The sequence below is a fragment of the Rhizobium sp. BK602 genome, from assembly GCF_014195095.1.
GTDB lineage: Bacteria > Pseudomonadota > Alphaproteobacteria > Rhizobiales > Rhizobiaceae > Rhizobium.
Genome location: NZ_JACIBC010000008.1, coordinates 168104 through 224313, shown reverse-complemented (window position 1 = coordinate 224313; position 56210 = coordinate 168104). Strand labels below are relative to the sequence as shown.

The window sequence follows — 56210 nt, the reverse complement described above, 5'->3', positions numbered from 1 at the left end:
CTTCTTCTCCTTCGCCTTCGCGCCCTTCTTCGTCTTCTTCGGGCCGAACGATCCCTTCGCGATCGAATCGGCACCGATCCTCGGCGTCCTGTCGACCGCCGCTCCGCGCTGGATCTCCTGGGCCATCGGCGATTTCACGGTGAAGATGACCGTCGGCCTCGTCATGCTGCTGCCCTATGGCGCGCTGATGAACGTGCTGAAGCCGGCACAGCAAGTGCCGACCGCCTGAATCTCAGCCTTCGTGAATTCGAGGAAGCCTGCGCAAGACGCAGGCTTTTTCAATTCCGGCTGATCAGCGTCTCGTCCCGCAAGCGGAATTCCAGCATCAGGCTGCGCTGCAGGATCGAATGATTGTCATCCGACACCAGAATGAGGTGGATGGTTCCATCCGGTGCGCGGAAGGCATCGATCCCTTCCATATTGTCGATCTGATCGCTGGAATTCGCCTGGAAAATCACTTCGCCGTCCACGACGGCATCCGGCCTTATATCGGCCCCGGCAATGCGGCGGATGCGCATGCCGATGCCATGGGCGAGATCGAAGCGCCGTTCCAGCAGCAGCAGATCGCCGCCCGGCAGGAAGACGCCGTCACTGGCATCGAAATCATCGTAATGGCGCACGGTGAAGCGGCCCTGCAGCGGCCCGTCGAGGATGGCCGCCAGCATGTTGCCCTGCTCATCCAGGCTGTCCTCCGCGACGATCACCGCGGCGCCCGCAAGCGGGCTCGATCGCGGCGCGATCATCAGGGCTTCGAGGCTGCGGTTGGAGCGTAACTGCTTCCTCGGGATCAGGATCGGAATGGAGCCTTCGGGCCGTGAAGTCTCGAAACCGGGATCGGGATAAATGTCGACCCGGTGCCTCTGCTCGTAGCTCACCAGCACCTTGCCGTCGCGCAAAGCGAGCCCCTCGGCATCCATCGCGCCCTTGCCGGCGTCCGTCCTGCCGTCGCGGTCGATCATCGGCTCGATCCGCGCCTCGGCTATGCCTTCCAGCCGGCCTTCCTCATCGCGCTCGATCGTGCCCGTCAGCCAATGGCCGGTATCCAGCACCGAGATGAACTGGCGCTGGTCGGGACGGAACCGAATGGCGGACATGGCGCCGAGAAGGGAATTGCTTGAGCTGAGCTCGAGGCCGCCCAGGAATTCGAGCGCACCGAACCGGGTCAGCTCGGAGCCGGCCCTGAAGGCCGGAATCGCCATCGCGCGGATTTCCGCCGGCCCGCCTTCCGGCACGTCCATGGACGCGCAGCCGGCGAGCAGCAGCAGAAGCATGGTCGCGCGGCAGAGGCGTTTCATGGGCTCTCACGGAACCTTTGGGATCGACAAGCGGAAGCGCCGGCCCGATTGCCGGCGCGAAAAGACTATAGCGGCGTCAGCTTGCCCGGCGCATGCGCGAGCGCGGCTGGCTCGTCTGATCCTCGAACAGCGAGGCGAGCTGCTCGGTCATGGCGCCGGCCAGCTCGTCGGCGTCAACGATGGTCACGGCGCGGCGATAGTAGCGCGTGACGTCATGGCCGATACCGATCGCCAGCAGCTCCACCGGCGAGCGCGTCTCGATCTGCTCGATGACGGCGCGCAGGTGCCGCTCCAGATAATTGCCCGGATTGACCGACAGCGTCGAATCATCGACCGGAGCGCCATCCGAGATCATCATCAGGATGCGGCGCTGCTCGCGGCGGCCGAGCAGGCGGTTATGCGCCCAGATCAGCGCCTCGCCGTCGATATTCTCCTTTAGCAGGCCTTCGCGCATCATCAGGCCGAGATTGGCGCGCGACCGCCGGTAAGGTTCATCGGCGGACTTGTAGATGATGTGGCGCAGGTCGTTGAGGCGGCCCGGCGTCTGCGGCTTGCCGCCGGCGAGCCACTTCTCGCGCGCCTGCCCGCCCTTCCAGGCCTTGGTGGTGAAACCGAGGATCTCGACCTTGACGCCGCAGCGCTCCAGCGTGCGCGCCAGAATATCGGCGCAGGAGGCGGCAACCGTGATCGGCCGGCCGCGCATCGAGCCGGAATTGTCGATCAGCAGCGTCACGACCGTATCGCGGAACTGCGTGTCGCGCTCCATCTTGAAGGACAGCGCCTGCATCGGGTCGATGATCAGGCGCGTCAGCCGCGCCGGATCGAGATAACCCTCTTCCAGATCGAAATCCCAGGAGCGGTTCTGTTGCGCCATCAGCCGGCGCTGCAGCCGGTTGGCAAGCCGCCCGACCGCGCCCTGCAAATGTGCGAGCTGCTTGTCGAGGAAGGCGCGCAGGCGCTCGAGTTCGGCCACGTCGCAGAGTTCCTGCGCCGTCGTGGTCTCGTCGTATTCCTCGGTGTAGACGTGATAGTCGACCTTTTCGTTGAAGTCGGCGAAAGGCGTGTTCGGGCGGCGGGTTTCGCCCGGCGTCTCCGAATCTTCCTCGCCCTCTTCGCTCATGTCGTCGTCGGAGATCTCGCCGCCATCCTCCATGGCGCCGTCGTCCATCTCCTCGTCGGAGGATTCGCTGTCTTCGGCGGGCGCCGCATCGGACGATTCGTCTTCGACCTCGTCGTCGCTCTGATCCTCGCCGCTCGGCTTGTCCTCCTCGGCGGATTCCTCGTCAGAATCCGGCTCCATCTCCTGGTCGCCGTATTCCTCGGCCATCTCCATGGCGGTCAGCATGTTGCGGACGACGCGGGCAAAGCTCTGCTGGTCGTTGATGCTGGCCAGCAGATTGCCGAGCTCGCCGCCGGTCTTCTCCTCAATGAAAGGACGCCAGAGGTCGAGCACCTTGCCGGCGCTCTCCGGCGGCTTCTGGCCGGTCAGCTTCTCGCGCACGATCATCGCCATGGCCTCGCCGATCGGCGCGTCCTCCTTGCGCTCGATGCCGGAGAAATTCGCCTTGGCGTATTTCTCCGAATTCATCGAGTTCAGGTTGGTGGCCACGCCGCTCATGCGCAGCGCGCCGATCGATTCGACGCGCGCCTGCTCGACGGCATCGAAGATCGAGCGGGCATCGGCACCCTGCGGCGCCATGACGGCATGCACGCGGGCATCGTGACAGGCAAGCCTGAGCGCCATCGAATCGCCAAGGCCACGCGTCACCGCCAGCTCATGCGCCGTCGGCCGCTTCGAAAGCTCCGGCAGGCGGATGCGCTCGCCGGTCATTCCCGGACGCTCGTTGGCAAAGGCTACCTCGACCTCGGCATCGCCGGCGATCGAGCGCACGCAGCCGGTGATCGCCCGACGCAACGGCTCCATGTCCACCGGACCGACCGGCTTCCCTTTGGAATTGTCTCCCCGACCTGCCATGACTTGCCGGCTCTTCCTTAGGCTTCGAGCACGATATTGGCGGCACTTTCCTTCAGCTCGACGCCGAAAGCGCGCTGATAGTGCTCGGCGACCAGCGGCCGCTCCAGCTCGTCGCACTTGTTGAGGAAGGTGACACGGAAGGCGAAGGCAACATCGCCGAAGATCTCGGCATTCTCAGCCCAGGTGATGACGGTACGCGGGCTCATGACGGTCGAAAGATCGCCGTTCATGAAGGCGGCGCGGGTGAGATCGGCGACGCGGACCATCTTGGACACGGTGTCGCGGCCCTTCTCCGTGCGGAAGGATTTCACCTTCGCGAGCACGATGTTGACCTCGTTCTCGTGCGGCAGGTAGTTCAGCGTCGTGACGATCGACCAGCGGTCCATCTGCGCCTGGTTGATCTGCTGCGTGCCGTGATAGAGGCCGGTCGTGTCACCGAGGCCGATGGTGTTGGCGGTCGCGAACAGGCGGAAGGCCGGGTGAGGACGGATGACGCGGCTCTGGTCGAGCAGGGTCAGGCGGCCGGAGGATTCCAGCACGCGCTGGATGACGAACATCACATCCGGGCGGCCGGCGTCGTATTCGTCGAAGACGAGCGCGACATTGTGCTGGTAGGCCCAGGGCAGGATGCCATCCTTGAATTCGGTGACCTGCAGCCCGTCCTTGACGACGATCGCGTCCTTGCCGACGAGATCGATACGGCTGACATGGCTGTCGAGGTTGATACGCACGCAGGGCCAGTTGAGGCGGGCGGCGACCTGCTCGATATGCGAGGACTTGCCGGTGCCGTGGTAGCCGGAGATCATCACGCGGCGGTTATGGGCGAAACCGGCGAGAATGGCGAGCGTCGTCTCGCGGTCGAACAGGTAGTCGGCATCGAGATCCGGCACATAGGCGCTGCCCTTGCTGTAGGCGGGAACGCGAATGTCGGAATCGATACCGAAGACGTCACGGACCGAAACGGTGGTGTCGGGAATCTCGGAAATATCAAGGTCGATCTTGCTCATCATGTCTCCAAGGCGGGTGACTGTCACCCAGCCATATCAATCTCAGCCATTTGTATCATGACGCCGCAGTTTATTGCCCGCATCCGTCTGGTCGGAACATCGGCGATACTTCTCCGGGACTGAAGCGAAACCTCGGCGCGATGAAATGACCGCTTGCGAGCATTCTTGAACAGAGTCCCGGACAAGAAACGCCGCGCCCGGAAAGTCGGCCGAGGTGCAGCCAGCCAAAAGCGCACCCTGCCGCGGTTGCCCACGGCCTCAGCCGATTTGGACCATACCTGATTGAAGACGGAGAGCAAGGACAGGAATTAACAAAAACCGTTCTGTTTCAATAATTGATAAGCCTGGATGACCGCGCGGAAACGCTCTTCCGATCCACGATCGCCGCCGTTGGCGTCCGGATGGTGTTTTTTCACCAGTTCCTTGTAGCGGCTCTTGATTTCCGCCGAGGTCGCGTTCGCGCCGAGACCCATCGTATCGAAGGCCTTTGCCTCCAGCGTCTTCAGCTTGCGCTGCTGCGGAAAGCGCGGCCCGCTGCCACGGCCGTCGCCATCCCTGACGAAGCCGAAGGGATCGCGAACGCGCGTATAGGCGCCGGAGCGGATTTCCGATTGCAAGGGGCTGTTCTTCGCCGCCTTGTTGACGCCGACGGTCCAGGTCGGGCGATGGCCGGTGATCGCCTCCTTCTGGTAGCGCGCGATCTCGCCGTCCGAAAGGCCGGAGAAATAATTGTAGCCCTTGTTGTATTCCTTGACGTGCTCGAAGCAGAACAGAAAGAACTGCCCTTCCGCATTGCGCCCGACTGGGGCGCGATGCGTGCCGTGCTTGTCGCAGCCGTCCCATTGGCACGTCGGCGGACCCTGTTCGGGCTCCTGCGCGCGCTTGCGGCGGGTTCGAATGCGATCGAAATATTTTGAATCAAGTCTCATGACGCCCTAATTATGGGGCCTTGAAGACCCCACAACAAGAATTGACAAATGGGAATGTTATAGGCTTTGTGGGAACCTTTTTCGCGAACCAGGACATTGCGGGAATATGGGCGGGAACATGGAAACGACACTGCAATCCCGCATTGAAAAGAAGCTCACGGACGCCTTCGCGCCCGAGCGTCTTGCGGTCATCAACGAAAGCCACCTGCACGCCGGCCACCAGCCCGACATGACCGGGACGGGCGAGACTCATATAAGAATTCGCATCGTCTCCGCCAAGTTCGCCGGCATGCCCCGCCTTGCCCGCCACCGGGCGATCAACGACCTGCTGAAGCCGGAACTGGATGCCGGGCTGCATGCGCTGGCCGTGGAACCGGCGGCGCCCGGAGAGGCGGTACGGTGGTGATCTTGTTGTCGCCGGCGGCAAATAGCTCAGCTAGGTCCGGCACCAATGCGCACTATGCTCCGACAAAATCGAAGAGCGGAACCATATTGCCAGCATCGGCCGCTCGAAGAGCGAGGATATAAGAGTTTCGTCGCTCGTTGTCAGCCTGCAGATTCGTACCGCTCGCCCACTCGATCCAGGGGTGTCCGAAATAATCCTGAAGGAAAATATCTGCAGCTATTCGCGCATGGCGGCCGTTACCGTTTGGAAATGGATGTATTTGCACCATCCTGTGATGAAAGCGGGCGGCCGCTTCCTTCGGCGGAAAAATTGAGTGCTTCGCCCAGTGACGCGCGTCTCCAAGAAGATTGCGAACCTGGACGGAAATCTGGAAAGGATCGATACCAATATTTTTCTCGGTCAGGCGATAGGTTCCGGCCCATCTCCACACATCGCCGAATAACCTCTTGTGCAGCAACCGGACAAATTCGTCCGTCAGGATATCTCCTGTTCGCCGCCTCCCAATCCAACGAAGTCCGGCCATAACATTGGCGCTTTCGAGTTCATCGAGTTGAAGGCGAGTGGTGATATGCTTAAATTTCAATCCCTCGATGTCGTCGGCGTCGAGCGGCGTCGCTCCTTGAGGCTCCTGAAACATCAATCGACCGCCCAAAGATCCGATGCTCTTTTTTCCGCAAGCTCTCTTGCCAGACTCTCGGTCTCCTCATCGAGAATATTCGGCGGCAGCGCTTGTTTCTCCAAAGCCATATGGGCATTTGTCCGCCGAACCATCGATCGCGCCTTTAGCCGCGCCTGATCCAGGATCGCGTCTTCGACGGGTCCATTCAGGACGATGCCATAGATAAAGCGCCCGCCCATCGCCTCCGCGAGTTTTTCCATCTGCCCTATGGAAATTGTCTTCGAACGCTCATTCCGCTCCGCTTGATAAATCGCACCACGGCTTACCGCCAATCGATCGGCAAGCTGCGACACGGACATTCCCAATGCCTTTCTCAGGGTGCTGATCCAGCCCTCCGGCGGCACGTCGTTCGAAAGGCGATCAACAGCTCCGTCGACCAACCGAACATATTGTTTCGCAACCGTTTTCTTAATGCTCATTGGCTCGCCGCCGACAGTTTTTATTCACCTATAGATAAACAATATAATACGATTTGTATAGCTATAGACTACATACTTATTCATTACGCATAAGCATAGATATACAAACGAGATGCGAGACCTCGGTCGGGACTTACATTCTTCGCTATCAGGATCGATCTGAGTTGTCGCACTTTATTCCGGCTTCGCCTCTTCCGTCTCGGCGGGGCGGATGCGGAGCTTGGTGATGCGGTTCTTTTCCCGCTTCATGACGATGAAGCGCTTGCCGTAGAAGGTGAAGGCCTGGCGCTCTTCGGGGATGGTCATCGATTCGTGGATGACGAGACCTGCGATCGTCGTCGCCTCCTCGTCCGGCAGATGCCAGTCGAGAGCGCGGTTGAGATCACGGATCGGCACGACGCCGTCGACGACGATCGAGCCGTCCGACTCCTGGCGCACACCCTGGATATCGAGATCGTGCTCGTCGGCGATATCGCCGACGATCTCCTCCAGAATGTCCTCCAGCGTCACGATGCCCTGCACCTCGCCATATTCGTCGACGACGACGGCGAAATGCTGCTTGCGGCGCAGGAAGGCGTTGAGCTGATCCTCGAGATTGGTGCTGTCGGGCACGAACCAGGGCTTCTGGGCGATCTTGACGATATCCAGGTTCTCCGGCTCGACATTCGGCTCGGCGAGCGCCCTGAGCAGATCCTTGGCATGCACGACGCCGATGATGTTGTCGATGGTGCCGCGCCAGAGCGGCATGCGCGTATAGGGGCTGTCGAGAATGGCGCGAACCACGACCTCGGGCGGATCGTCGGCATTGATGGCGCGCATCGCCGTGCGGTGGACCATGATGTCGGAGAGCTCGAGTTCGCCGAGATCGAGCACGCCGCCGAGACGATCGCGATCGGCCTTGACCACCGACCCCTCGCGATGCAGCAGATCGACGGCGCCGCGCAATTCCTCATGCGCCGACAGCATCGAAACCTCCTTGGAGAGATTGATGCCGAAGACCCCGAGGATCTGCCGGACGATGGCATTGACGAAGCTCGATATCGGACCGACCACGGCAACGAAGAGGCGCACCGTGCCCGCAACGTTAAGCGCGAAGCGGTCCGGCGCGGAGATCGCCCAGCTCTTCGGCAGCACTTCCGCGAAGATGACGAGAATGACGGTCATGGCCAAGGTCGCCAGCGCCACGCCGGAATTGCCGAAGAGGCCGAGAAACAGGCTGGTGGCCAGCGACGAGGACAGGATGTTGGCGAGATTGTTGCCGATCAGCAGCGCGCCGATCAGCCGGTCGCGGCGCTCGATCAGCGTGCGCACGATCCCCGCCCGCTCGTCGCCATTGACCTCCAGCGTGTGGATGCGGCTGCGCGAGGCGGCCGTGAGCGCCGTTTCCGACCCGGAGAAAAACGCCGACAACAGCACGAGAGCGACGATCGAGACGATCTCGGGCCAATATTCCCACAAAATCGCCAGCGTGCCCTCGACGGTCATCACGGATGCTTTTCCTTAAGGAAGCTCAGCACTTCGGAAGACGGTACGTCGTCGGCGACAAAGGACTGGCCGATGCCATGGGTAAGGATGAAGGTGAGCTTGCCGCTCTTGACCTTCTTGTCCTGCGCGATCGCATCCATCAGCACCTCGGCCGGCGGCAATTCGCCCGGAATATCGCCCATCCGTGTCGGCAGGCCGACGGTCTTCAGATGCGTCTCGACCCGCTTGGCGTCGTCGGGGCTCGCCAGGTTGAGGCGGGCGGAAAACTCATGCGCCAGCACCATGCCGATCGAAACACCCTCGCCATGCACCAGCCGCCGGCTGTCATAGGCGGTGGCCGCCTCCAGGGCATGGCCGAACGTATGGCCGAGATTGAGCAGCGCCCGCGGGCCGTTTTCGCGCTCGTCCGCGACGACGACATCGGATTTCGCCTGGCAGCTCGCGGCGATCGCCTCGATGCGCGCCGGCCCGCCGGAAAACACATCCTTCCAGTTGCTCTCCAGCCAGGCGAAGAAATCCGGCTTGTCGATCAGGCCGTATTTGGCGACCTCGGCATAGCCGGCGCGGAATTCGCGCTCACTCAGCGTGTTCAGCACGTCGCTGTCGGCAAGCACCAGATCCGGCTGATGAAAGACGCCGACGAGGTTCTTGCCGTGGCGGGTGTTGATGCCGGTCTTGCCGCCGACGGAGGAATCGACCTGCGACAAAAGCGAGGTCGGCACCTGCACGAAGCGGACGCCGCGGCGCACGATGCCCGCCGCAAAGCCGGTGAGATCGCCGATGACGCCGCCGCCGAGCGCGATGACGGCATCGTTGCGCTCGACGCGCGCGGTCAGCACCGCATCACAGACCTCGATCAGATGCTCGAAGCTCTTGGTCTTCTCGCCGGCCGGCAGCACCAGGCTGGACGACTGGATGCCCGCCGCCTCCAGGCTTGCCGTCAAGGCGTCGAGATAGCGCGGCGCGACGTTTTCATCGGTGATGACGGCAGCCCTGCGGCCCTTCAGCCTCGTCGCGATTTCCGCGCCCGCCCGCGCGATCAGGCCAGGGCCGATCAGGATATCATAGGCGCGCTCGCCGAGAGGCACGCGGACAAGGCGCTCCGCGGACGAAGGGGTGATCGCATTCATGGAACTTTGCTTTCCTGTCTCCCCTCGGCAATGGCCGCGAGGACTTCCTTGACCATGATTTCCTTGCTCACGTCGCGCGACCAAACCACGAGATCGGCTTCCGCATAGATCGGATAGCGCACGGTCATGAGCTTTTCGAGGGTCTGTTTCGGATTCTCGGTCTTGAGCAGCGGCCGCGTCTCGCGCTTGCCGACGCGCTCCCAGAGCACGTCGAGGTCCGCCTTCAGCCAGACCGACAGGCCGCTGCGCTTGACCTGCTGGCGCGTCCGCTCGTTGATGAAGGCGCCGCCGCCGGTGGAGACGACGCGCGGCCCACCCTTGAGCAGCCGCTTGATCACCCGCGTCTCCAGTGCTCGGAACTCCTCTTCGCCATAGGCGGCAAACAGTTCCGCGATCGTCATGCGCGACACGCGCTCAATCTCGATATCCGTATCGACGAAGGGAATGCCGAGCTGGCTCGCGACCAGCCGGCCGATCGAGGACTTTCCAGCCCCCATCAGCCCGACGAGGACAAGATTACGCGCGCCCAGTGCGGCGCGCGCCCTATCTTTGAGGCTTTCTGCAAGGGTCAGGACTTGTTCACTCATCGGCCCATTCACAATTTGTTTGGAAACGGTATCGTCAAATGCGCCTGTAGCGTCAAGACTGAGAGACGTAAACATCTCTGCAATATCCTTCAGCTAACGCTTGGCGGATATGATTATATCACCGGACCAATGATTGGGACGAGGAGAGCTTCCGAATGCCGACCCTGTTTCGCTTCCTCGTCATCTGCGCGGTGATCGCCGGATCGATCTATGGAGCAATGTGGGCTTTGGTGCTCTTCGTCGACCCGCAGCCGCGCGACGTGACGATCCGCATACCGTCGGAGCGCGTCAATCCGCCGGCGACCGGCTCGGTAAAGCCATGAGTGTGGCCGCCATGGCGAGGGATCTGAGCCGCGCCCATGTGGAATCCTTCCTGGAAATGATGAGCGCCGAGCGCGGCGCGGCGATCAACACGCTGCAATCCTACGAGCGCGATCTCGACGATCTTCATTCCTTCCTGTCCGAGCGCGGCGTGCGCCTGACCGAAGCGGGTTCAGACGAGCTCGGCGCCTATCTTTCCAGCCTGTCGCAACAGGGCTTCAAGCCGTCGTCACAGGCCCGGCGGCTTTCGGCCATGCGCCAGTTCTACAAGTTCCTCTATGCCGAGGGTTTGCGCACCGATGACCCCACCGGCATTCTCGACGCGCCGAAGAAGGGCCGTGCCCTGCCGAAGACCATGGGTGTCGAGGAAGTGACACGCCTTCTCGCCCAGGCCGAAAGCGAGGCGGCCGCAGACGGTCCCGACCAGTTGCATCGCCTGCGCATGCTGGTTCTGCTGGAGCTACTCTATGCCACCGGCATGCGCGTCAGCGAGCTCATTTCGCTACCGGCCAAGGTGCTGGACCAGGAAGGACGCTTCCTGATGGTCCGCGGCAAGGGCAACAAGGAACGGCTGGTGCCGCTGTCGCAATCGGCGATCGCGGCGCTGAAGACCTACGGCCGGCTGCAGGCCGAGATCGCGGCCGCCGCCCGGCAGCCTGCCCCGGAGAGCCCCTGGCTCTTTCCCGCCGCCGCCAAGCAGGGCTATCTGCCGCGCCAGGTCTTCGCGCGCGACCTGAAGGATCTCGCCATCCGCGCCGGGCTGACGCCCTCGATGATCTCGCCACATGTCATGCGCCACGCCTTCGCCAGCCATCTGCTCGCCAACGGCGCGGATTTGCGCGTGGTGCAGGAACTTCTCGGTCATTCCGACATTTCGACGACACAAATCTATACACATGTGCTGGAAGAACGCCTCCATCAGCTGGTGCAAACGCATCACCCCCTTGCCAAACAGGCCAAAAAACAGGATTAGGACCGGCACATAGTTTATACGGGCCGTCTCTCGTCATAGGCAAAAGGATCGGAAACGCACCTCATGCACAATTATCTCGACTTCGAAAAACCCATCTCGGACCTCGAAGGCAAGATTCACGAGCTCAAGAAACTCGCGAGCGAAGATGAGAGCATCGACACTTCGGACGAGGTGGGCCGGCTCGAGATCCGGGTTCGCGAGGCGACGGCCGAAATCTATTCCAAGCTCAATGCCTGGCAAAAGACGCAGGTTGCCCGCCATCCGCAGCGCCCGCATTTCGTCGACTATGCCGCAGCGCTGTTTACCGAATTCACGCCGCTGGCCGGCGACCGCAAATTTTCCGAGGATGCCGCCATCCAGGCCGGCTTCGCCCGTTTCCGCGGTCAGCCCGTCGCCGTTCTCGGCCAGGAAAAAGGCAACGACACCAAGACGCGCCTGAAGCATAATTTCGGCAGCGCCCGCCCGGAAGGCTATCGCAAGGCGATCCGCATCCTGGAAATGGCCGATCGTTTCGGCCTGCCGGTGATCACGCTCGTCGACACGGCCGGTGCCTATCCCGGCGTCGGCGCCGAAGAGCGCGGCCAGGCGGAAGCCATCGCCCGCTCCACCGAAACCTGTCTCGGCGTCAAGGTGCCGATCATCTCGGTCGTCATCGGCGAAGGCGGCTCCGGCGGCGCCATCGCGATCGCCACCGGCAACCGCGTCTACATGCTCGAACATTCGATCTACAGCGTGATTTCGCCCGAAGGTGCGGCCTCGATCCTCTGGCGCGATTCCGCCCGCGCCAAGGAAGCCGCCACCAACATGAAGATCACCGCCGAAGACCTGAAAGGCCTCGGCATCATCGACGGCATCATTCCCGAGCCGCTCGGCGGCGCGCATCGCGATCCGCAGTCCGTGATCGCGGCGACCGGCGACGTGATTTCGAACGCGCTCGGCGATCTCGCCAAGCGTTCGGGCGAACAATTGCGCAGCGACCGCCGTCAGAAATTCCTCAATATGGGTCGCAATCTCTGACGCAAAGTCGAGGATCGTGATCCCGCAAAGCGAGAATGAGGCCAAATCTTGGCCACATTCTTGTTATCGAACCGTTCTTGACAAAGAAACGCTTGCGGGTGCGCCGCGAGCGCGTCATAGGCTGGTAAGGAATTATCAAGTATAAGCCGTCTATGATTCCGTTTCATGTTTCGAAGGGGGCGGCGAAACAGATCCTGCAGCCGCTCTTCGCATCTATGGGCTAAGTCAGAATGCGCATCCGTCACCTTGCCTATGTTTCCCTGATGGCGCTGGCTCTCGCCGGCTGCAACGACGCGCTCGATACCGCGTCGATCGATCTCTCGAAGGTGAAGAACAAGGTCGAGCAGCCGCTCCCCGACCGCATCCTTGCCGACATGACCAAAAAGGGCATGGACCGCAATTCGCCGATCATGATGCGTATCTTCAAGGAAGAAGGTACGATGGAGATCCTCAAGGCGAACCAGAACAACCGCTTCGAGGTGATCGCCAGCTACAATATCTGCGCCTGGTCCGGCCGTCTCGGCCCAAAGGTCAAGGAAGGCGACCGCCAGGCGCCGGAAGGCTTCTACAATCTGACGCCGGCCAACCTGAACCCGAATTCGAAATATTACCTCGCCATCAACACCGGCTTTCCGAACCGCTATGACGCCGCCAACGGCCGCTCGGGCGCCAATCTGATGATCCACGGCGCCTGCTCGTCCTCCGGCTGCTATTCGATGACGGACCAGCAGGTGCTGGAAATCTACGCCTTCGCGCGCGATGCCTTCAAGGGCGGCCAGAAGACCATCCAGCTGCAGGCCTATCCGTTCCGCATGACGGCGGAAAACATGGTCAAGCACCGCCTCAGCTCCAACATCGAATTCTGGAAGATGCTGAAGGTCGGCTACGACAATTTCGAGGTCACGAAACGGCCGCCGGAAGTCGAGGTCTGCGAGAAGAAATATGTCTTCAACCAGCAGGCGGACGGCCCGTTCAATGCCGGAGGCAAGTGCCCGGTCATGACCACGCCGCCGGCGCTGCAGACCGCGCTCGCGACCTATGACAAGCAATATCAGGCCGACTATAGCGCCTCGCTGAAGAAATTCGACGGCATGGCCTGGTACGACCCGACCGAAGCCGAGCGCAAGGCCGTCGTCGCCAAGCAGCGCAAGGGCCACGACCTTGCCTATGCGCCCACAGGCACGGCGCTCGCCGCCGGCAAGATGATGAAGGTCGCCGATCTGGAATCGATGATGGCCAATCAGTCTGGCCAGCAGATCGCCCGCGGCGCCACCATCGCCAATCCGACGACGGCAAGCATCCGCATGGCGACGGCCGCTCCGCTCTCCGCCGAGCAGCAGCCGGCTCAGATGGGCGAAACCATGGTCGCCGCCAATATCCCGACCAACGTGCCGGTTCCGATGCCCAACCCGATGAACCCGGCCGTCAATGCGCTGGCCTATGCGCCGCCTCCGCCGGTCGAAACCGCGCAGAGCGATGCGGCAAAGAAGCCGCCCTTCTGGAAGTTCTGGGCCAAGAGTGAATAATCCGGACGCCGAGATCTACGATCTGCGCGGACTGAAGTGCCCCTATCCGGCGATCAAGACGGAAAAGCGCCTGCGCGGCATGCCGAGCGGCGCGACCCTCACCGTGGAAACGACGGACCCGCTCGCCGTCATCGACATTCCCCATCTCTGCAATGAAAAAGGCCATACCCTTCTCGCCAGCGAGAAGACGGATAGCGGCCATCGGTTCGTGATCCGCAGGCGGTGACGGTTTGCCGTCGGGCCATCTTCGTGGTTCGAGGGTCGCCCTTCGACAAGCTCAAGACCCCGCCTCACCATGAGGATGGGGGCATATGTCGCCTTGATGCAATCGCCCTTGGTGACTCCCCTTCTCCCCGAGGGGAGAAGGTAGAATCTCTAAAACCGCATCCCCGGCACCGCCAGCGGATTGTCCTGCAGCGCGGCGCGGTCCGGCGTATCGACGCTGGGCTTGCTGAGGAACGCGTCGAACAGGCCTTTTACGAAATCCTCCGGCAGATCCTTGGTGATGATCACCATGCGGGTGCGGCGATCGTTCGGATCGGGCCAGGCCGGCAGGCGCACCGGCGGATGGAAGATGTTCTGCACGCCATGCAGCACCACCGGACGCTCCGGCCGATCAGACACGGAAACGATCGCCTTCATGCGCAAGAGCTTCTCGCCATGCGCCGAACGCAGGAGGTCGAGGAACATTTCCAGCGCCATCGGATCGATCGGCTGGCTCTCGACGATCGAGAAGGACCGGATCGAGGCACTATGGCGGTTCACGTTATGGGCGTGCTGGTGATGACCATGATGATGGTGGCCGTGGTGATGATGGCCGTGACCGCCGTGATGGTGATCGTGACCATGGTCATGCCCGTGATGATCATGGTCGTGCTCGTGATCGTCGGCCTTCAGCTCGTCCTGCAGCCAGCGGCCGACATCGGCGATCTTCGTCGTGGGATCGTAAAGGCCATTGACGAGAATGGCGGCCCGGCCGGCCTCCTCGCCATCGGCATTCAGGATCGGCGCCCGCGGATTGAGCGCCCTCAGCCGGCCCTCCAGTACATCGGCGGCGACGGCACCCTCGATGCCGGTCTTGGAAACGATCAGCCGGTCGGCGACCGCCACCTGCTTGCGCGCCTCTTCATGATTATCGAGCGTCTGCGGACCGTTCACCGCATCGACGACGGTGATCACCCCATCCAGGTCGAAATTGGTCGCGATGATCGGGTTGCCCATGATCGATTGCATTACCGGCGCCGGATCGGCAAGCCCGGTCGTCTCGATGACGATGCGCTTCAGCGGCCGGATGCGGCCGGTCTGCATGGCATCCATCAGATTGGCCAGCGTGTCCACCAGCTCGCCGCGCACCGTGCAGCAAAGGCAGCCATCGGACAATTCGACGATGGAATCGCCCGAACTCTCGACCAGCAGATGGTCGATGCCGACATCGCCGAACTCATTGATGATGACGGCCGCATCCCGCATCTCCGGATCCTTGAGGAGACGGTTCAGAAGCGTCGACTTGCCGGCTCCGAGAAAACCGGTGAGGATCGATACCGGCACTCTCTGTTGCGGAACGCTCATGGCTCAGATCCGATCAGAAGGTGGGACGTGGCTGCGGGATCGGGATGCCGGGGGCGGCACTCGAGGCGGCGATCTTGTCGCCCTTCGTCGTCTTGTCGCCTCGCGCCGTCGCATCTCCCTTGTCGCCGTTGCTGGCGGTGGCGGCATCCTGCCCGCCGATCAGGCCGGCATAGACGAAATTCGGCTCATGATCCATTTCGTGGATATAGGGCGAGGTCACCTTCATGCGACCGGCCTCGTCACGCGTCTCGCTGCGGATCTTCGCGCCCTTGGCGCTGCAGATATCGGCGGTGAGGTTGGCGACCTGGTCCTGGCCCGGCCCATAGGGACGCAGGCTTGCCAGCGTGTCGCGGCCGGAAAACTGGTTCTGGAAGCCCTTTTCCAGGAAGTTGGCGGAATCGTCGGCGCGCGCCGCCAGGCTGTCGGTGCCGAGAACGACGGAAATCAGCGTGCGGCCGTTGCGGGTGGCCGAGGCGATCTGGTTAAAGCCCGACGCGCAGATGAAGCCGGTCTTCATGCCGTCGGCGCCGTCGAAGCGGCCGATGAGCATGTTGATGTTCGGCACCTGCTTGACGCCGTTGGTAAAGCCTTCCAGCGAGAAATAGCCGGCATATTGCGGGAATTCGCGGCGTAGCGCCACGCTCAGCACCGCAAGGTCGCGCGCCGTCGTATATTGGCCCTGGCCCGGCAGGCCGTTCGGATTGATGAAATGCGTATCGAGCATGCCAAGGCGGGCGGCCTCGGCGTTCATGCGCGCGACGAAGCCCTGCTGCGAGCCGCCGATATTCTCGGCGAGCGCCATGGCGAGATCGTTGGCGGATTTGACCAGCATCATCTTCAGGGCATTGTCGAGCGTCAGCTTCTGGCCCGGCTTGAAATACATCTTCGCGGCCGGCTGCCCGGCGGAAAGCTTCGACATGACGATCGGCGTGTCGAGCGAGACCTGCCCGGACTGGATCGCGCGGAAGGTGACGTAAGCCGTCATCAGCTTGGTCAGCGAGGCCGGATACCACTTGCTGAAGGCCTCCTGATGGTCGAGCACGCGGCCGGTATTGGCCTCGACGAGGACATGCGGATTGGCTGCGGCCACATGCGCGGTCGACAGGAACAGCATGGATGCGGCTGCGGCCACGGGAACGAGCCGCAGGGCGGCATACAAGCGATTCTGCTTCGTCGGCACGATCTATCCTTCAGAAGTCCGGAATTTTCTCGAAAGCTTCGCCTATTTAACCTATATGGCTAGGTGAAGGCAAAGGCGATCGACGAGTTTATTTCCCTGGAGCACAGCAATTCCACAAAGACGGAAGGGCCGCTCCGGTTCCATGAATTCGGGTCATTGCGTCCATTTTCGACGGGAAACGGGATGACCGGAGATCACGGGCTTTTGATCGGGCGCAGCGCTTCGAAACGGGCGATGCGGCGGCAAAATTCGTACGCCGGCCGAGAGTAGAAACCGAATCCGATAGTGAGCAGGGACATCAGCATGCCGATCTTGAACAGAGCCGCCGAACTGCAGGACGAAGTGACCGAATGGCGCCGCCATATCCACACGCATCCGGAGCTGCTGTATGCGGTGGAAGAGACCGCCGCCTTCGTGGCCGAGAAGCTCAAGTCCTTCGGTGTCGACGAGGTCGTGACCGGCATCGGCCGCACCGGCGTCGTCGGCCTGATCCGTGGTCGGGGTCCGGGCCGCACCGTCGGCCTGCGCGCCGACATGGATGCGCTGCCGCTCACCGAAATCAGCGGCAAGCCCTGGGCCTCCCTCACACCCGGCAAGATGCACGCCTGCGGCCATGACGGCCACACCGCCATGCTGCTGGGAGCGGCGAAATATCTCGCCGAAACCCGCAATTTCGACGGCAACGTCGCCGTGATCTTCCAGCCGGCCGAAGAGGGCGGTGCTGGCGGCGACGCCATGGTCAAGGACGGCATGATGGAGCGCTTTGCGATCGCCGAGGTCTACGGCATGCACAATCTGCCGGGCCTTCCCGTCGGCCAGTTCGCCATCCGCAAGGGTCCGATCATGGCGGCGACGGACGAGTTCACCGTCACCATCAAGGGCCGCGGCGGCCATGCCGCCCTGCCGCACAAGACCATCGACCCGATCGCCATCGGCGCCCAGATCGTCACCAACCTGCAGCTCATCGCCTCGCGCAGCGCCGATCCGCTGAAGTCAGTGGTCGTCACCGTCACCAAGTTCAATGCCGGCAACGCCTATAACGTCATTCCCGACAATGCCGGCTTCGCGGGCACCGTGCGCACGCTCGATCCCGAGATCCGCGATCTGGCCGAACGTCGCTTCAAGCAGATCGTCACCGGTATCGCCGCCAGCCACGACGCCGACGCCGACATCCAGTTCCAGCGTAACTATCCGGTGACCTTCAACCACGCCGACGAGACCGAGCATGCCCTTGCCGCCGCCCGCGACATCGCCGGCACGGCCAATGTCGTCGCCGATGTCGATCCGATGATGGGCGGCGAGGATTTCTCCTACATGCTGAACGCCCGCCCCGGCGCCTTCATCTTCGTCGGCAACGGCGACACGGCGGGCCTGCACAACGCCGCCTACGACTTCAACGACGACGCCATCGCCCATGGCGTCTCCTACTGGGTCCGGCTCGCCGAACAGCGCCTGGGCGCCTAAGACATACCCATAGCGCGCCATGCGCCCGACCGGGGCGCATGGCATCGCAAAGCAGATTGTCTCCACGACGCAAAAAGGCTTGGCTTCGCGCCCTTGCTTTTGTATGGATCAGTTCCAGTGGTCTCGTAGCTCAGCAGGATAGAGCATCAGATTCCTAATCTGAGGGTCACGCGTTCGAATCGCGTCGAGATCACCATTTCTTCCAAACAGAATTTTGAAAGAATCAGGCCGAAGCCTCTTCCACCGTGAATGCCGCCTGCAGTTCCAGCTGCACCGCATGCATGAACAGGCCGGCCTGATGCGAAATCTCGTCCTCGGCGACGCCCTGCTCTCTGAGTGCGGCTGCGAATACGGCCATTTCCGAGCGCCAGAACTGGTTTGCCGCGGCCCCATGCAGGTGCTGCAAGGCTTCAGCGCATCGTCTTACGTCACTGGTGCGCCGGTGGGCCGGGAACTGCAGAAGGGTCATGCCATCTCCGTCATTGTCATGCGAATCACATCAAGATGTCAGCACCATCGCCGCCAGATCTTCATAAACTATGAACCATCGCGGCAGTTTCCGTTTGCGAGTATGAGGAAGAGATGCCGGCAACGCGGCCGAGGCTTCATGCGGATCGAGGACGGAGATGACGGGAGACGAAGCATCGGCGACGGGCATCGCCCTCATCGAACCGGCACTGGCCGACATCGCCGGCTTCGAAGAGGCGCTGACGCGGGGGTGGTCTCCCGATCCGCGGCGTCTGCGGGACAGGACCTATGTCGAAACCGAGCTGAAAATGCTGCGGCATGACAGGGCGGCTTTCCTCGCACGCCTTGCATCTGGCGACGTCGTGGCCACATCCGTCCCGGACCGCAAGCCTCAACGTCTCATTCTCCAGCCATTCTGGATCTGGGATGGCGCATTCTGCGGCTACATCACGCTACGGTATTTATCGGGAACGACGCAATTGCCGCTCAATGTGCCGGGTCATGTCGGCTATTCGATCGTTCCCTGGAAACAGGGCCGCGGATATGCGACGCGGGCATTGCAGCTGTTGCTGCCGATCGCGGAACAAGCCGGCTTTGCAAGGTTAAGCATCATTTGCGATGAGAGTAACCATGCCTCGCGGCGGGTCATCGAGAAAGTCGGCGGCATATTCGATCGCCGAGCCACGGACCCATCGGACTCTCCCGATGTGATCAAGCTGCTCTTCTGGATAGCAACGGGAAGCAGCACATAACCAGGCGGGCTCGTCACCCCACCGTGATCCGGTTGCGCACCAGCCTCACTCCCGGCATCGCCTCCGCCACCGCGCTCGCGCGCTTGACCTCATCCGGCGTCGCCACCGTTCCCCCGAGACGGATTTCCTGGCCGACGGCGGTGACGGTGACATCGGAGGCATCCAGGCCGCCTGCGACCGCGAGTGCATTGGCAACCTCGCATTCCAGTGCCGAACGCATCGCATGCTCATTGTCCATTACCAGCGTGATGCCATGAAATGTAGCTGCCTTGAAAACCACTAATCCCGTCTCCCGACACTTTCGTGGACAGGAAACGCCGCATACGGCAATTGGTTCATCAGGTGCCTGTAAATAATCGTTAAAATCGGTAATTTTCCGAATACCGGCGTGGCGGCCGCAGCGCGCCGGCATGGCTGCGGACTTGCCGCCCATCGCGATCCCCTGTAGAGCCATGGGCAAAGACAGCAAGATGCGGATAGCGGAATGACAAGCGGGAGCAAGGCTCGACGCCGCCTGACGATATTGGGTTCGACCGGTTCGATCGGCCAGAACACGCTCGACGTCATTGCCCAGTTGGGCGGGCGCGACGCCTTCGACATCGCCGCCATTACCGGGCATGACAATATCGATCTCCTGGCAAGCCAAGCCAAGGCCTGCGGCGCAGCGCTGGCCGTCACCGCCAATGAGGATCGCTACCAGGCGCTCAAGGACGCGCTGGCCGGCACCGGCATTGCCGCCGCCGCCGGCCGGAATGCGCTGATCGAGGCCGCCTCCATTCCCTCCGACTGGGTGATGGCGGCGATCGTCGGCACGGCCGGCCTAGCGCCGACGCTTGCAGCCGCCCGCCGCGGCGCCGACATCGCGCTGGCCAACAAGGAATGCCTGGTCTCCGCCGGCGATCTCTTCGTGCGCGCCGTCCGTGAAGGTGGCGGCCGGCTCATCCCCGTGGACAGCGAGCACAGCGCCATCTTCCAGGCGCTGGAGGACGACCAGCAGCACGCGGTGGAACGCATCATCCTCACCGCCTCCGGCGGCCCCTTCCGCACATGGTCGCGCGAGCAGATGGCCAATGTCACGGCGGCGGTGGCGCGCGCGCATCCCAACTGGTCCATGGGCCTGAAAATCTCGATCGGCAGCGCCTCGATGTTCAACAAGGCGCTGGAGATGATCGAGGCCAAGCACCTGTTCGACGTCCGCCCGGAACAGATCGAGGTCGTCGTCCATCCGCAATCCGTCATCCATTCGATGGTCGGCTACACCGATGGTTCGGTGCTGGCGCAGCTCGGCTGTCCCGACATGCGCACCGCCATCGGCTATGCGCTGACCTATCCGTCACGGCCGAAGCTCAATGTCGACCGGCTGGATTTCACCAAGCTGGCGCGGCTGGATTTCGAGGCGCCGGACGAGATTCGCTTCCCCGCATTGCGGCTGGCGCGCACGGCGCTGGAACGCGGCGGGCTGCAGGGCGCCATCATGAATGCTGCCGAGGAGATCGCCTTCCAGGCCTTTGTCGACGGCCGCATCGGCTTCCTCGACATGGCCGACATCGCCGAAGCCGTCATGGACCAGATGACCGCCGTCGCCGCCGCCGAAACGATGGAGGCCGTCTTTGCCGCCGACGAGGAAGCGCGCGGCCGGGCGCAGGCGCTGGTGAAGCAGAAGGAAAAGGCTGCGTAAGCCGCAGATAAAAGAGGCAGAAAGGCAGGCCGTACACGGCCGCCTTCATCCGCCGGTTTGTTTCTTGCCGGGACCGTCGTCGCGTTTCGGTAAGCCAATACAACATCGCGCTCCAACAGGCATCCCATGGCCCTGCATATCGAAACACCGCTCCTCGAATCCCGTCCGCTCAGCCTGGCCTCGGGGCGATCCGTCTGGTTGAAGATGGATGCCCTCCAGCCGCCGGGTTCCTTCAAGATCCGGGGCATAGGGGCGGCCTGCGAGCATCATGCCGGAAACGGCAAAAAGCGCTTCGTTTCCTCCTCCGGCGGCAATGCCGGCATCGCCGTGGCCTATGCCGGGCGCCGTCTCTCGATACCGGTGTCGGTGTTCGTTCCGGAGACGACGAGCGAATGGGCAAAATCGCTGATCCGCCAGGAAGGCGCCGAGGTCTTCGTCCATGGCGCGTCCTGGCAGGAGGCGAACGAGCGCGCCCTTCAAGCGGTCGATGCCGAAGCGGCGTTCATCCATCCTTTCGACGATCCGTTGCTGTGGACGGGCCATGCGACGATGATCGACGAGGCCGTCCGGGCCGGCGTCTCCTTCGATGCGGTCGTGCTTTCGGTCGGCGGCGGCGGGCTGATGGCCGGCGTTGCCGAGGGGCTGGAGCGCAACGGGCTTCGGGATATTCCGATCATCGCCGTGGAAACCGAGGGGGCAGCCTCTCTGGCGGCATCCGTCGAGGCCGGAAAGCTCACCGAACTGCCCGCCATCACCAGCATCGCAACCTCGCTCGGCGCCCGAAAGGTCAGCCAGCGCGCCTTCGAGATCGCCCGGACCCGGCCCGTCGATTGCGTCACCGTCGACGATCGCGCCGCTGTCGGCGCATGCATGCGCTTCCTCGACGATCATCGGGTATTGGTGGAGCCGGCCTGCGGTGCGGCCCTGGCGGTCGCCTACACGCATGCCGACCGGCTGGCACGTTACGAGCGGGTGCTGATCGTGGTTTGCGGCGGCGCAACGGCCTCGATCGGTCAGTTGCAGGCCTGGCAGGCTCGCTGAACCCATAGACATACCAGAGCGAGCTTCAATCGCTCCGGTTCATGATCCGGTTCGGGTTGCCTTACGCGACTGCGCGAGCCAGCGCGCAGCGCGACCAGAGCGCATGCAGCGCGCCGACCAGATGATCGATATCGGCATCGGAATGCAGCGGCGTCGGCGTGATGCGCAGGCGCTCGGTCTTCTTCGGCACGGTCGGATAGTTGATCGGCTGGACATAGACGCCGTTGTCGAGCAGCAGGTCAGAGATCCACTTGCACTTGGCGGCATCGCCGACCATGACCGGCACGACATGGCTCGGATTCGGCATATGCGGAATACCTGCCGCATCGAGCTGCAGGCGCAGCCGGCGGACACGGTCCTGATGGCGGGCGCGTTCGAACTGGCTTACCTTCAGGTGCTGGATCGAGGCGACGGCGCCGGCGGCCAGCGATGGCGGCAGCGAGGTCGTGAAGATGAAGCCGGACGAGAAGGAACGGATGAAGTCGCAGAGCGCGGCCGAAGCGGCGATATAGCCGCCCATGACGCCGAAAGCCTTGCCGAGCGTACCCTCGATCACCGTCAGGCGGTCCATCAGCCCTTCGCGCTCGGCAATGCCGCCGCCGCGCGGGCCGTACATGCCGACGGCATGCACTTCGTCGAGATAGGTCATCGCGCCATATTTGTCGGCGAGATCGCAGATTTCCTTGATCGGGGCGATATCGCCATCCATCGAATAGACGCTCTCGAAGGCGATCAGCTTCGGCGCCTTCGGATCGGCAGCCTTCAGCTTGGCTTCGAGATCATGCAGGTCGTTGTGTTTCCAGATAACCTTGTCGCATTTCGCGTGGCGGATGCCCTCGATCATCGAGGCATGGTTCAGCGCATCCGAGAAGACGATCAGGCCGGGAATGCGCGCGCCGAGCGTGCCGAGCGTCGCCCAGTTGGAAATATAGCCCGAGGTGAAGATCAGCGCGGCTTCCTTGCCGTGCAGATCGGCAAGCTCCTGCTCGAGCAGAACATGGTAGTGGTTGGTGCCAGAAATATTCCGGGTGCCTCCCGCACCCGCGCCACAGTGATCGATGGCTTGCTTCATTGCCTCGATCACTTTCGGATGCTGGCCCATGCCGAGATAGTCGTTGGAGCACCAGACCGTCACTTCCTGCGGGCCGTTGGGCGTATGCCGCGTCGCGCGGGGGAAACTGCCGCGGTGACGCTCGAGATCGGCGAATACGCGGTAGCGGCCCTCCTTGTGCAAGCCGTCCAGTTCGCCCTTAAAGAATGCTTCGAAATCCATCATCTGCTCCAGAACCATGCAACCGTTTTCATGAATGCCGGTTCACACGTCAACCCCTGCATATTGCTTTCACGCCTCGCTGCGGCAAATGGCCCCTAATTTTGAATAATTCCAGACAAGAATAGACAATCACGGCAAGTTGACAACCAGGATTTGTCCGGAACGGTGAAAACCGGAGGGCGGCCAGGCGGCCCTCCGGCGCTTCTTTTGCGATCTATGCCGCGGCCACGGCACGCTTGGCCATGACCTTGATCAAATTGGCGCGATAGTCCGCCGTCGCATGCAGATCCGACAGCAGCGCCGACGAATCGATGCTGACATTGGCGACCGCATCCGGCGACCAGTTACCGGCCAGCGCCTGTTCCAGGCCGCTATCGCGGAACACGCCGTCCGCCCCCGCCCCGGTCACCGCCACCCGCACGCCGCCCGATCCTTTCGTGACAAAGACGCCGGTCATGGCGTAGCGCGAGGCGGGATTGGGGAATTTGGCATAGGCAGCCTTTTCCGGCGCTTCGAAGGTGATCGCGGTGATCAGCTCGCCGTCCTCCAATGCCGTTTCGAACAGGCCGGTGAAGAAATCGTCGGCCGCGATCTGGCGCTTGTCGGTGACGATGGTGGCGGCGAGCGCCAGCATGGCGGCGGGATAGTCCGCCGCCGGATCGTTGTTGGCGACCGAACCGCCGATCGTGCCCATGTGGCGGACATGCGGATCGCCGATCATGCCGGCAAGGTCTGAGAGCGCCGGACAGACGGCACGGATCGCCGCCGAGGATGCGACCTCCGCATGCGTCGTTGCCGCTCCGATCGTCACCCTGCGGCCATCGACACGAATGCCCTTCAGCGACGGGATATGCCGGAGATCGACCAGATCGCTCGGCGAGGCCAGACGCTGCTTCATGGTGGCGATCAGCGTCATGCCGCCGGAGACATATTTGCCCTCGTCTGCGCCCGACTTGAGCTTGACGGCCTCGTCAACCGAGGAGGCGCGGTGATAATTGGTTGCATACATGGCTTTCTCCTCCCCGTCTCAGGCCACGGCCTGGGTGGCTTCCCATACCTTCAGCGGCGTGGCCGGCATGGTAAGGGTGTTGTTGCCGATCGCATCGGTGATGGCGTTGATCAGCGCCGGCGGCGAGCCTATGGCGCCGGCTTCGCCGCAGCCCTTGACCCCGAGCGGATTGCTGGGACTTGGCGTGACCTGATGCGAGATCTTGAAGGACGGCAGATCGTCGGCGCGCGGCATGGCGTAATCCATGAAGCTCGCCGTCAGGAGCTGGCCGTTCTCGTCATAATGCACGCCCTCCAGCAGCGCCTGGCCGATCCCCTGCGCAATGCCGCCATGCACCTGGCCCTCGACGATCATCGGATTGATGATATTGCCGAAATCGTCGGCGGCGACGAACTGGATGATCTCGGTCCTGCCCGTTTCCGGATCGACCTCGACTTCGCAGATGTAGCAGCCGGCCGGGAAGGTGAAGTTCGACGGATCGTAGAAGGCGGTCTCCTTCAGGCCCGGCTCGATGCCGGCGGGCAGATTGTGCGCGGTATAGGCCGACAGCGCCACCTGGAACCAGGGGAGCGACTTGTCGGTGCCGGCGACCTTCACCTCGCCGTTCTCGATGACGATATCGCTTTCGTCGGCCTCCATCAGATGCGCGGCGATCTTCTTGGCCTTGGCCTCGACCTTGTCGAGCGCCTTGACCACGGCCGACATGCCGACGGCGCCGGAGCGCGAGCCATAGGTGCCCATGCCCATCTGCACCTTGTCGGTATCGCCATGCACGATCGAGACGCTCTCGATCGGCACGCCGAGCCGGTCGGCGACGAGCTGAGCGAAGGTGGTTTCATGCCCCTGGCCGTGGCTGTGCGAACCGGTGAGCACCTCGATGGTACCAACCGCGTTGACGCGCACCTCGGCCGATTCCCACAGGCCGACGCCGGCGCCGAGCGCGCCGACCGCCTGCGACGGCGCGAGACCACAGGCCTCGATATAGCAGCTCATGCCGATGCCGCGCTTCATGCCGCGCGCCGCCGCTTCTGCCTTGCGGGCCGGGAAACCGCTCCAGTCGGCCTGCTGCATGGCGGCGTTCAGCGACGCCTCGTAGTCACCGGCATCGTAGTTCATGATCACCGGCGTCTGGTGCGGGAAGGAGCGGATAAAATTGACGCGCCGCAATTCGGCCGGCGAGACGCCGAGCTCGCGCGCCGCCGTTTCCATCGTCCGCTCCAGCAGGAAGGTCGCTTCCGGACGCCCCGCGCCGCGATAGGCATCGACCGGCACCGTATTGGTATAGACGGTGCGGACATTGGCGTGGATCGCCGGGATGTCGTATTGGCCCGACAGCAACGTCGCGTAGAGATAGGTCGGCACGCAGGAGGAGAAGAGCGACATATAGGCGCCGAGATTGGCGATGGTGTCGACCTTCAGCGCCGTGATGCGGTTCTGCGCGTCGAAGGCCATCTTCACCTTGGAAACGTGATCGCGGCCATGCGCATCGGTGAGGAAGGCCTCGGTGCGGTCGGCGGCCCATTTGACCGGCACGCCGGTCTTCTTCGACGCCCAGAGACAGACGATCTCCTCGGGATAGATATAGATCTTCGAACCGAAGCCGCCGCCGACATCGGGCGCGATCACCCGCAGCTTGTTTTCCGGGGCGACATTGTAGAAGGCGCTCATGACGAGCCGCGCGACATGCGGGTTCTGGCTGGTCGTGTAGCAGGTATAGTGATCCTCGGCGGCATCATAGATGCCGAGAGCGGCGCGCGGCTCCATGGCGTTCGGCGATAGCCGGTTGTTGTGAAGCTCGATCTCGGTGACATGCGCGGCCGCCGCGATCGCCTTGTCGGTAGCGGCGCCGTCGCCGAGCTCCCAGTCGAAGATCAGGTTGTTTTCCGCTTCCGGATGGATCTGCGGCGCCCCCGGCTCCAGCGCGTTGACCGCCTCGATGACGGCGGGAAGCTCCTCGTAATCCACCACGACGGCCTCGGCCGCGTCGCGGGCCTCGCCGAGCGAATCCGCCACCACGATCGCCACGGCATCGCCGACATAGCGCACGGTGTCGACCGCCAGCGGCCGCCAGGCGCCCATCTTCATCGGCGATCCGTCCTTGGAGTGGATCATCCAGCCGCAGATGAGGTTACCGATGCCGTCGGTCAGCAGCTCCTTGCCATCCAGCACGCCGATCACGCCCGGCATGGCCAAAGCCGCCGAGGCATCGATGCCGGTGATTTTCGCATGCGCATGCGGGCTGCGGACGAAATAGGCATATTTCATGCCCGGCACCACCATGTCGTCGGTGTAGCGCCCCTTGCCCGTCAGAAACCGCTTGTCTTCCTTTCGCGCGACGCGCGCACCAATGCCTTCAACACCCATGACATCCTCCGATCAGGGTTTCGGGCCGGCAAACCGCCAGATAACAGCCGTTGGCGTTCGCCAGGCAATCTCGGTGAAAACTTACTCGGCCGCCTGTCTGGCGGCATGCATTTCGGCATTGGCTGACAGCACCGCCTTGACGATGTTGTGATAGCCGGTGCAGCGACAGATATTGCCTTCCAGCTCGGCCCGAACGGTCTTTTCGTCCAGCGAGCCGCCATGACGGTTGATCATGTCGACGGCCGTCATCACCATTCCCGGCGTGCAGAAGCCGCATTGCAGGCCATGATGCTCCTTGAAGGCGGCCTGGACGGGATGCAGTTCGCCGTTGGCAGCCAGACCCTCGATGGTTGTGATCGCCGAGCCGGACGCCTGCACGGCAAGGATGGAACAGCTCTTGATCGACTTGCCGTCCATATGGATTACGCAGGCGCCGCACTGGCTGGTGTCGCAGCCCACATGGGTTCCCGTCAGGCCAAGCTTTTCCCTGATGAAATGGACAAGCAGGGTGCGATCCTCGCACTCGCCACTGACTGTCCGGCCGTTCACCGTCAAAGTCACTTTTGCCATATTTTCCTCCACGCCTCTCCTCCAGAGGCATTTGCCATCATTTGACTTTTTTGAAGTACGATCAACCTCTACCTTTGAGGGGAGTGCGGATTTTTCTTCCGGGATTGTCGCTTTCATCCGCCAAATGGGTGCGCCGCTAGTTTAGCAGCCAAAAAAATACAAGTGCCCGATGGACAATCATATTTTACACGATATTTCTTTTTAGCTGCAGGACTGTAAGGACAGCCCATCGTGGTGGAGCTGAAGAATGGGACGACGTTGGCCGGGGGTCCGGCTTAACTAACGTTGGAGAGAGTAAATGAAGAAAGTTCTTATGCTCGCAATGGTCGGCTTGTCGATCGCAAGCTGCACCCCGACTGAACAGGGCGCCGGCATCGGCGCGGCATCCGGTGCCATCATCGGCGGCGCCGTGACCGGTAACGTTCGCGGCGCAGCGGTCGGTGCGGCCATCGGCGGCGTTTCCGGCGCCGTGATCGGCAGCGTCTCCGAGCAGCCCGGCCAGTGCTACTACCGCGACCGCTATGGCCGTCGTTACATCGATAATTGCCCGCGCGGCGGCTATCGCGATGATGGCGGTTATCGTGGCGGTTACGGCGGCTACAACAGCGGTTATTGATTGATCGCAGATTTGGATATCGAAGCCCCGGAGCGACGCTCCGGGGCTTTTTTCATGGCGATGGCCGGCGCAAACGGCAGCCACCAGCCGCCCCGGACAGGCCCCTGCGAGTGCTCCGAATCCTCCGCGAAAAACGAGGATCTTTGCTTTTTCCCGCCGTCTTTTGCAGGTTTTCGAGTCTAAAAAAGATACACCTAACGGAGTTTTGCCTCTATGGTGCCCGCGCGTTAACCCGGGGGAAACGTCAAGCTGAGTAAGTTCTCATATAACCGTAAAGCGGCGTATGCGTAGAAGAACTGGTCCGAGGAAGAGTATTGCGTATCGGCGAGCAGGCACCGTGGCAGCGGTTGCGGCAACGCTTGCGCTCGGCCCTTTCGGCGCAGGAAATGCCTTTGCTTTCAAGCTGTTCGGCATGACGCTCTGGGGCGAGGACGATACGACGGATGAGGTCAGCGATCCCGTCCGCTACACTGTCGACCTGAAGACCGACAATCTCGACAAGGACCTCAAGGATAGCCTGGCCGACACCTCGACACTGGTGGCCGACAAGAAGAAGCCCGTCTCCGGCGATCTCGGCATCGTCATCAAGGCGCGCGACGACCGCGACCGGCTGATCGCCACGCTCTACGAGAAGGCCCGCTACGGCGCGGTCGTCACCATCACCATCGACGGCACCAATCTCGATGCCTTGCCGCCGAACCCGACATTCAGCCGCGCCAAGCCCGTCGCCGTCACGATCAGCATCGACCCCGGCCCTGTCTTCAAGCTCGGCAAGGTCAGCCTGCTCGGCGACGCCGCCAGCCGCGATGCCGCGCAATACGGGCTCGTGCCCGGCGGCGATGCCGGCTCGCTGACCATTCTGAAAGCCGGTGACAAGATCGTCGCCGATTTCAAGAATGAGGGACATCCGCTCGTAAAACTGACCAAGCGCGATGTCGTCGCCGATCATGCCACCCGCACGGTCGACGTGTCTCTGCGGGTCGACAGCGGCCCGGTCGCGCCCTTCGGCAATGTCGGCGTCACCGGTCAGAAATCGGTCGATCCGAATTTCATCAAGACCTATGCCCGCATCAACGAGGGCAGGCCCTATTCGCCGGACGAGCTGAAAAAGGCATCCGACCGCCTGCGCAAGCTCGGCGTCTTCTCCAGCGTCACCATCCGCGAGGCCGACAAGCTGGCGCCGGACGGCAGCATTCCCATGACCATCGAAGTGTCGGAAGGCAAGCAGCGCTATTTCGGCGTCGGCGCGCAATATTCCACCATCGACGGCATCGGCCTGCAGGGCTATTGGGGCCACCGCAACCTGACCGGCCGTGCGGATTCGCTGCGCATCGAGGGATCGGTCTCCCGCATCGGTGAATCTACCGATGTCGGCCAGCTCGACTATAGCGCCGGCGTCACCTATGTCAGGCCCGCCACCTTCTACCCGTCCGCGACCTTCACCGCCGGCCTGAAGATGCAGAGCCTGCATCCCGACGCCTATGATGCAAACACCGTCACCGCCAGCGCCGGCCTCGCCTACGAGCTGTCCGATCAGGACACCGTCTCCGCCGGCGGCGAAGTGTCCTACGAGCAGGACAGCACCGATGCCTACGGCGATCAAAACTATCTGACGGTGGCGATCCCGCTCGAATATGTCCGCGACACCCGCGACAACAAGCTCGACCCGACCGAGGGCTACCGCGCCTCGATCAGCGCCAAGCCGAGCTATGAAGCAATGGGCGGCACGGTGTTCAGCTCCTTCGAGGGCTCGATTTCGGGCTATCAGGGCATTGGCGCCAACAACAATGTCGTCTTCGCCGGCAAGCTTTCCCTCGGTTCGCTGATCGGCGCCAACAACGTCGAGGATATTCCGGCCACCCGGCGCTTCTATGCCGGCGGCGGCGGCTCGGTGCGCGGCTATGCCTATCAGGAAATCTCGCCCTATAATTCCAAGGGCGATGCGCTCGGCGGCAGCGCCTATGCCACCGCCTCCTTCGAAGCCCGCGTCAAGATCACCGACACGATCGGCATCGTGCCCTTCATCGATGTCGGCAGCGTCACCGACAGCACTTTTCCCGACTTTTCCGATCTGCGCATTGGCGCGGGCGTCGGTGTGCGCTACGCTACGCCCTTCGGCCCCATCAGGCTCGATGTCGCCGTTCCCCTGAAGAAATATCCTGACGGTACGGCATACGGCATCTATGCCGGCATCGGCCAATCCTTCTAAGGCTGTACGGTCGGTTCAGCACGCGGTTACAAAAGTGAGGTTACTGTCGCTCTCATGAGCATGTTGATTCGAATTGTCGGGAAATTGCTGCGCTTCATCGGCTACGTGGTCGTGGCAATTCTCGTGCTGGCCATTGCGGCGGTGCTCGTCGTCGGCTTCGTGCCCGGCGCCACCGGCTATGCCGTGGACCAGGTGGCAAAGCTCGTCTCGACACCCGATCGCACCATCACCATCGCCGAGGCCTCGGGATTGCTGACCGGCAATCTCAGGGTCGGCGCCATCACCGTCGCCGATACCAAGGGCACCGTTGCCAAGGTGGAGAAGCTCGCGATCGACTGGTCGCCGGCCTCGCTGCTGACCGGCACCTTCCACGCCGATCGCGTCGCCGCCGATGTCGTGGACTTCCAGCGCCTGCCCGTCTCGACGGCGAAGGCCGAACAGCAACCGGCGACGACGAGCGAAAGCGGCGGTTTCTCCCTGCCCATCGCCGTCGATATCGGCGCCCTTTCCTTGCCGAACCTGCGCATCGGCCAGGCCGTCGCCGGCCAGGATTTCGCGCTGGCGGCCGCCGGCAGCGTCAAGGCGAACAGCAGCAGCATCGACCTCGTCCTCGACGCCAATCGCCAGGATGTTCCCGATGCCAAGCTCTCGACCAACATCTCCTTCGCCCCGGCCGAAAACCGGCTGAACCTGAAAGCCCAGCTCGCCGAACCGCGCGACGGGCTGCTCGCCGGACTGCTGCACCTGCCGGGCGGTCCCGCGATCGACATCAACCTTTCCGGGGAAGGCCCTCTGTCGAACTGGGCCGGCAAGCTGCAGGCGGCGCTGGACAACAAGCCGACGGTCTCGATCGACGGCCATCACGCCGTCTCCGCCGACGGTCTGCACCATATCGACGTCAAGGGCGGCGGCGATGTCGATTCGCTGCTGCCGCCGACCATGCGTCCGCTCTTTGCCGGCCAGACGACGATCGATCTTTCCGCCACCTTCGACGGCAAGGGCAAGATCGACATCCAGACCGGCAATCTCGCCACCGGCAGCGTCGTCATCGCCGCCTCGGGCACGCTCGATCCCTCGGGCAACAACAGCCTCAACGCCAACCTGCTCGGCACCTCCGGCCCGGTCGACTTCCGCTGGCCGATGGAAAGCGGCGAAGTCCGCGCCTTGATCTCGCGCGCCGACGTCGCGCTGACCGGGGCCGCGCAATCGGTGAAGATCGACGCCAAGGCGACGCTCGACAGCGTCAGCGCGCCGCAAGGCCAGGTCGGCCAGGTGAACGTCAGCGCCAAGAGCGACGCCTTCAACCTGAGCACCGCGTCGGGACCTGTACAGCTTCGCCTCGTCGTCGGACAGACGGCCTTCGCCAGCCCCGATCTCAACCGCCTGGTGCGCGCGCCGGTCTCCCTGACCGTACCGCTGCAGCTCTCGTCCGATACGATCGGCTTCAACAACACGACGCTGGAAAGCGCCAGCATCGGCGGCACCGTCAACGGCAAGTATACGCTCCCGACGAAGGCGCTGACCGGCAACTTCAAGCTCTTCGCCCTGCCGGCCGTACTGCCGGACGGCGTGTCGGAGAAGTTCGAGGGAACGATCTCGCTGGAAGGTCAGGTCGCCGGTACCGTGCCGACGAAAATGAACCTTTCCAACCTGGCGGTGAAATCGAATGTCGGCGAGATCAACGGCAATGTCACGCTCGACGGCCAGACGCTGGCATCGAACCTGACGGGCAAGCTGCTCGATCTCTCCAAGCTCCTCCAGAATGCCGAGGGCCAGGCCGATATCGCCGTCAAGACGAAAGGCCCGTTGACCGCGCAAGGCATCGACGCGTCGCTGAAAGCCGCCAATGTCAAGCTCGCCGGACGCCTGCTGGATAGGCTCGACGTCGGCGTGACCGGCACGGCCGATCCGAAGGCCCCGCAGGCGACCGTCCAGGCAACCGGCGCCATCGACGGCAAGCCGATCCGCGTGACCGCCGATGCCATCTCGCGGGACGGCCGCACCAGCATTCCGGCGCTCACGGCCGAGATCGGCGCCAACAAGCTCCAGGGCAAGCTGGATTTCACCCCGAGTTTCGAACCGTCAGGCGCTCTGACCTTCGATCTCCCCGATCTCAGTCTGCTCGCCGCCCTTGCCGGGCAGAAGGCCGCCGGCGATCTCAAGGGAGACGTCGCTCTCTCCAGTGCCAACGGCAAGATCGGCCTGAAGGTCAATGCCACCGGCGGCGGCATCCGCCGCGACGATCTCGTCATCGACAAGCCCGTCATCGCGCTGACCGTCGACGACCTGAAGGCGTTTTCCGCCAATGGCAGCATCCGCGCCGATGCCATCGCCTCGGGCGCCAACCGCGTCGCCGATCTCGGCCTGACCTTCACCCAGCAGGGCAGCCGCACGGTCTTCGACCTCAAGTCACGCTACGACAACGCTCCGCTGACCGCCAACGGCAATGTCGAGACCGGCAACGGCCAGACGGTCGTCAGCATCGACAATTTCGCGGGCGCGCCGCGCACCATTCCGGTCAAGCTCGCCTCGCCCACCAAGATCGCCATCAAGGATGGCACGGTGACGCTGAACGGCCTGACCATCCAGACCGGCGGCGGCTCCGTCGTCGTCGACGGCACCGCCGGCCAGGCGCTGAACATCAATGCCAGGATCGTCAACCTGCCCGCCAGCCTCGCCAATGTCTTCGCGCCGACGCTGGCCGCCGAGGGCGCGATCTCCGGCACGGTCACCGTGACCGGCAAGGCGGCGTCCCCCGTCGTCGGCTTCCAGACCGATTGGTCGGGTGCGGCGACCAGCCAGACGAAATCGGCTGGCCTCGGCCCGCTCGCCATCAAGGCGAACGGCAAATTCGCCGACAATACCGTTACCATCGACACCAATCTGACCGGGCAGAGCGGCCTGGCGCTCAACGGCGGCGGCACGGTCGCCGTCGCAGGCAGCAAGGCGATGGGACTGAAATTCACCGGCAACCTGCCCTTCGACGCGCTGGCCGGACAGCTCGCCGCACAGGGTCTGGTCATGAACGGCACGGCGAAGATCGACCTGCAGATATCGGGCACGACGGCGGCCCCCGCCGTCACCGGCACAATCACGACGGACGGCGCCAAGCTCATCGATGTCCGCCGCAATCTCACCCTCAACGGTCTTGCCGTCACCGTTACGCTCGACGGCAAGCAGGCGGTGATTTCGCGCCTCAACGGCAATCTCGCCAGCGGCGGCAGCGTATCGGCAAGCGGCACGGTCGGCATCGCCTCCGATAGCGGCTTTCCCGCCGACATCCAGTTGAAGTTCAACAATGCCACCTATGTCGACGGCACGCTGGTGACCGCGACCGTCAACGGCACGATGGGCATCAAGGGGCCGCTCATGACGGCGCCGGTACTGACCGGCAACCTGAAGCTCAGCAAGGCTTCGATCACCGTGCCGGAAAAGCTGCCGGCCTCGCTCTCCGAGATCAATATCAAGCACAAGAATGCGCCGGCCGCCGTCAACGCCCAGTTCAAGGACCAGAAGCCGCAGGCCCCGAGCAGCAAATCCACCAGCCTCGGCATCGAGTTGCAGCTCGACGCCCCCTCGCAGATCTTCGTGCGCGGACGCGGCATCGATGCGGAACTCGGCGGCAGCATCACCGTTCGCGGCACGGCAGCAAGTCCCGTCGTCTCCGGCGGCTTCACCATGCGGCGTGGACGGCTGACCATCCTCAGTCGCCGCCTGGACTTCACCGACACCAGCAAGATCACCTTCGGCGGCGACCTGACGCCCGCCCTCAACATGGAGGCGACCTCGTCGGTAAGCTCCACCACCATCACCGTCGATGTCACCGGCCTTGCGAACGACCCGCAGATCAGCTTCTCCTCCTCACCCGCCCTGCCGCAGGACGAGGTGATGGCGCAGCTCATCTTCGGCCAGTCCATGTCGAAGCTCTCCGCCATGCAGATCGCCCAGCTCGCCGATGCCGCCAGTCAGCTCGCCGGCGGGCGCTCCACGTCGCTGTTCGACGGTCTGCGCAGCCATCTCGGCGTCGATGACCTCGACATCTCCACGGATTCGAACGGCCAGGCCCAGGTCGGCGCCGGCAAATATCTGAACAAGCGCACCTATATCGAGCTGCAGCAAGGCGCCTCCAACAACACCAAGGCGATCATCAACCTCAATGTCGGGCGCGGCGTGAAATTGCGTGGTGCTGCCGGCTCGGACGGCGCCGGCGAGGCCGGCATCGTCTACGAACGAGAATATTGAGGCGAAGAGACCGGGGACGCCCGCTCAGGGCGTCCCCAGCCTTCAGCCCAAGTGTCTGGCGACCTCGACCCCGAATATCAGCCGCCGATGGCGCTGCGATGCGCATCCGCGAATTCCGCGAGGCTCCTGAACACGAAATCGACCGCCGGAATATCAGCCGGCACCGGCGTCGCGCCGCCGCCGGGCTGTCCTGAGCGCCGGTCGATCCAGGCGCGGGAAAGCCCCGCCTTCGTGGCGGGCACATGGTCGTGATGCAGGCTCTGCGCGACATGCAGCACCTGCGAAGGCGCGATACCGAGATCGTCCCGCAAATGGTCGAGCAGGTAAGCGAAGTTGCGCGGATCGGGCTTGTAGGAGCCGATATCCTCCGCCGTGTAGACCGCGTCAAACGTCACGCCGAGCTTACGGTTGCTGGCCGCAAAGCTCGTGCGGTCGACATTCGACAGGATGATGATCTTGTAGTGTTTCTTCAGATAGGCGAGCGCCTTGGCGGAATCGGCGAAGGGCGGCCAGTCGGGAACCGAAGCGCCGAAACGCTCATGCAGATCCCCCGAGACGCGCGCGCCCCATATCTTCGCCATGCGGGCATGCACGACGGTCAGCAGCGACGAATAGCGCAGCGACGGCGTTGCCAGCTCCTGATCCGTTTCCGTCCGGCCGAAGACCTCCAGCGCTTCGTCGCGAGCAAATGTCAGCCCGCCCTCGCTCAGGAGCGGCTGCAGGGCATTCCAGATGCCGGTTTCCCAATCGATGAGCGTGCCGTAGCAATCGAAGGTGAGAGCCTTGAAATCCGTCAGTTTGGTCAAGCGGGCCTCCTGCGGCCGGGTTGCTGATCCGTCGGAATATCGCAGGAATAGGGTTCATTGTGATGAGGCGAAGCTGCGAATGACTTGACCGAATCTGCGATCCTCAATCCGGCTCTAGGGTCCAAAAAAGTGGAGCATGATGTCGTCCGAAATCCCCTCACACTTTTCGGCATCATGCTCTAGCGCTGCGGAAGACCGATGGCGTCACGCCGAAGCGCTGCTTGAACTGCCGGTTGAAGGACGAGGCGTTGCGATAGCCCAGCTCATAGGCGATCTCCGAAACCGGCAGCGACGTGTTGACCAGCAAATCCACGGCGCGGTCAAAGAGCTGGCGCAGCTGATACTGCTTCGGTGATTGGCCGTGCATCTCCCGGAACAGGGCATGGAACTGGCTTTGTCCGAGACCGGCCATGCGCGCCGCACTCGACACGCTAACCGCCTCGAGACCGCCGACCCTGTCGGCAATGTTGACGACGCGCTGCTGCGCCATGCCAAGCGACGAATGCGCCTCGTCCCACCCGCGCCGAACGAGTTGCAGCCCGCTCAACGCCAGATGGGCGGCATCGGCCGCGCGTCTCCCATCCGCCTCGACTTCCCGGCCGAGCTGGCTGAACAGCCGCCAAAGCCACGGCTCGACCTTGAGGGTCAAGGCCGCCGGCACCCCGAGGACGGATGCAAGCAACGCCTCGGGAAGAGAGGCGGATTCCACGTCCAGCACCATGAGGCTGCAATCGGGACTCGGCGCGAAATCATGCATATGGTCCTGCGGGATGATCGTCAGGCAATTGCTGGAAACGATATCCGTCCGCCCCTCGACATCCACCAGCATCGAGCCGCGCATCGGGAACAGGATCTGGCTATAATCGTGGCGATGACGGTCGGGGCCGGCATATTGGCGGATTTCAAGAGTGGCTGACATGTTCGACCTCGGACGGGAGCCTATCAAGCTGGCTGCGGTGTCTTGCAACCATTATGCCCTGAAACGCGGGATCGGGCCATCACCGCCGGCAAAGCTCAAAATCCCATCTTGCTGGTCTTCAGCAAGATATTAGACTCCGTCGTGTTGATGCCGTTGATCAGCCGGATGCGGCGCAGCGTTTCGTCGAAGGACGCCAGGTCCCTGTCTTCCAGTTCGGCGATGAAATCCCATTTGCCATTGGTGCTGTGCAGCGCCCTCACCTGCGGCAGCCCGCGAAGCTGGTCGGCGACCTTGTCCGCCAGCTTGCCGAGCACTTCGATCAGGACGATGGCACGCACGCCGGCGGAGCGGGTCTCGTGGCCGGTCCGGATGGTGAAGGCGGTGATGGTGCCGGTATCGACCAGCCGCTCGATGCGGGCCGTCACGGTCGCGCGCGAGGCGCCGGTCGCCGCCGCCAGAGAGGAAACGGAGGCGCGGGCATTGTGGCGGAGCGCACTCAGGAGGTCACGATCGAGGTCATCCATAGACTTGTCATTTTGCTAGGTTACATTATGCAATCTGTCGAAAACTACTCGATTTTCGACAATTTTCCATCTTTTTGCTGTCGTTCCCACAACCGATAATGCGAATCGACAGCCCCTAACGCCTCGGAGCGCCGCCGATGAACATAGAATCCACACCCGTCACGCTGATCGGCGTTCCGCTTGAGGAAGGCTCCGGCCGACGTGGCGCCAGCATGGGCCCGACGGCGCTGCGCATCGCCGGCATCGAGACGGCGCTGACCGAGCTTGGCCATCGCGTCACCGACAGCGGCGACCTGCGCCCGACCCCCGCCGCCGACCTGCCGGACGATCCAAGAGCACATAATCTCAAGATCGTCGGCGCCTTCACCCGCGCGCTCGAAGCCAAGGTCTACGAAGTCGCCTCCTCGGGCGGCTTCCCGCTGATGCTCGGCGGCGATCATAGTCTTTCCATGGGCAGCGTCTCGGGCATGGCTCGCCATGCGGCCGAAACCGGCCGGCCGCTTTTCGTGCTCTGGCTGGATGCGCATTCGGACTTCAATTCACCGGCGACATCGCCGTCCGGCAATATCCACGGCATGCCCGTCGCCTACGTCTGCGGCGAGGCGGAGATTGCCGGCGTGCTGCCCGCCGGCCGGCCGCTGGTCGACCCGAAGAAAGTCTTCCAGGTCGGCATCCGCTCCGTCGATCCGCGCGAGCGCGAGGAGATCCGCGAACACGGCGTCAACGTCTTCGACATGCGCTCGCTCGACGAACAGGGCGTGGCCGCCATCATGCGCCAGGTGCTGGATACCGTCAGCGCCGCCAACGGCCTGCTGCATGTGAGCTTCGACGTCGATTTTCTCGATCCGGATATCGCACCGGGTGTGGGAACGACAGTGCCGGGCGGCGCGACCTATCGCGAAGCCCATCTGATCATGGAAATGCTGTCCGACAGCGGCCTGGTGTCGTCGCTCGATCTGGTCGAGCTCAATCCCTTCCTGGACGATCGCGGCAAGAGCGCACGCGTCCTGGTGGAGATGGCGGCAAGCCTGTTTGGCCGGCGCATTTTCGACCGGCCGACAAGGGCGGCCTGACTTTTCAATCCGGCAGGGTCCCCGAAGGATAGATTTCGGGGGGCCGGCCCGCTCCGGGGAGACCAAAATGAGCGCATCGACCGATCTCATCGCCACCGAACAGCGCCTCGGCGCCCAGAATTACAAGCCCCTCGACGTCGTGCTCACCCGCGGCGAAGGCGTCTATGTCTGGGATACGGACGGCAAGCGCTATCTCGATTGCCTCTCGGCCTATTCGGCGGTCAACCAGGGCCATTGCCATCCGAAGATCCGCGAGGCGATGATCGAGCAGGCTGGCAAGCTGACGCTCACCTCCCGCGCCTTCCGCAACGATCAGCTCGCCCATCTCTACGAAGAACTGGCGGCGCTCACCGGCTCGCACAAGATCCTGCCGATGAACTCCGGCGCCGAAGCCGTCGAGACCGCGATCAAGGCCGTGCGCAAATGGGGCTACGAGGTCAAGGGTGTGCCGGAAAACCAGGCGGAGATCATCGTCTTCTCCAATAATTTCCATGGCCGGACGCTGAGCATCGTCAGCTTCTCCACCGACCCGGATGCCCGCACCGGCTTCGGCCCCTATACGCCCGGCTTCCGCATCGTCCCCTTCGGCGATGCCGACGCCTTCGCCGCCGCGATCAACGGCAACACCGTTGCAGCGCTGATCGAGCCGATCCAGGGCGAAGCCGGCGTCATCATTCCGCCGGCAGGCTACTTCACCCGCGTCCGCGAACTCTGCACGGCCAACAAGGTCACCCTGATCCTCGACGAGATCCAGACCGGCCTCGGCCGCACCGGCAAGCTGCTTGCCGAAGAGCATGAGGGTATCGAGGCCGACGTGACGCTGATCGGCAAGGCGCTGTCGGGCGGCTTCTACCCGGTCTCCGCCGTCCTCTCCAACTCCGAGGTACTCGGCGTGCTGAAACCCGGACAGCATGGTTCCACCTTTGGCGGCAATCCGCTCGCCTGCGCCGTTGCCCGCGCGGCGCTTCGCGTCCTGACGGAGGAAGGCATGATCGAGAATGCCGCCACCATGGGGGATTATTTCCTCGAAGGCCTGCGTTCGATCCGCTCCAACATCGTCAAGGACGTCCGCGGCCGTGGCCTGATGATGGCGGTGGAACTCGTGCCGGAGGCCGGTGGCGCCCGGCAATATTGCTACCAGCTGAAGGACCTCGGCCTGCTCGCCAAGGACACGCATGACCACACGATCCGCCTCGCGCCGCCGCTGGTGATTACCCGCGATCAGGTCGATTGGGCGCTGGAGCAGATCGACAAGGTCCTGGCGCGCTGATCTCAACTTTTAGAAGAATCTAAACTAATGGAGGCCGTCGAATCGCCTCCATAGGTTTAGGTTTGAGCAACGTTCTTGCGATAATCTGCAAATCGCGCGCCGGGTGTGGCGCCTTCAATGGGAAGAACGTTCATGGCCACGATCAATTCCACCAGCTTCAGCGGCGATACTTTGGAGATCATCGCCTTCCGGCTTCACGACCAGGAATTCTGCGTCAAGACCACCACGATCCGCGAAATCCGCGGCTGGGCGCCGTCGACGCCGATCCCGCACGCGCCGGCCGATGTCATCGGCGTCATGAACCTGCGCGGCTCAGTCATCCCAATTATCGATCTCGCCTACAAGCTGGGCATGGAGAGCACGGTCGCCAATGAACGTAGCGCCATCGTCGTGGCGGAGGTCCATAACATGGTCATCGGCATGCTGGTCGATCGTGTCTCCGACATCCTGACGATCGCCGCCGATCAGGTCCAGCCCGTCCCCGAGGTCACCGCGTCCTTCGACCGTGCTTTTTGCGAAGGCATCATCGCCACTGAAAACGGCATGATCTGCTTCCTGAACCTTGCCAAGATGTTCAAGGAAAGCGAAGCCGAAGAACTCGCCGCCTGAGCGCCTGCTTTTCATCTCAGTCCCCACGAAAAAGCCGCCCCGGTATTCCGGGACGGCTTTTCTCATGCAAGACGCGTGCCGGTTTCAGCCGAACAGCGCGAAGGTGCTTCTGATCGTCACCCAGACACCCCAGAGCAGCGGGATGCCGACGATGGCCCAGGCGATCAGCGCCTTGGCGTCGAACCCGCCCTTGCCGATGCCGAAGGAGCCGGTCGGGCCGGCATTGGCGGCGGCGGTCTTTGCCTGCAGCGCTGCCACTTCCTCATCCGACATGAACCATTTGTCGGCAAGCGGCCGCACCAGCGAATTGGCGATGAGGCCGAGCGCCAGCATGCCGGCGAGGATATACATGGTGAAGGTATAGAGCTGTGCGCCCTCGACGCCGGCAGCCTTCTGCGCCTCACGAATGTAATTGACCACCACCGGACCGACAATCCCGGCCGTCGCCCAGGCCGTCAGCAGCCGGCCATGGATGGCGCCGACGAACTGCGTACCGAAGATATCGGCGAGATAGGCGGGAACGGTCGCGAAGCCGCCGCCATACATCGACAGGATGATGCAGAGTGCGCCCACGAACAGGATCTTGCTGTGAATGCCGGCGGCCCAGGGAGCCAGCAGGTAGAGCGCGATGCCGATCAGGAAGAAGCAATAATAGGTGTTCTTGCGGCCGATCTTGTCGGAGAGCGATGCCCAGAAGAAGCGCCCGCCGATGTTGAAGAGCGACAGAAGACCGGCGAAACCGGCGGCGATGGCTGCAACGGCCGCCACCTGTTCCTTGCTGAGATCGGCGAATTTCACGTCCGGCAGGCCGATCAGTGCGCCACCGAAGATTTCCTGCAGCATCGGCGAAGCCATGCCGATGACGCCGATGCCGGCCGAGACGTTGAGGCACAGCACGGCCCAGATCAGCCAGAACTGCTTGGTCTTATGGGCGTCGCGCAGATGCACATGCTTGGTCGTGATCATCGTGCTCTTGGCGGGCGGCGGCGTCCAGCCTTCCGGACGCCAGCCGGCGGGCGGCAGCCGATAGCCGAAGGCGCCGCCCATCATGAAGACGAAATAGATCGCCGCCATGACGACGAATGTCTGCCAGACGCCGGCCGAACCATCGGCGCGGAAGTTGGTCATCAGCAGGTTGGCGAGCGGCGCGCCGATCATCGCTCCGCCGCCGAAGCCCATGATCGCCATGCCGGTCGCCATGCCGCGCCGGTCGGGGAACCATTTGATCAGCGTCGAGACCGGCGAGATATAGCCGAGGCCGAGACCGACGCCGCCGATCACGCCGGCGCCGATCCACATCAGCCAGAGCTGGTGGAAGATGACGCCGATCGCGGCGACCAGGATGCCGCCGCACCAGCAGCAGGCGGAGACGACGCCGGCCTTGCGCGGGCCTACCCGTTCCAGCCAGCCGCCCCAGATGGCGGCGGACGATCCGAGCAGAACGAAGAACAGCGTATAGATCCAGCCGAGATCGCTCACGCGCCAGTCGCAGCTCGTGGTGACCAGGGCGGAGAGGAGATTGAGATTGGCGCATTCGGCCGGCGGCGGCGTGGACGTGCCAAGCACCTTCGACAGCGGCAGCCAGAAGACGCTGAAGCCGTAAGCCATGCCGATGCAAAGATGGATCGCCAGCGCGGCCGGCGGCACCAGCCACCGGTTGAAGCCAGGCTTGGCGATGATACGCTCACGATCGAGCAACCCCGCTGACACATCACCTCTTGAAATATCCGTTTCCGCAGTCGCCATGAACAACCCTCCTGGTTTCAAAGACCGGCATTCCCCATTATGTCTGCCTTGTACAGCAGGTCAGGACGGATTTTCCCGTCCATCCAATAGATTTTAAAAATCAGATACTAAGCCGGATCAGCCTTGCTTGGCCGGCTCCGGCCTGCGAATTTGCGAAGAGGCTTCGAGGACGAGAGGGCTGAGGCCGCTATCGCCATGATCGATGATTTCGAAAAGCTGCCGCCGCATGCGCGGCTCCCAGAATTTGTTGATATGCGTGGCGACACCCTGCGCCGCCTCATTGGCCGGCTGCGTCTTGAAGAAGGTCGCGATCTGGTTGGCCATATAGACGAGTTTCGCGCCGGTCTTCTCATGGGCCGTTTGATCATGAGCTGTTTCGTCAGGCGACATCGGCGATGCTCCCCGGAGTAATGCGCTGCGGATGGGTGAAAATCTCGAAATCGTCGCCGCGCACCAGCGCCACGAGCGTCATGCCGGCCTCATCGGCCGTGCGGATGGCAAGTGCGGTCGGCGCCGATATGGCGACGAGGACCGGACTGCCGAGGATCGCGGCCTTCTGCACCATCTCGACCGACAAGCGGCTGGTGACGGCAACGACGCCCTCCGCGCCCTTATGGCCGGACCGGATGACGGCGCCGCAGAGCTTGTCGAGCGCATTGTGCCGGCCGACATCCTCGCGCACGGCGATCAATCCCTTGCCCGGGATATAAAAGCCCGCTCCATGCACCGCGCGGGTCTCGCGGTTCAACAATTGTCCGTCGCTCAAAAGCGCAACTGCCTTGACGATATCGGCGTGCGACAGCGTCAGCGCCACGGCCGAAACATCCGGCACCTTGCGCACCGCCTGTTCGATCGATTCGATGCCGCAAAGACCGCAGCCGACGGGACCTGCCATATGCCGCCGGCGGGCGCGCAGCGCATCGGCAGCATCATCGATCAGGGCGATCTGCACGTCGATCCCCTGCTCGTCCTCGACCGGCTCGACGGCGGCGATCTGGCCGATATCGGTGATGATGCCCTCGGTCAGGCTGAAGCCGACGGCGAAATCCTCGATATCGGCGGGCGTGCCCATCATCACCGCATGCGACGAGCCGCCATAGGAAAAGGCGATCGGCACCTCCTCGGGGACGATGCGGGAACCGGAGCGCACCAAGCCGTTGCGGCGTGCGGTTTCGGGAACGGTGGTGGTGGGAGGGAAGCGGGTCATCAGTTGGCCTCCCCTTCTCCCCCTCGGGGAGAAGGTGGCGCGAAGCGTCGGATGAGGGGGACGAGGAGCGAAAGCTCCGAGCGCCTTGAGCTTACGCGAAAGGCAATTTCCGCCGCGTGGAAGGCCCCCCTCATCCGCCCTTCGGGCACCTTCTCCCCGAGGGGAGAAGGGGTCAACACATCCATCCTCACTCAGCCGCCTCCAGCTTGCCAACGATCCGGCGAGACTGCCGGGCCTGTTCGTCATAGTCGATCTGCCACTGCGACGGGCCGTTCGACGGCGAAACCTGCACGGCCGTCACCTTATATTCCGGGCAATTCGTTGCCCAGTCGGAATAATCGGTCGTGATGACGTTGGCCTGCGTGTCCGGGTGGTGGAAGGTCGTGTAGACGACACCCGGCGCGACGCGATCGGTGATCAGCGCTCTCAATGTCGTGTCGCCGGAACGGCTGCTGAGCTTGATCCAGTCGCCCTCGCGGATGCCGCGCTGTTCGGCATCGTGCGGATGGATCTCCAGCCGGTCCTCGGCGTGCCACATGACATTCTCGGTTCGCCGCGTCTGCGCGCCGACATTGTACTGGCTGAGGATGCGTCCGGTGGTGAGCAGCAGCGGGAAGCGCGGGCCGGTGCGTTCGTCGGTCGCAACATATTCGGTGCGGATGAACTTGCCCTTGCCGCGCACAAAGCCGTCGACATGCATGATCGGCGAGCCGAGCGGCTTCTTTTCGTTACAGGGCCACTGCACCGAACCCATCTTCTCCAGGTAGTCGTAGGAGACGAGCGCGAAGCTCGGCGTCGTCGCGGCGATCTCGTCCATAATCTCGGACGGATGCGTGTAGTTCCAGCCGAGCCCCATGGCCTGCGCCATCTTCTGCGTCACCTCCCAGTCGGCATAGCCGTTGCGCGGGCTCATGACCTTGCGCACGCGGTTGATGCGGCGCTCGGCATTGGTGAAGGTGCCGTCCTTTTCCAGGAAGGTCGAGCCGGGCAGGAAGACATGCGCGTAATTGGCCGTCTCGTTCAGGAAGAGGTCGTGGACGACGACGCATTCCATCGCGGCAAGGCCGGCGGCGACATGCTTGGTATCCGGATCGGACTGGAGAATGTCCTCGCCCTGGATGTAGATGCCCTTGAATGTGCCCTCGACGGCGGCATCCAGCATGTTGGGGATGCGCAGGCCCGGCTCGTTGTTGAGCTTCACGCCCCAGAGCTTTTCGAAGATATCGCGGGTCGCATCGTCGGAGATGTGGCGATAGCCCGGCAGCTCGTGCGGGAAGGAGCCCATGTCGCAGGAACCCTGCACATTGTTCTGGCCGCGCAGCGGGTTCACACCGACGCCGGGACGGCCGATATTGCCCGTCACCATGGCGAGGTTGGCGATCGCCATGACCGTGGTGGAGCCCTGGCTGTGTTCGGTGACGCCGAGACCGTAATAGATCGCGCCGTTGCCGCCCGTGGCATAGAGGCGGGCCGCACCGCGAACCAGATCGGCGGGAACGCCGGTGAACTTTTCCGACTCTTCCGGGCTGTGATGCGGCTCGGCGACGAAAGCCGCCCAATCCTCGAATTCCGACCAGTCGCAACGCTCGCGGATGAACTTTTCGTCGAACAGGCCTTCGGTGACGATGACATGGGCGAGCGCCGTCAGCACGGCGACATTGGTGCCCGGCTTGAGCGGCAGATGGTAGCTCGCCTCGACATGCGGCGTGCGCACCAGATCGATGCGGCGCGGATCGATGACGATCAGCTTGGCGCCTTGGCGCAACCGCTTCTTCAGCCGCGAGCCGAAGACCGGGTGGCCGTCCGTCGGATTGGCGCCGATGACGAGAACGACATCGGAATGCTCGACGCTGTCGAAATTCTGCGTGCCGGCCGAAGTGCCAAAGGCCTGGCCGAGGCCATAGCCTGTGGGAGAATGGCAGACGCGGGCGCAGGTATCGACATTGTTGTTGCCGAAGCCGGCGCGCACCAGCTTCTGCACCAGGAAAGTCTCTTCATTGGTGCAGCGCGACGAGGTGATGCCGCCGACGGAGTCGCGTCCATACTGATATTGCAGCCGCTTGAACTCGGTGGCGATATGGGCGAAGGCCTCGTCCCAGGTGACTTCGCGCCAGGGATCGGTGATCTTCTCGCGGACCATCGGATTGAGGATGCGATCCTTGTGGGTCGAATAGCCATAGGCGAAGCGGCCCTTGACGCAGGAATGGCCGCGATTGGCCTGGCCGTCCTTCCACGGCACCATGCGCACCAGCTCCTCGCCGCGCATCTCCGCCTTGAAGGAGCAACCGACGCCGCAATAGGCGCAGGTGGTGACGACCGAATGTTCCGGCTGGCCGATGGCGATCACCGACTTTTCCGTCAGCGTCGCGGTCGGACAGGCCTGTACGCAGGCGCCGCAGGAGACGCATTCCGAATCGATGAAATGCTCGTGCATGCCGGGCGAGACGCGCGAGCCGAAGCCACGGCCCTCGATGGTCAGCGCGAATGTACCCTGCACTTCCTCGCAGGCGCGCACGCAGCGCGAGCAGACGATGCACTTCGAGGGATCGTATGTGAAGTACGGATTGGACTCGTCCTTCGGCATCCATTTCAGATTGATGTCGCCGCTGTTGCGCGCCTTGACGTGGTTGTCGCCCTCGTAACCGTAGCGCACGTCGCGCAGGCCGACGGCACCGGCCATATCCTGCAATTCGCAATCGCCATTGGCGGCGCAGGTCAGACAGTCGAGCGGATGGTCGGAAATATAGAGCTCCATCACGCCGCGGCGGATGTCCTTCAGGCGGCTCGTCTGCGTGTGCACGACGATGCCGGGCGCCACCGGCGTCGTGCAGGAGGCCGGCGTGCCGTTGCGGCCCTCGACCTCGACGAGACAGAGGCGGCACGAGCCGAAGGCATCGACCATGTCGGTGGCGCAGAGCTTCGGCACCTGGATGCCGGCTTCCATCGAGGCCCGCATGATCGACGTGCCTTCCGGCACGGTGATCTGGCGCCCGTCGATGGTCAGCGTCACCATGGTTTCGGAGCGGGAGGCCGGTGTGCCGTAATCGATTTCTGGAACGAGGGACATGGGTCTTACTCCGCCGCTTCAATCAAGGGAGCCGGAGAAAAGTCCTCCGGAAAATGGGTCATGGCGCTCATGACGGGATAGGGCGTAAAGCCGCCGAGGGCACAGAGCGAGCCGAACTTCATCGTGTTGCAGAGATCGGCGAGCAACACCCTGTTCTTCTCCGGCTCGATCCCTCTGGCGATCTTGTCGGCCGTCTCGACGCCGCGCGTCGAGCCGATGCGGCAGGGCGTGCACTTGCCGCAGCTTTCGACCGCGCAGAACTCCATGGCGAAACGCGCCTGCTTCAGCATGTCGGCGGTATCGTCGAAGACGACGATGCCGGCATGGCCGATCAGACCATCCTTGGCCGCGAAAGCCTCGTAGTCGAACGGCGTATCGAACAGGGCGCGCGGGAAATAAGCCCCAAGCGGCCCGCCGACCTGCACGGCCTTGACGGGACGACCGGTCGCCGTGCCGCCGCCGATCCTGTCGACGATATCGCCGAGCGACAGGCCGAAGGCCGTCTCGTAAAGGCCGCCATATTTGACGTTACCGGCAATCTGGAGGGGAATGGTGCCACGCGAACGGCCCATGCCGAAATCGCGGTAGAAGGCCGCACCCTTGTCCATGATGATGGGGACCGAGGCGAGCGAGATGACGTTGTTGATGACGGTCGGACAGTTGAACAGGCCCTTGTGCGCCGGCAGCGGCGGCTTGGCGCGCACGATGCCGCGCTTGCCTTCCAGGCTGTTGAGCAGTGCCGTCTCCTCGCCGCAAACGTAAGCGCCGGCGCCGGTGCGGATCTCGATATCGAATGCCTTACCTGAACCGAGAACGGAAGGCCCGAGAATGCCGGCACTCCTGGCGACCTCGACCGCCTCGGTCATTACGGCGATGGCATGCGGATATTCCGAACGCGCATAGACGAAGCCTTTGGTCGCGCCCGTGGCAATCCCGGCAATCGCCATGCCTTCGATCAGCACGAAGGGATCGCCCTCCATGATCATCCGGTCGGCAAAAGTGCCGCTGTCGCCTTCGTCGGCATTGCAGACGATATATTTGCGGTCGCCCGGCGCATCGAGCACCGTCTTCCATTTGATGCCGGTCGGGAAGCCCGCGCCGCCACGGCCGCGCAGGCCGGACTCGGTCACTTCCTTGACGATATCGCCGGCCGCCATGCCAATGGCGCGGCGCAGACCCTTTAGGCCACCGTGGGATTCGTAGTCTTCCAGTGAAAGGGACTCGATAACGCCGCAGCGGGCAAAGGTCAGGCGGGTCTGTTCCTTAAGGAATGGGAGGCTTTCGACCTCCCCAAGACAGAGCGGATGCTCGCCACCTTCCGCGAGCCCGGCGTCGAACAATGCCGGCACATCCTTGGCCTTCACCGGCCCGTAGCCGATGCGTTTGCCGTCAACTTCGACCTCGACCAACGGCTCGAGCCAGAACATGCCGCGCGAGCCGTTGCGCACGATCTGCGCGTCCAGTCCACGGCTAGCGATCTGCCGCGCAACGGCTTCCGCCACCTTCTGGGCACCAAGGGAAAGAGCGGCCGCATCGCGGGGAACGTAGATCTTCACCGTCATCGGCGTGCCTCCTTCACGAGGTCTTCCGCCTCATGCTCGTCCAGCCGGCCATAAAGCTCGCCGTCCAGCATCGCCGCCGGCGCGCAGGCGCAGAGCCCGAGACAGTAGACCGGCTCCAGCGTCACGCTGCCGTCCAGCGTCGTCTGATGGAAATCGATGCCGAGCAGTTGCTTGACGCGCTCGGCCAGTTGATCGCCACCCATCGACTGACAGGCTTCGGCGCGACAGAGCTTCAACACATGCCGGCCTGCCGGGTGATCGCGATAATCATGATAGAAGGTCATGACGCCGTGCACTTCGGCGCGCGACAGATTGAGTGCGCTGGCGATCAGCGGCAGCGTGTCCTGCGGCACATAGCCGAACTCCTCCTGGAGCCCGTGCAGGATCGGCAGGAGCGGACCTTCCATCGACTTCATGCTGTCGATGATGGCGCCGGCACGGGCAGCGATCTCGCCCGAGCCAAGATGCAAATTCATAAGCAGCCCTCCCAGGCTTTCCTCCATGGCCGCGCGCGGCGCACGCCCACGAAACGAAAATCGCAGGGATAAATCCGGGGATCAATAAGGCAGTCCCGTCAAACGATAGAAAAAATCTATCGACTTTTGTCGCCTTCCGCGAGCAATCGCGCCTCATGCAGCAAGGCGGAAACGAGCGGCGTAAATGGCTCGCGATGGGTCGCTACCAGACCGACAAGATGCTCGGCATCCGGATCGGTGATCGGGATCTTGTGAATATCGGCAAGAAAGCCGAAGGAATCGGCGATATTCTTCGGCATGATGCTCGCCCAGCGCCCGGTCTGCACATGGGAAAACAAGACGATCATCGAATTGGATTCCAGGGTCGGCTGCACAACCGCGCCCGCTTCGCTGAGATGCCGGTTGATGATCCGGCGGTTCTGCATGTCGGCGGTCAATAGACAAAGCCGAAGATGGCCGACTTCGTTCCAGGTGACGCTGGCGCGATCGGACAGTGGGCTGCCCGCCGCCGTGATCAGATGGTAGCGCTCGGCATAGAGCGGTACGCTGGTGACGCGCCCGAGCGGCTCGTTCTCCAGATAGGTGATGCCGGCATCGATTTCGAGATTTTCCAGCAGGCTCAGCACCTGCAGCGAATTGCGCGAGATGATGGAAAAGGTGACGTCCGGATGCCGCTCCTGAAACGGCGCGGTGATCTTCGGCACCATGGCAAGCGCCGTCGGGATGGCGGCGATGCGGATATGGCCGGTCAGGCCCTTGCGCGCCGCCCGCATCTCCTCCCGCATCGTCCGGGTATCGCCGACAATGCGCCGTGCCCATTCCAGCACGCGCTGCCCTTCCGGCGTCAGGCCCTGGAAGCGCGAGCCGCGGCTGACCAGCATCACGCCGAGCTGATCCTCCAGCTGGCGGATCGCCGCCGACAAAGTCGGCTGCGTCACCCCACATTCCTCGGCGGCGCGGCCGAAATGCTTCTGGTTGGCAAGCGCGATAAAGAATTCCAGCTTGTCGATCATTCAACTCTCCCCGATGAAAGAGTTAGATGGGGTGGAGCATGAGTGCAAGATTGCGACGGGAGAACGCGCCGCGAGACGGATATCCGGCATCCGCGACGGGCTGAAACACGCCGCGGGGAATTTCGCGACAAGCCGCTCACTCACCAACCTCGAACTGGAGACGGTAGCTGGACGGGGACAGGCCCACCATTCTGCGAAAATGAGTCCGCAGGGTCATGGCCGCGCCGAAGCCGACTTGCCGCGCAATGGTCTCCACGGACAGATTGGTATCTTCCAGCAGCTCCCTCGCTCTCGCGATGCGCTCGGCGACAACCCAGGCTCCGGGGGCGAGGCCGGTCGCGCCGCGGATGTGACGATAAACGCCCCTGACGCTCGTGCCCGCTTCGGCCGCCATCTTCTCGATCGGCCACGGCTCAGCCAGTCGCGAGCGGATGGTATCCAGCAAGACACCGGTCCGGGTTCCCGCCCTGGCCGCGACGGGCCGCTCGATGAATTGCGCCTGCCCTCCTTCCCGATGGGTCGGGATCACGAGACGGCGCGCAACCCGATTGGCGGCTTTTGCTCCAAAATCCTTGCGAACCACATGCAAGCAGAGATCGAGACCGGCGGCACTCCCGGCTGAGGTCAGAAGCAGCTCCTCGTCGACATAGAGAACGTCGGGCTCGACCGTAATGCCGGGATAGGCGTCGGCCAGCTTTGCGACATGATGCCAATGCGTCGTGGCGCGCTTGCCATCCAGAAGGCCGGTCGCGGCAAGGACGAAAGCGCCGCCGCATATGGCGACCAGCCGGCATCCGCGCGCATGAGCCCGGCGCAGAGCATCCACAATATCCCGCGGCACCGGCTCGCAAGGCCCCCGCCAACCCGGAATGACGATTGTCGAGGCTGCTTCCAGCAGCTCCAGACCGCCGTCGGCCTGAACACGGACGCCACCCAGGCCGCGTACCTGCTCGGATGCGCTGGCGACAACAACGCTGCGATACCAGTCCTGCCCCATTTCCGGGCGCGACTGGCAAAACACCTCCACCGCACAGCCGAATTCAAACGTGCAAAGCCCGTCATAGGCAAGAATTGCGACAAGATGCGGTGTCGGGTTTGGCATGATCAGAACGATAATGGCCGATCATGCCACTGGCAAGCTGCATGCTTTCACGGCCATCATGCACCATGATTTGCGCTCGATACCATTTGAAAGGAACCGACTTGCGTCTGATCGGAATGCTGGATTCTCCCTATGTTCGTCGTGTCGGCATCTCGCTGAAGGCGATGGCCTTGCCGTTCGAGCATCAACCCCTGTCGGTTTTCCGCGATTTCGACACCTTCGCCGCGATCAATCCCATCGTGAAGGCGCCGACGCTCGTCACCGATGACGGAAGCGTCCTATTGGATTCGACGCTGATCCTTGAATATCTGGAACGGCTGGTGCCGCCCGAAAGGCGGCTGACCCCGTCGGATATCCACGACCACATCCGTTCGCAACGGGTCATAGGCCTTGCCTTGGCAGCCTCCGAGAAAACGGTTCAGATCGTCTATGAGTTCAATCTGAGGCCCGTCGAGAAACAGCATCAACCCTGGATCGACCGCGTGAAAGGCCAATTGTCGTCGGCTTATGACCTGCTCGAAGCCGAGTTCGCAGATATCGGGAACTGGCGCTTTGGTTCCAGACCGCTTCAGGCCGATATCACCACCGCCGTCGCCTGGCGCTTCACCCGGGATGCTCTACCGCAATTCGTATCGGCGACCGACTATCCCGCTCTCGCAGCTCTGTCGCAAAGAGCCGAAGCACTCTGCGAGTTTCTGACCTTGCCGCCGGATTAGCCGGGGATATTCAGGGGTCTCGCTCAAGGATGGGGATCGGGAAATCCATGCCGCTCCGAAAGTGCGGCAAGGATTTTGTCCTTGTCGGATATGAATGCCTTCCCTTGGAACATGCCGGTTTGATATTTCGACGTTTCGCCATCCGACAGTATCAGCAACGGCAGGGACTGATGTTCCTCTCCCACCAGCGCGATGACGGGAAGCCTTGGCCTCGGCCACGCGATCCGCTCGACATCGAACCGCTGCGCCAACTCGGGAAACGATGCCAGGACACCCTCCATCAAGGCACAATGCCAGCAATAGAAGCGCCGACCGGGATAGGCTGGATCTTCAAATCCGGGGCGTAATAAAAAGAGTCTGTCGCGGGTCATCGTCGGCTCCATCTATCTCGAACCTCACGCGCGCGATGCAAGGAGTAGCCAAGTCGCGCCAGCGGAAACCATCGCCCGTGACAATCCCCCCGCTGTCGACATCACACAAGCGGCCGGCAGGGTCGTCCGACCGTCAGGGTCAACGGTCGCGGCCGCAGAAAGCTTCCTGCAGGGTTTCGATCACGTCGCAGATTTCGGAACTCGCGACGGCATAATAGACGAGCCGGCCTTCGCGGCGCGTGTCGACCAGCTTTTCCAGCCGCAGCCGCGCCAGATGCTGCGACACCACGGCCTGCTGCAGCCCCAGGATCGCTTCGATCTCCATGACGGTCTTTTCGCTCTTGGCCAGGATGAAGAGGATGATCAACCGCGTCTCGTGGGACAGGGCTTTCAGCAAAACGCTGGCCCTGCGGGCGCGGGCATCCAGTTCCTCGACATTAAACTCAGCAGCACCGCCAAGCGGTAAAGACGACGACATATGACGGCCTATGACGACAAAATCACATTCGGATATGCATATAATAGTATGAATTCAGAAGCTGGCTCGAAACATGGCAAGCACCAAAAAAGGTCCGTTTAATCAGCAAATAAGTTGCCCGCCATTGATCTCCAGCACTTGACCGGTGATGTAGCCGGAGAGCGTCGGCGCCGACAGGAAGAGATAGGCCGGGGCGCAATCTTCCGCCGTGCCGAGGCGCTGCAGCGGGATCGAACGCCGCGTCAGCTCGAGCTTCTCCTTCGAGGAGTAGCGCTCATGGAAATCCGTGGTGATGGTTCCCGGCGACACGCAATTCACCCGGATGCCGTCCGGCGCCAGTTCTCGCGCCAGGGCCTTCGAATAGGTGGCAACGAAAGCCTTGGAGGCGGAGTAGATCGCCGATCCCGGACTGCCGCCGGTCAGCGCCGAGATCGAGACCGTGTTGACGATCGCCGCCTGCCCCGCCGCCTGCAGCAACGGCAGCAGCGCCCGCGTCACCTCGACGACGGAGGTCTGGTTGAGCTGGACGATCCGGTCATACTGCTCATCGGTCAACTCACCGGCGGGAAAGCGACCAAGCATGGTGCCGGCATTGTTGACCAGCACATCGACGCGGTCGAAGGCATCGGCGGCGGCAAGCGCGAAATCCCTCGTGCCGGTCGCGGCGGTGAAATCGCCGGGCACGAGAAAGGCGCGGCGCTCGGCCTGCGCGTCGAGGAGGAAATCCGGCAGTTCGCGATCGCCGTCGCGGCCGACATGGACGAGCACCCGCGCGCCGCAGTCGAGAAACTGGCGCGCCACCTCCAGCCCGATACCGCGCCCGGCGCCGGTCACCACGACATTGCGATTTTCGAATAGCTTCGGATGAAACATGGTGGCCCCTCCAAAACGCAGAATCTGCGCGCCAGCAATTGCGGAATTTTCACTTTAACATATGATGATGAAAAAAACGAAAGAAAGGGAGCGCCGAGCATGTTCCTGTCCGGACGGCAGACGGAAATTCTGGAAATCGCCAAGGCCGAAGGCCGCGTGCTGGTGGAGGAACTGGCGCTACGCTTTTCCGTGACCCCGCAAACCATCCGCAAGGACCTCAACGATCTCTGTGACGGCCGCGTCCTGTCGCGCGTGCATGGCGGCGCGATCTTTCCCGGCGGCACCGAGAACGTCAAATACGAAGCACGCCGCTCGATCGCGGCTCCCGAAAAGCAGGCGATCGGCCGCGCCGCCGCCGGGCTGATCCCCAACAACAGCTCGCTCTTCATCAATATCGGCACCACGACGGAAGCCGTCGGCGAAGCGCTTCTCGGCCATCACGAATTGATGGTCATTACCAATAATATCAATGTTGCCAATAAGTTGCGCATCTTCCCATCGATCGAGGTCGTCATCGCCGGCGGCGTGGTGCGCGGCTCGGACGGCGGTATCGTCGGCGAAGCGGCAGTCGATTTCATCCGGCAGTTCAAGGTGGACTACGCCGTCATCGGCACCTCCGCCATCGATGCCGACGGCGCGCTTCTGGATTTCGATTTCCGCGAAGTGAAAGTGGCGCAGGCGATCATCGCCAATGCCCGTCACGTCATCCTGGTGGCCGACAGCACCAAGTTCGAACGCACCGCCCCGGTGCGCATCGGCCACCTCTCCCAGGTCCATACCTTCGTGACCGACGAATGTCGGGTGGAATCGGTGCGCACGGCTGCGGCCGAACACGGCGTCCGCATGGTCGAAACCGCGCGCAGACAGGCCTGAGGGCGGAAGCGTCCGTCAATAAACGTTCGTTTGACATTCGTATTGATTTCGCTTTAGATGGATTAATTTTCGAATTATCCATCTTTCATGATGGCGGGGCTTTGCGGAGGGGCGCGTGAGCGAGCAGATCCACGACATTTTCGTCATAGGCGGCGGCATCAACGGTTGCGGCATCGCCCGCGACGCGACGGGGCGCGGCTATAAGGTCGCGCTTGCCGAGATGAACGATTTCGCATCGGGCACGTCCTCCGGCGCTACCAAGCTCATCCATGGCGGCCTGCGCTATCTCGAGCATTATGAGTTCCGCCTCGTGCGCGAATCGCTGATGGAGCGCGAAGTGCTCTGGGCAATGGCGCCGCATATCATCTGGCCGATGCGCTTCGTCCTGCCCTATCACAAGGGCGGTATCCGGCCGGCCTGGCTCATCCGCCTCGGCCTCTTCCTTTACGATCATCTCGGCGGGCGCAAGCTGCTGCCGCCGACGGCAACGCTCAACATGAAGACCGACCCGGCCGGAAAGCCGCTGAAGTCGCTGTTCACCAAGGCCTTCGAATATTCCGACGGCTGGGTGGACGATGCCCGCATGGTGGTGCTCAATGCTCGCGACGCCGCCGATCGCGGCGCCCTGATCATGCCGCGGACCAAGGTGGTGTCGGCCCGCCGTGAAAATGGGCTCTGGACAATCGAAACGGAGAATACCGTCACCGGCGAGAAACGCCTCTTCAAGGCGCGCATGCTGATCAACGCCGCCGGCCCCTGGGTCGACCATGTCCTGTCGGAAGCCTTCGGCAAGAACCAGGCACACAATGTCCGCCTCGTGCAGGGCAGCCACATCGTCGTTCGCAAAAAATTCGACGATCCGCGCGCCTATTTCTTCCAGAACCCCGACAACCGCATCATCTTTGCCATCCCCTACGAGCAGGACTTTACCCTGATCGGCACGACCGATCGCGACTACAAGGACGATCCGAAGGATGTGAAGATTTCCGAAGAGGAAACCGCCTATCTCTGCAACGCCGCCAGCGAATATTTCAAGGAGCCGGTGCGGCCCGAGGATATCGTCTGGAGCTATTCCGCCGTGCGCCCGCTCTATGACGACGGCGCAAGCAAGGCGCAGGAGGCGACGCGCGACTATGTGCTGAAGATCGAGGGTGCCGAGGGCGAGGCGCCCCTGCTCAATGTCTTCGGCGGTAAGCTCACCACCTACCGCCGGCTCGGCGAACATGCGCTGGAAAAGATCGGCGAAGCCATCGGCCTCAAGGGAACGCCGTGGACGGCCGGCAGCTCGCTTCCGGGCGGCGACTTCCCGGCTCGCGGCTACGAGGCCGAGGTCGCCAAGCTCAAGGCGCGCTACCCCTTCCTGGCCGATGCGCATGCGCGCCGGCTGGTGCGCCGCTACGGCACCCGCGCCGCGACGATCCTCGGGGACGCGAAGAGCATCGCCGATCTCGGCCGCAACTTCGGCAGCGATCTCTACGAGGCGGAAGTGCGCTATCTGATGGCGCATGAATGGGCCTATACGGCCGAGGATATCCTGTGGCGGCGCTCGAAGAAGGGCCTTTATCTCTCGAAGGATCAGGCGCTGGCCCTTGAGGACTACATGGCCGGCACCCGCGTTCACGCCTAAAGCAATTCCAGGAAAACTGCACAGCGGTTTTCCATCCGGAATTGCGTCAAAACGGGAGGAGAGAGCCCTCCCGCTTCCTCGCCTCAATTTTCCGGATCGAGCAGCCTCGGTCCCGGCCCCTCCTCGGCCAGCACGTCCCACGGATTGCGCAGCGGACAGTTCTCCAGCGAGAGACAGCCGCAGCCGATGCAGCCGTCGAGCTGGTCGCGCAGGTTCTGCAGCCGCTTGATGCGGGCATCCAGATCGTCCTTCCATCGCTCGGAGAGCACGCCCCAGTCGGCCGCCGTCGGCGTCCGGCTTTGTGGCAGGGTCTTCAGCGCGGCATGGATTTCGGCCAAGGGAACACCGACGCGCTGCGCCACCTTGATGACGGCGACGCGGCGCAGCACCTCGCGCGCATAGCGCCGCTGGTTGCCACGGTTGCGATGGCTCTCGATCAGCCCCTTGGTTTCGTAGAAATGCAGCGCCGATACCGCCACCCCGCTGCGCGCCGCCACCTCGCCCACCGTCAGCAGTTTGGAAAATTCATCAGCCGTGATTTTTCGCATCGGACCTCCTTGACCTCAACTTTACTTGAGGTTTTATAGCTGCAACTCCGAAGCGCGTAAAGCAGGAGCAACGCATGACCGAACCGACCCGCCTGGCAATCCTCTATGGCAGCACCCGCAAAGGCAGGCTTTGCGATCGCGTGGTGAAATGGGTCGCCAGGGAGCTGGCGCACTATCCGCTCATCGAGCTCGATATCATCGATCCACTCGAATTCGATCTGCCGGTTCATCATGAGGGCGAGCATCCGGCCGTCCACGCCCTTGCCGCGCGGCTGTCCGAGGCGGATGCCTTCATCATCGTCACCCCGGAATACAATCACAGTTTTCCGGCGGCGCTGAAATTCGTGCTCGATCTCGTCAATGAACCATGGCACGGCAAGCCGGTTGCCTTCGTGTCCTATGGTGGCATTTCCGGCGGGCTGCGCGCGGTCGAGCATTTGCGGGTGGTGCTTGCCGAGCTCCACACCGTCACGGTGCGCGACACCGTCAGCTTCGCCAATCCCTGGGGCCGCTTCGGCGAGGACGGCACGCTGGACAATCCGATCGAGGCCCGGCAGGCGCTGGTGCGGATGATCGCCCGGCTGCATTGGTGGAGCGCCGCCCTGAAGCCCGCCCGCCTCTCGCGCCCCTACCGCTCCATCGCCGCCTGAACGCTGCCTTGACCGCAATACCGGCTTTCCGTTTCTGGCAGGTGCGGAAGACCGGCGCAGCGTCCGGCCCCGATATCATGGAGCCGGGCGCCCGTTTTTTCCTCTGCGAACGATCAAACCTGACGCTTGCCCACTTCGTCTGCTTGGCCTAACCCTTACGCGTGAGGAGTCCTGCGAGGGAGGGAATGGAGAAAGAAGCGCGCCTGGGAGGAGCGGATTTCATGCGCGCCATCGCGTGCCTGATGGTGCTCGTCCATCATCTGGCGCTGCGGATGGACTTCCATCACGTTCCCGGCGATCTGGCCATGCCCTTCTATCTGGCGCGTTACGGCAATTACGGCGTCTCGGTCTTCTTCGTCCTCAGCGGGTTCCTGTTGTCTCGACCCTTCTGGCGGGCACTCGACAGGGATCTTCCACCGCCTTCGCTGAAAATCTACGCCATGCGCCGCGCCGCCCGCATCCTGCCCGGCTTCTGGTTTGCACTCACCACCGGCTTCCTGTTGAGCGTCACGGTCT

Annotated in this window: 54 protein-coding genes and 1 tRNA gene (2 of these 55 running past the window's edge); 23 read left to right on the top strand and 32 right to left on the bottom strand. The window is 62.9% G+C overall.

The window, feature by feature from the left end:
• Nucleotides 1–229, top strand: the 3' portion of a protein-coding gene (locus FHX11_RS24490; RefSeq protein WP_184362197.1) for a queuosine precursor transporter. It extends 407 nt beyond the left edge of the window; the window shows 229 of its 636 coding nt (coding positions 408–636); its start codon lies off the left edge, out of view; its stop codon occupies nt 227–229.
• A 49-nt stretch (nt 230–278) separates the two neighbouring features.
• Here the strand turns inward: FHX11_RS24490 and FHX11_RS24485 are convergent, their stop codons facing one another.
• The 4 genes from FHX11_RS24485 to FHX11_RS24470 form a co-directional block, all read right to left on the bottom strand.
• On the bottom strand, nt 279–1295 hold the full coding sequence (locus FHX11_RS24485; RefSeq protein WP_184362194.1) for an esterase-like activity of phytase family protein: 1017 nt from the start codon (nt 1293–1295) through the stop codon (nt 279–281).
• A gap of 76 nt (nt 1296–1371) precedes the next feature.
• Nucleotides 1372–3270, bottom strand: a complete 1899-nt coding sequence (gene cobT, locus FHX11_RS24480; RefSeq protein ID WP_184362192.1) for a cobaltochelatase subunit CobT — start codon at nt 3268–3270, stop codon at nt 1372–1374.
• A 17-nt stretch (nt 3271–3287) separates the two neighbouring features.
• Nucleotides 3288–4277 carry a cobaltochelatase subunit CobS gene (gene cobS, locus FHX11_RS24475; RefSeq protein WP_184362189.1) on the bottom strand — a complete coding sequence of 330 codons (990 nt, stop codon included), beginning with the start codon at nt 4275–4277 and terminating at the stop codon, nt 3288–3290.
• 308 nt (nt 4278–4585) lie between these two features.
• The gene (locus FHX11_RS24470) at nt 4586–5206 is read right to left on the bottom strand and encodes a J domain-containing protein (RefSeq protein WP_184362186.1); all 621 of its coding nucleotides are present in this window, start codon (nt 5204–5206) and stop codon (nt 4586–4588) included.
• 118 nt (nt 5207–5324) lie between these two features.
• Here FHX11_RS24470 and FHX11_RS24465 point away from each other — a divergent pair, with 118 nt between their 5' ends.
• Nucleotides 5325–5612 carry a BolA family protein gene (locus tag FHX11_RS24465; protein WP_184362183.1) on the top strand — a complete coding sequence of 96 codons (288 nt, stop codon included), beginning with the start codon at nt 5325–5327 and terminating at the stop codon, nt 5610–5612.
• A 52-nt stretch (nt 5613–5664) separates the two neighbouring features.
• Here FHX11_RS24465 and FHX11_RS24460 read toward each other — a convergent pair whose 3' ends face one another.
• The 5 genes from FHX11_RS24460 to FHX11_RS24440 all read right to left on the bottom strand — a co-directional run bounded on the left by FHX11_RS24460 (nt 5665) and on the right by FHX11_RS24440 (nt 9912).
• Nucleotides 5665–6249 (bottom strand): mobile mystery protein B, encoded by a 585-nt coding sequence (locus FHX11_RS24460; RefSeq protein WP_184362180.1) that lies wholly within the window; start codon nt 6247–6249, stop codon nt 5665–5667.
• On the bottom strand, nt 6249–6710 hold the full coding sequence (locus tag FHX11_RS24455; RefSeq protein ID WP_184362177.1) for a helix-turn-helix domain-containing protein: 462 nt from the start codon (nt 6708–6710) through the stop codon (nt 6249–6251). The genes FHX11_RS24460 and FHX11_RS24455 overlap by 1 nt, the downstream gene beginning before the upstream one ends.
• A gap of 174 nt (nt 6711–6884) precedes the next feature.
• Nucleotides 6885–8195 carry an HlyC/CorC family transporter gene (locus tag FHX11_RS24450; RefSeq protein WP_184362396.1) on the bottom strand — a complete coding sequence of 437 codons (1311 nt, stop codon included), beginning with the start codon at nt 8193–8195 and terminating at the stop codon, nt 6885–6887.
• Complete coding sequence (gene aroB, locus FHX11_RS24445; protein ID WP_184362174.1) at nt 8195–9325, bottom strand: 3-dehydroquinate synthase; 1131 nt, start codon at nt 9323–9325, stop codon at nt 8195–8197. The genes FHX11_RS24450 and aroB overlap by 1 nt, the downstream gene beginning before the upstream one ends.
• Nucleotides 9322–9912 carry a shikimate kinase gene (locus FHX11_RS24440; RefSeq protein WP_184362171.1) on the bottom strand — a complete coding sequence of 197 codons (591 nt, stop codon included), beginning with the start codon at nt 9910–9912 and terminating at the stop codon, nt 9322–9324. Before FHX11_RS24440 ends, aroB begins: the two co-directional genes overlap by 4 nt.
• 155 nt (nt 9913–10067) lie before the next feature.
• On the opposite strand from FHX11_RS24440, the gene FHX11_RS24435 reads away from it, so the two are divergent.
• From FHX11_RS24435 to FHX11_RS24415, 5 genes are all read left to right on the top strand, one after another.
• Nucleotides 10068–10235, top strand: coding sequence for a hypothetical protein (locus tag FHX11_RS24435; RefSeq protein WP_184362168.1), 168 nt, complete (start codon nt 10068–10070; stop codon nt 10233–10235).
• 11 nt (nt 10236–10246) lie between these two features.
• A complete protein-coding gene (gene xerD / locus FHX11_RS24430) occupies nt 10247–11206 on the top strand; it encodes a site-specific tyrosine recombinase XerD (RefSeq protein WP_184362393.1) in 960 nt (319 codons plus the stop codon).
• Nucleotides 11207–11269: 63 nt separating this feature from the next.
• Nucleotides 11270–12223: an acetyl-CoA carboxylase carboxyltransferase subunit alpha gene (locus FHX11_RS24425; protein ID WP_184362166.1), complete on the top strand. Its 954-nt coding sequence runs from the start codon at nt 11270–11272 to the stop codon at nt 12221–12223.
• 230 nt (nt 12224–12453) lie between these two features.
• Nucleotides 12454–13749 carry a murein L,D-transpeptidase family protein gene (locus tag FHX11_RS24420; protein ID WP_184362163.1) on the top strand — a complete coding sequence of 432 codons (1296 nt, stop codon included), beginning with the start codon at nt 12454–12456 and terminating at the stop codon, nt 13747–13749.
• Entirely contained in the window at nt 13742–13975 is a 234-nt protein-coding gene (locus tag FHX11_RS24415; protein WP_184362160.1) for a sulfurtransferase TusA family protein, read from the top strand. The genes FHX11_RS24420 and FHX11_RS24415 overlap by 8 nt, the downstream gene beginning before the upstream one ends.
• 149 nt (nt 13976–14124) lie before the next feature.
• Here the strand turns inward: FHX11_RS24415 and FHX11_RS24410 are convergent, their stop codons facing one another.
• Nucleotides 14125–15318: a GTP-binding protein gene (locus FHX11_RS24410; protein WP_184362157.1), complete on the bottom strand. Its 1194-nt coding sequence runs from the start codon at nt 15316–15318 to the stop codon at nt 14125–14127.
• Nucleotides 15319–15331: 13 nt separating this feature from the next.
• On the bottom strand, nt 15332–16432 hold the full coding sequence (locus tag FHX11_RS24405) for a D-alanyl-D-alanine carboxypeptidase family protein (RefSeq protein WP_246781138.1): 1101 nt from the start codon (nt 16430–16432) through the stop codon (nt 15332–15334).
• A gap of 369 nt (nt 16433–16801) precedes the next feature.
• Between FHX11_RS24405 and FHX11_RS24400 the strand changes: the two genes are divergently transcribed.
• Together FHX11_RS24400 and FHX11_RS24395 are read left to right on the top strand one after the other, a co-directional pair.
• Nucleotides 16802–17962 (top strand): M20 aminoacylase family protein, encoded by a 1161-nt coding sequence (locus FHX11_RS24400; RefSeq protein ID WP_184362151.1) that lies wholly within the window; start codon nt 16802–16804, stop codon nt 17960–17962.
• Nucleotides 17963–18081: 119 nt separating this feature from the next.
• A tRNA-Arg gene (locus FHX11_RS24395) sits at nt 18082–18158 on the top strand.
• A 27-nt stretch (nt 18159–18185) separates the two neighbouring features.
• Here the strand turns inward: FHX11_RS24395 and FHX11_RS24390 are convergent.
• Entirely contained in the window at nt 18186–18431 is a 246-nt protein-coding gene (locus tag FHX11_RS24390) for a DUF6074 family protein (protein ID WP_184362148.1), read from the bottom strand.
• A gap of 157 nt (nt 18432–18588) precedes the next feature.
• Here FHX11_RS24390 and FHX11_RS24385 point away from each other — a divergent pair, with 157 nt between their 5' ends.
• Entirely contained in the window at nt 18589–19182 is a 594-nt protein-coding gene (locus FHX11_RS24385; RefSeq protein ID WP_184362145.1) for a GNAT family N-acetyltransferase, read from the top strand.
• A gap of 13 nt (nt 19183–19195) precedes the next feature.
• Here FHX11_RS24385 and FHX11_RS24380 read toward each other — a convergent pair whose 3' ends face one another.
• On the bottom strand, nt 19196–19462 hold the full coding sequence (locus FHX11_RS24380) for a BON domain-containing protein (protein WP_184362391.1): 267 nt from the start codon (nt 19460–19462) through the stop codon (nt 19196–19198).
• Nucleotides 19463–19666: 204 nt separating this feature from the next.
• Here FHX11_RS24380 and dxr point away from each other — a divergent pair, with 204 nt between their 5' ends.
• Together dxr and FHX11_RS24370 are read left to right on the top strand one after the other, a co-directional pair.
• Nucleotides 19667–20860, top strand: a complete 1194-nt coding sequence (dxr, locus tag FHX11_RS24375; RefSeq protein WP_184362142.1) for a 1-deoxy-D-xylulose-5-phosphate reductoisomerase — start codon at nt 19667–19669, stop codon at nt 20858–20860.
• Between the two features lie 126 nt (nt 20861–20986).
• Nucleotides 20987–21901: a pyridoxal-phosphate dependent enzyme gene (locus FHX11_RS24370; protein WP_184362139.1), complete on the top strand. Its 915-nt coding sequence runs from the start codon at nt 20987–20989 to the stop codon at nt 21899–21901.
• A gap of 61 nt (nt 21902–21962) precedes the next feature.
• On the opposite strand, the gene hemA is transcribed toward FHX11_RS24370, so the two are convergent.
• From hemA to FHX11_RS24350, 4 genes are all read right to left on the bottom strand, one after another.
• Complete coding sequence (gene hemA / locus FHX11_RS24365) at nt 21963–23174, bottom strand: 5-aminolevulinate synthase (protein ID WP_184362388.1); 1212 nt, start codon at nt 23172–23174, stop codon at nt 21963–21965.
• Between the two features lie 214 nt (nt 23175–23388).
• A complete protein-coding gene (locus FHX11_RS24360; RefSeq protein WP_184362136.1) occupies nt 23389–24183 on the bottom strand; it encodes a xanthine dehydrogenase family protein subunit M in 795 nt (264 codons plus the stop codon).
• An 18-nt stretch (nt 24184–24201) separates the two neighbouring features.
• On the bottom strand, nt 24202–26547 hold the full coding sequence (locus tag FHX11_RS24355) for a xanthine dehydrogenase family protein molybdopterin-binding subunit (protein WP_184362134.1): 2346 nt from the start codon (nt 26545–26547) through the stop codon (nt 24202–24204).
• An 81-nt stretch (nt 26548–26628) separates the two neighbouring features.
• Nucleotides 26629–27117 carry a (2Fe-2S)-binding protein gene (locus FHX11_RS24350; RefSeq protein ID WP_184362131.1) on the bottom strand — a complete coding sequence of 163 codons (489 nt, stop codon included), beginning with the start codon at nt 27115–27117 and terminating at the stop codon, nt 26629–26631.
• A 298-nt stretch (nt 27118–27415) separates the two neighbouring features.
• Here FHX11_RS24350 and FHX11_RS24345 point away from each other — a divergent pair, with 298 nt between their 5' ends.
• The 3 genes from FHX11_RS24345 to FHX11_RS24335 all read left to right on the top strand — a co-directional run bounded on the left by FHX11_RS24345 (nt 27416) and on the right by FHX11_RS24335 (nt 34184).
• Nucleotides 27416–27733 carry a YMGG-like glycine zipper-containing protein gene (locus tag FHX11_RS24345; protein ID WP_184362128.1) on the top strand — a complete coding sequence of 106 codons (318 nt, stop codon included), beginning with the start codon at nt 27416–27418 and terminating at the stop codon, nt 27731–27733.
• Nucleotides 27734–28016: 283 nt separating this feature from the next.
• Nucleotides 28017–29942, top strand: a complete 1926-nt coding sequence (locus FHX11_RS24340) for an autotransporter assembly complex family protein (protein ID WP_184362125.1) — start codon at nt 28017–28019, stop codon at nt 29940–29942.
• Between the two features lie 54 nt (nt 29943–29996).
• Nucleotides 29997–34184, top strand: coding sequence for a translocation/assembly module TamB domain-containing protein (locus tag FHX11_RS24335; protein ID WP_184362121.1), 4188 nt, complete (start codon nt 29997–29999; stop codon nt 34182–34184).
• Between the two features lie 77 nt (nt 34185–34261).
• Here the strand turns inward: FHX11_RS24335 and FHX11_RS24330 are convergent, their stop codons facing one another.
• The 3 genes from FHX11_RS24330 to FHX11_RS24320 all read right to left on the bottom strand — a co-directional run bounded on the left by FHX11_RS24330 (nt 34262) and on the right by FHX11_RS24320 (nt 36433).
• Nucleotides 34262–34990 (bottom strand): haloacid dehalogenase type II, encoded by a 729-nt coding sequence (locus FHX11_RS24330; RefSeq protein ID WP_184362118.1) that lies wholly within the window; start codon nt 34988–34990, stop codon nt 34262–34264.
• Nucleotides 34991–35162: 172 nt separating this feature from the next.
• Nucleotides 35163–35909, bottom strand: a complete 747-nt coding sequence (locus FHX11_RS24325; RefSeq protein ID WP_184362115.1) for an AraC family transcriptional regulator — start codon at nt 35907–35909, stop codon at nt 35163–35165.
• A gap of 95 nt (nt 35910–36004) precedes the next feature.
• Nucleotides 36005–36433 carry an Lrp/AsnC family transcriptional regulator gene (locus FHX11_RS24320; RefSeq protein WP_184362112.1) on the bottom strand — a complete coding sequence of 143 codons (429 nt, stop codon included), beginning with the start codon at nt 36431–36433 and terminating at the stop codon, nt 36005–36007.
• Nucleotides 36434–36570: 137 nt separating this feature from the next.
• On the opposite strand from FHX11_RS24320, the gene rocF reads away from it, so the two are divergent.
• The 3 genes from rocF (at nt 36571) to FHX11_RS24305 (ending at nt 39385) form a co-directional block, all read left to right on the top strand.
• Nucleotides 36571–37506: an arginase gene (gene rocF / locus FHX11_RS24315; protein ID WP_184362109.1), complete on the top strand. Its 936-nt coding sequence runs from the start codon at nt 36571–36573 to the stop codon at nt 37504–37506.
• A 67-nt stretch (nt 37507–37573) separates the two neighbouring features.
• Nucleotides 37574–38776: an ornithine--oxo-acid transaminase gene (gene rocD / locus FHX11_RS24310; protein WP_184362106.1), complete on the top strand. Its 1203-nt coding sequence runs from the start codon at nt 37574–37576 to the stop codon at nt 38774–38776.
• Between the two features lie 132 nt (nt 38777–38908).
• A complete protein-coding gene (locus FHX11_RS24305; RefSeq protein ID WP_184362103.1) occupies nt 38909–39385 on the top strand; it encodes a chemotaxis protein CheW in 477 nt (158 codons plus the stop codon).
• An 84-nt stretch (nt 39386–39469) separates the two neighbouring features.
• Here the strand turns inward: FHX11_RS24305 and FHX11_RS24300 are convergent, their stop codons facing one another.
• The 8 genes from FHX11_RS24300 to ftrA form a co-directional block, all read right to left on the bottom strand.
• Nucleotides 39470–41131, bottom strand: a complete 1662-nt coding sequence (locus tag FHX11_RS24300) for an OFA family MFS transporter (protein ID WP_184362100.1) — start codon at nt 41129–41131, stop codon at nt 39470–39472.
• A gap of 117 nt (nt 41132–41248) precedes the next feature.
• Nucleotides 41249–41521, bottom strand: coding sequence for a formate dehydrogenase subunit delta (locus FHX11_RS24295; RefSeq protein ID WP_184362097.1), 273 nt, complete (start codon nt 41519–41521; stop codon nt 41249–41251).
• On the bottom strand, nt 41511–42338 hold the full coding sequence (fdhD, locus tag FHX11_RS24290; protein ID WP_184362094.1) for a formate dehydrogenase accessory sulfurtransferase FdhD: 828 nt from the start codon (nt 42336–42338) through the stop codon (nt 41511–41513). The genes FHX11_RS24295 and fdhD overlap by 11 nt, the downstream gene beginning before the upstream one ends.
• A gap of 187 nt (nt 42339–42525) precedes the next feature.
• Nucleotides 42526–45405 carry a formate dehydrogenase subunit alpha gene (fdhF, locus tag FHX11_RS24285; protein WP_184362092.1) on the bottom strand — a complete coding sequence of 960 codons (2880 nt, stop codon included), beginning with the start codon at nt 45403–45405 and terminating at the stop codon, nt 42526–42528.
• Between the two features lie 5 nt (nt 45406–45410).
• On the bottom strand, nt 45411–46967 hold the full coding sequence (locus FHX11_RS24280) for an NADH-quinone oxidoreductase subunit NuoF (RefSeq protein ID WP_184362090.1): 1557 nt from the start codon (nt 46965–46967) through the stop codon (nt 45411–45413).
• Nucleotides 46964–47443 carry a formate dehydrogenase subunit gamma gene (locus tag FHX11_RS24275; RefSeq protein WP_184362088.1) on the bottom strand — a complete coding sequence of 160 codons (480 nt, stop codon included), beginning with the start codon at nt 47441–47443 and terminating at the stop codon, nt 46964–46966. The genes FHX11_RS24280 and FHX11_RS24275 overlap by 4 nt, the downstream gene beginning before the upstream one ends.
• 116 nt (nt 47444–47559) lie before the next feature.
• On the bottom strand, nt 47560–48456 hold the full coding sequence (locus tag FHX11_RS24270; RefSeq protein WP_184362086.1) for a LysR family transcriptional regulator: 897 nt from the start codon (nt 48454–48456) through the stop codon (nt 47560–47562).
• A gap of 136 nt (nt 48457–48592) precedes the next feature.
• The gene (gene ftrA / locus FHX11_RS24265) at nt 48593–49558 is read right to left on the bottom strand and encodes a transcriptional regulator FtrA (RefSeq protein ID WP_184362084.1); all 966 of its coding nucleotides are present in this window, start codon (nt 49556–49558) and stop codon (nt 48593–48595) included.
• 101 nt (nt 49559–49659) lie between these two features.
• On the opposite strand from ftrA, the gene FHX11_RS24260 reads away from it, so the two are divergent.
• Nucleotides 49660–50274, top strand: a complete 615-nt coding sequence (locus FHX11_RS24260; RefSeq protein WP_184362082.1) for a glutathione S-transferase — start codon at nt 49660–49662, stop codon at nt 50272–50274.
• 23 nt (nt 50275–50297) lie between these two features.
• Here the strand turns inward: FHX11_RS24260 and FHX11_RS24255 are convergent, their stop codons facing one another.
• The 3 genes from FHX11_RS24255 to FHX11_RS24245 all read right to left on the bottom strand — a co-directional run bounded on the left by FHX11_RS24255 (nt 50298) and on the right by FHX11_RS24245 (nt 51996).
• The gene (locus FHX11_RS24255) at nt 50298–50645 is read right to left on the bottom strand and encodes a DUF3088 domain-containing protein (RefSeq protein ID WP_184362080.1); all 348 of its coding nucleotides are present in this window, start codon (nt 50643–50645) and stop codon (nt 50298–50300) included.
• Nucleotides 50646–50784: 139 nt separating this feature from the next.
• Nucleotides 50785–51123 (bottom strand): metalloregulator ArsR/SmtB family transcription factor, encoded by a 339-nt coding sequence (locus tag FHX11_RS24250; RefSeq protein WP_184362076.1) that lies wholly within the window; start codon nt 51121–51123, stop codon nt 50785–50787.
• A 102-nt stretch (nt 51124–51225) separates the two neighbouring features.
• Complete coding sequence (locus tag FHX11_RS24245; protein ID WP_184362073.1) at nt 51226–51996, bottom strand: SDR family oxidoreductase; 771 nt, start codon at nt 51994–51996, stop codon at nt 51226–51228.
• A 99-nt stretch (nt 51997–52095) separates the two neighbouring features.
• On the opposite strand from FHX11_RS24245, the gene FHX11_RS24240 reads away from it, so the two are divergent.
• Nucleotides 52096–52869 (top strand): DeoR/GlpR family DNA-binding transcription regulator, encoded by a 774-nt coding sequence (locus tag FHX11_RS24240; RefSeq protein WP_184362070.1) that lies wholly within the window; start codon nt 52096–52098, stop codon nt 52867–52869.
• Nucleotides 52870–52984: 115 nt separating this feature from the next.
• Nucleotides 52985–54496 (top strand): glycerol-3-phosphate dehydrogenase, encoded by a 1512-nt coding sequence (gene glpD / locus FHX11_RS24235; protein WP_184362067.1) that lies wholly within the window; start codon nt 52985–52987, stop codon nt 54494–54496.
• A gap of 83 nt (nt 54497–54579) precedes the next feature.
• On the opposite strand, the gene soxR is transcribed toward glpD, so the two are convergent.
• The gene (soxR, locus tag FHX11_RS24230) at nt 54580–55044 is read right to left on the bottom strand and encodes a redox-sensitive transcriptional activator SoxR (protein ID WP_184362064.1); all 465 of its coding nucleotides are present in this window, start codon (nt 55042–55044) and stop codon (nt 54580–54582) included.
• A 74-nt stretch (nt 55045–55118) separates the two neighbouring features.
• Here soxR and FHX11_RS24225 point away from each other — a divergent pair, with 74 nt between their 5' ends.
• Nucleotides 55119–55694, top strand: coding sequence for an NAD(P)H-dependent oxidoreductase (locus tag FHX11_RS24225; RefSeq protein ID WP_184362061.1), 576 nt, complete (start codon nt 55119–55121; stop codon nt 55692–55694).
• Nucleotides 55695–55879: 185 nt separating this feature from the next.
• On the top strand, nt 55880–56210 hold the beginning of the coding sequence (locus FHX11_RS24220) for an acyltransferase (RefSeq protein WP_184362058.1). Its footprint extends 884 nt past the window's final position; only the first 331 of its 1215 coding nucleotides appear in the window; it begins with the start codon at nt 55880–55882; its stop codon lies off the right edge, out of view.

Excerpts from the sequence above, each read along its gene's own strand:
- FHX11_RS24485 (WP_184362194.1), bottom strand. The coding sequence starts at position 1,295 with ATGAAACGCCTCTGCCGCGCGACCATGCTTCTGCTGCTGCTCGCCGGC.
- cobT (WP_184362192.1), bottom strand. The coding sequence starts at position 3,270 with ATGGCAGGTCGGGGAGACAATTCCAAAGGGAAGCCGGTCGGTCCGGTG.
- cobS (WP_184362189.1), bottom strand. The coding sequence starts at position 4,277 with ATGAGCAAGATCGACCTTGATATTTCCGAGATTCCCGACACCACCGTT.
- FHX11_RS24470 (WP_184362186.1), bottom strand. The coding sequence starts at position 5,206 with ATGAGACTTGATTCAAAATATTTCGATCGCATTCGAACCCGCCGCAAG.
- FHX11_RS24465 (WP_184362183.1), top strand. The coding sequence starts at position 5,325 with ATGGAAACGACACTGCAATCCCGCATTGAAAAGAAGCTCACGGACGCC.
- FHX11_RS24460 (WP_184362180.1), bottom strand. The coding sequence starts at position 6,249 with ATGTTTCAGGAGCCTCAAGGAGCGACGCCGCTCGACGCCGACGACATC.
- FHX11_RS24455 (WP_184362177.1), bottom strand. The coding sequence starts at position 6,710 with ATGAGCATTAAGAAAACGGTTGCGAAACAATATGTTCGGTTGGTCGAC.
- FHX11_RS24450 (WP_184362396.1), bottom strand. The coding sequence starts at position 8,195 with ATGACCGTCGAGGGCACGCTGGCGATTTTGTGGGAATATTGGCCCGAG.
- aroB (WP_184362174.1), bottom strand. The coding sequence starts at position 9,325 with ATGAATGCGATCACCCCTTCGTCCGCGGAGCGCCTTGTCCGCGTGCCT.
- FHX11_RS24440 (WP_184362171.1), bottom strand. The coding sequence starts at position 9,912 with ATGAGTGAACAAGTCCTGACCCTTGCAGAAAGCCTCAAAGATAGGGCG.
- FHX11_RS24435 (WP_184362168.1), top strand. The coding sequence starts at position 10,068 with ATGCCGACCCTGTTTCGCTTCCTCGTCATCTGCGCGGTGATCGCCGGA.
- xerD (WP_184362393.1), top strand. The coding sequence starts at position 10,247 with ATGGCGAGGGATCTGAGCCGCGCCCATGTGGAATCCTTCCTGGAAATG.
- FHX11_RS24425 (WP_184362166.1), top strand. The coding sequence starts at position 11,270 with ATGCACAATTATCTCGACTTCGAAAAACCCATCTCGGACCTCGAAGGC.
- FHX11_RS24420 (WP_184362163.1), top strand. The coding sequence starts at position 12,454 with ATGCGCATCCGTCACCTTGCCTATGTTTCCCTGATGGCGCTGGCTCTC.
- FHX11_RS24410 (WP_184362157.1), bottom strand. The coding sequence starts at position 15,318 with ATGAGCGTTCCGCAACAGAGAGTGCCGGTATCGATCCTCACCGGTTTT.
- FHX11_RS24405 (WP_246781138.1), bottom strand. The coding sequence starts at position 16,432 with ATGCTGTTCCTGTCGACCGCGCATGTGGCCGCAGCCAATCCGCATGTC.
- FHX11_RS24400 (WP_184362151.1), top strand. The coding sequence starts at position 16,802 with ATGCCGATCTTGAACAGAGCCGCCGAACTGCAGGACGAAGTGACCGAA.
- FHX11_RS24390 (WP_184362148.1), bottom strand. The coding sequence starts at position 18,431 with ATGACCCTTCTGCAGTTCCCGGCCCACCGGCGCACCAGTGACGTAAGA.
- FHX11_RS24385 (WP_184362145.1), top strand. The coding sequence starts at position 18,589 with ATGACGGGAGACGAAGCATCGGCGACGGGCATCGCCCTCATCGAACCG.
- dxr (WP_184362142.1), top strand. The coding sequence starts at position 19,667 with ATGACAAGCGGGAGCAAGGCTCGACGCCGCCTGACGATATTGGGTTCG.
- FHX11_RS24370 (WP_184362139.1), top strand. The coding sequence starts at position 20,987 with ATGGCCCTGCATATCGAAACACCGCTCCTCGAATCCCGTCCGCTCAGC.
- hemA (WP_184362388.1), bottom strand. The coding sequence starts at position 23,174 with ATGGATTTCGAAGCATTCTTTAAGGGCGAACTGGACGGCTTGCACAAG.
- FHX11_RS24360 (WP_184362136.1), bottom strand. The coding sequence starts at position 24,183 with ATGTATGCAACCAATTATCACCGCGCCTCCTCGGTTGACGAGGCCGTC.
- FHX11_RS24355 (WP_184362134.1), bottom strand. The coding sequence starts at position 26,547 with ATGGGTGTTGAAGGCATTGGTGCGCGCGTCGCGCGAAAGGAAGACAAG.
- FHX11_RS24350 (WP_184362131.1), bottom strand. The coding sequence starts at position 27,117 with ATGGCAAAAGTGACTTTGACGGTGAACGGCCGGACAGTCAGTGGCGAG.
- FHX11_RS24345 (WP_184362128.1), top strand. The coding sequence starts at position 27,416 with ATGAAGAAAGTTCTTATGCTCGCAATGGTCGGCTTGTCGATCGCAAGC.
- FHX11_RS24340 (WP_184362125.1), top strand. The coding sequence starts at position 28,017 with ATGCGTAGAAGAACTGGTCCGAGGAAGAGTATTGCGTATCGGCGAGCA.
- FHX11_RS24335 (WP_184362121.1), top strand. The coding sequence starts at position 29,997 with ATGAGCATGTTGATTCGAATTGTCGGGAAATTGCTGCGCTTCATCGGC.
- FHX11_RS24325 (WP_184362115.1), bottom strand. The coding sequence starts at position 35,909 with ATGTCAGCCACTCTTGAAATCCGCCAATATGCCGGCCCCGACCGTCAT.
- FHX11_RS24320 (WP_184362112.1), bottom strand. The coding sequence starts at position 36,433 with ATGGATGACCTCGATCGTGACCTCCTGAGTGCGCTCCGCCACAATGCC.
- rocF (WP_184362109.1), top strand. The coding sequence starts at position 36,571 with ATGAACATAGAATCCACACCCGTCACGCTGATCGGCGTTCCGCTTGAG.
- rocD (WP_184362106.1), top strand. The coding sequence starts at position 37,574 with ATGAGCGCATCGACCGATCTCATCGCCACCGAACAGCGCCTCGGCGCC.
- FHX11_RS24305 (WP_184362103.1), top strand. The coding sequence starts at position 38,909 with ATGGCCACGATCAATTCCACCAGCTTCAGCGGCGATACTTTGGAGATC.
- FHX11_RS24300 (WP_184362100.1), bottom strand. The coding sequence starts at position 41,131 with ATGGCGACTGCGGAAACGGATATTTCAAGAGGTGATGTGTCAGCGGGG.
- FHX11_RS24295 (WP_184362097.1), bottom strand. The coding sequence starts at position 41,521 with ATGTCGCCTGACGAAACAGCTCATGATCAAACGGCCCATGAGAAGACC.
- fdhD (WP_184362094.1), bottom strand. The coding sequence starts at position 42,338 with ATGACCCGCTTCCCTCCCACCACCACCGTTCCCGAAACCGCACGCCGC.
- fdhF (WP_184362092.1), bottom strand. The coding sequence starts at position 45,405 with ATGTCCCTCGTTCCAGAAATCGATTACGGCACACCGGCCTCCCGCTCC.
- FHX11_RS24280 (WP_184362090.1), bottom strand. The coding sequence starts at position 46,967 with ATGACGGTGAAGATCTACGTTCCCCGCGATGCGGCCGCTCTTTCCCTT.
- FHX11_RS24275 (WP_184362088.1), bottom strand. The coding sequence starts at position 47,443 with ATGAATTTGCATCTTGGCTCGGGCGAGATCGCTGCCCGTGCCGGCGCC.
- FHX11_RS24270 (WP_184362086.1), bottom strand. The coding sequence starts at position 48,456 with ATGATCGACAAGCTGGAATTCTTTATCGCGCTTGCCAACCAGAAGCAT.
- ftrA (WP_184362084.1), bottom strand. The coding sequence starts at position 49,558 with ATGCCAAACCCGACACCGCATCTTGTCGCAATTCTTGCCTATGACGGG.
- FHX11_RS24255 (WP_184362080.1), bottom strand. The coding sequence starts at position 50,645 with ATGACCCGCGACAGACTCTTTTTATTACGCCCCGGATTTGAAGATCCA.
- FHX11_RS24250 (WP_184362076.1), bottom strand. The coding sequence starts at position 51,123 with ATGTCGTCGTCTTTACCGCTTGGCGGTGCTGCTGAGTTTAATGTCGAG.
- FHX11_RS24245 (WP_184362073.1), bottom strand. The coding sequence starts at position 51,996 with ATGTTTCATCCGAAGCTATTCGAAAATCGCAATGTCGTGGTGACCGGC.
- FHX11_RS24240 (WP_184362070.1), top strand. The coding sequence starts at position 52,096 with ATGTTCCTGTCCGGACGGCAGACGGAAATTCTGGAAATCGCCAAGGCC.
- soxR (WP_184362064.1), bottom strand. The coding sequence starts at position 55,044 with ATGCGAAAAATCACGGCTGATGAATTTTCCAAACTGCTGACGGTGGGC.
- FHX11_RS24225 (WP_184362061.1), top strand. The coding sequence starts at position 55,119 with ATGACCGAACCGACCCGCCTGGCAATCCTCTATGGCAGCACCCGCAAA.